The organism is Streptomyces sp. DSM 15324, from assembly GCF_001514285.1.
Classification (GTDB): Bacteria; Actinomycetota; Actinomycetes; order Streptomycetales; family Streptomycetaceae; genus Streptomyces.
The window spans coordinates 370,306-427,976 of the sequence record NZ_KQ949024.1; the positions used below are offsets into that span (position 1 = coordinate 370,306).

48 protein-coding genes (1 of these 48 running past the window's edge) are annotated in these 57,671 nt (G+C 72.6%); 30 read left to right on the forward strand and 18 right to left on the reverse strand.

Annotation, left to right across the window (positions count from 1 at the left end):
• Window positions 1-2: 2 nt before the first annotated feature.
• Window positions 3-1,718 carry a PP2C family serine/threonine-protein phosphatase gene (locus AQJ58_RS07870; protein WP_067246543.1) on the reverse strand — a complete coding sequence of 572 codons (1,716 nt, stop codon included), beginning with the start codon at window positions 1,716-1,718 and terminating at the stop codon, window positions 3-5.
• 168 nt (window positions 1,719-1,886) lie between these two features.
• On the opposite strand from AQJ58_RS07870, the gene AQJ58_RS07875 reads away from it, so the two are divergent.
• A complete protein-coding gene (locus AQJ58_RS07875; RefSeq protein WP_067246546.1) occupies window positions 1,887-2,369 on the forward strand; it encodes a DUF456 domain-containing protein in 483 nt (160 codons plus the stop codon).
• On the opposite strand, the gene AQJ58_RS07880 is transcribed toward AQJ58_RS07875, so the two are convergent.
• From AQJ58_RS07880 to AQJ58_RS07905, 6 genes are all read right to left on the reverse strand, one after another.
• Window positions 2,332-3,108, reverse strand: coding sequence for a class I SAM-dependent methyltransferase (locus tag AQJ58_RS07880; RefSeq protein ID WP_067246549.1), 777 nt, complete (start codon window positions 3,106-3,108; stop codon window positions 2,332-2,334). The two genes, AQJ58_RS07875 and AQJ58_RS07880, sit on opposite strands and share 38 nt — an antisense overlap.
• A 241-nt stretch (window positions 3,109-3,349) precedes the next feature.
• A complete protein-coding gene (locus tag AQJ58_RS07885) occupies window positions 3,350-3,850 on the reverse strand; it encodes a methylated-DNA--[protein]-cysteine S-methyltransferase (protein WP_067246552.1) in 501 nt (166 codons plus the stop codon).
• The gene (locus AQJ58_RS07890) at window positions 3,847-5,280 is read right to left on the reverse strand and encodes a bifunctional transcriptional activator/DNA repair enzyme AdaA (RefSeq protein WP_079078831.1); all 1,434 of its coding nucleotides are present in this window, start codon (window positions 5,278-5,280) and stop codon (window positions 3,847-3,849) included. The genes AQJ58_RS07885 and AQJ58_RS07890 overlap by 4 nt, the downstream gene beginning before the upstream one ends.
• Before the next feature lie 103 nt (window positions 5,281-5,383).
• Window positions 5,384-6,556, reverse strand: a complete 1,173-nt coding sequence (rsgA, locus tag AQJ58_RS07895) for a ribosome small subunit-dependent GTPase A (protein WP_067246555.1) — start codon at window positions 6,554-6,556, stop codon at window positions 5,384-5,386.
• Window positions 6,557-6,836: 280 nt separating this feature from the next.
• Window positions 6,837-8,336 carry a cellulose-binding domain-containing protein gene (locus AQJ58_RS07900; protein ID WP_067246557.1) on the reverse strand — a complete coding sequence of 500 codons (1,500 nt, stop codon included), beginning with the start codon at window positions 8,334-8,336 and terminating at the stop codon, window positions 6,837-6,839.
• 238 nt (window positions 8,337-8,574) lie between these two features.
• Window positions 8,575-9,894: a radical SAM protein gene (locus tag AQJ58_RS07905; protein WP_067246559.1), complete on the reverse strand. Its 1,320-nt coding sequence runs from the start codon at window positions 9,892-9,894 to the stop codon at window positions 8,575-8,577.
• Window positions 9,895-10,043: 149 nt separating this feature from the next.
• Between AQJ58_RS07905 and AQJ58_RS07910 the strand changes: the two genes are divergently transcribed.
• The 9 genes from AQJ58_RS07910 to AQJ58_RS07950 all read left to right on the forward strand — a co-directional run bounded on the left by AQJ58_RS07910 (window position 10,044) and on the right by AQJ58_RS07950 (window position 21,859).
• A complete protein-coding gene (locus AQJ58_RS07910) occupies window positions 10,044-11,363 on the forward strand; it encodes an FAD-binding protein (protein WP_079078761.1) in 1,320 nt (439 codons plus the stop codon).
• A gap of 147 nt (window positions 11,364-11,510) precedes the next feature.
• On the forward strand, window positions 11,511-12,758 hold the full coding sequence (locus tag AQJ58_RS07915) for an ROK family protein (protein WP_067246561.1): 1,248 nt from the start codon (window positions 11,511-11,513) through the stop codon (window positions 12,756-12,758).
• Window positions 12,759-13,032: 274 nt separating this feature from the next.
• Complete coding sequence (locus tag AQJ58_RS07920) at window positions 13,033-14,298, forward strand: ABC transporter substrate-binding protein (RefSeq protein ID WP_067246564.1); 1,266 nt, start codon at window positions 13,033-13,035, stop codon at window positions 14,296-14,298.
• A gap of 21 nt (window positions 14,299-14,319) precedes the next feature.
• Window positions 14,320-15,285, forward strand: coding sequence for a carbohydrate ABC transporter permease (locus AQJ58_RS07925; protein WP_067246566.1), 966 nt, complete (start codon window positions 14,320-14,322; stop codon window positions 15,283-15,285).
• Entirely contained in the window at window positions 15,282-16,166 is an 885-nt protein-coding gene (locus tag AQJ58_RS07930) for a carbohydrate ABC transporter permease (protein ID WP_067246570.1), read from the forward strand. Before AQJ58_RS07925 ends, AQJ58_RS07930 begins: the two co-directional genes overlap by 4 nt.
• A gap of 12 nt (window positions 16,167-16,178) precedes the next feature.
• Entirely contained in the window at window positions 16,179-19,091 is a 2,913-nt protein-coding gene (locus AQJ58_RS07935) for a glycoside hydrolase family 2 TIM barrel-domain containing protein (RefSeq protein WP_067246573.1), read from the forward strand.
• 161 nt (window positions 19,092-19,252) lie between these two features.
• A complete protein-coding gene (locus tag AQJ58_RS07940) occupies window positions 19,253-20,248 on the forward strand; it encodes an ABC transporter ATP-binding protein (RefSeq protein ID WP_067246576.1) in 996 nt (331 codons plus the stop codon).
• On the forward strand, window positions 20,248-21,051 hold the full coding sequence (locus AQJ58_RS07945) for an ABC-2 family transporter protein (RefSeq protein WP_067246579.1): 804 nt from the start codon (window positions 20,248-20,250) through the stop codon (window positions 21,049-21,051). Before AQJ58_RS07940 ends, AQJ58_RS07945 begins: the two co-directional genes overlap by 1 nt.
• Before the next feature lies 1 nt (window position 21,052).
• Complete coding sequence (locus tag AQJ58_RS07950; RefSeq protein ID WP_067246582.1) at window positions 21,053-21,859, forward strand: ABC transporter permease; 807 nt, start codon at window positions 21,053-21,055, stop codon at window positions 21,857-21,859.
• A gap of 187 nt (window positions 21,860-22,046) precedes the next feature.
• Here AQJ58_RS07950 and AQJ58_RS07955 read toward each other — a convergent pair whose 3' ends face one another.
• Both AQJ58_RS07955 and AQJ58_RS07960 read right to left on the reverse strand, forming a co-directional pair.
• Window positions 22,047-23,546 carry an MFS transporter gene (locus tag AQJ58_RS07955; RefSeq protein WP_107121991.1) on the reverse strand — a complete coding sequence of 500 codons (1,500 nt, stop codon included), beginning with the start codon at window positions 23,544-23,546 and terminating at the stop codon, window positions 22,047-22,049.
• Window positions 23,543-24,124 (reverse strand): ArsR/SmtB family transcription factor, encoded by a 582-nt coding sequence (locus AQJ58_RS07960; RefSeq protein ID WP_067246584.1) that lies wholly within the window; start codon window positions 24,122-24,124, stop codon window positions 23,543-23,545. The genes AQJ58_RS07955 and AQJ58_RS07960 overlap by 4 nt, the downstream gene beginning before the upstream one ends.
• Window positions 24,125-24,277: 153 nt before the next feature.
• Between AQJ58_RS07960 and AQJ58_RS07965 the strand changes: the two genes are divergently transcribed.
• Window positions 24,278-24,862: a TetR/AcrR family transcriptional regulator gene (locus AQJ58_RS07965; RefSeq protein WP_067246587.1), complete on the forward strand. Its 585-nt coding sequence runs from the start codon at window positions 24,278-24,280 to the stop codon at window positions 24,860-24,862.
• A gap of 94 nt (window positions 24,863-24,956) precedes the next feature.
• On the opposite strand, the gene AQJ58_RS07970 is transcribed toward AQJ58_RS07965, so the two are convergent.
• From AQJ58_RS07970 to AQJ58_RS07980, 3 genes are all read right to left on the reverse strand, one after another.
• Window positions 24,957-25,337, reverse strand: a complete 381-nt coding sequence (locus AQJ58_RS07970) for a VOC family protein (protein WP_067246589.1) — start codon at window positions 25,335-25,337, stop codon at window positions 24,957-24,959.
• A 242-nt stretch (window positions 25,338-25,579) separates the two neighbouring features.
• Entirely contained in the window at window positions 25,580-27,283 is a 1,704-nt protein-coding gene (locus AQJ58_RS07975) for a DUF2264 domain-containing protein (protein WP_067246592.1), read from the reverse strand.
• A gap of 83 nt (window positions 27,284-27,366) precedes the next feature.
• The gene (locus tag AQJ58_RS07980; RefSeq protein WP_067246595.1) at window positions 27,367-28,419 is read right to left on the reverse strand and encodes a rhamnogalacturonan acetylesterase; all 1,053 of its coding nucleotides are present in this window, start codon (window positions 28,417-28,419) and stop codon (window positions 27,367-27,369) included.
• Between the two features lie 190 nt (window positions 28,420-28,609).
• Here AQJ58_RS07980 and AQJ58_RS07985 point away from each other — a divergent pair, with 190 nt between their 5' ends.
• Window positions 28,610-30,289 carry a rhamnogalacturonan lyase B N-terminal domain-containing protein gene (locus tag AQJ58_RS07985; RefSeq protein WP_067246598.1) on the forward strand — a complete coding sequence of 560 codons (1,680 nt, stop codon included), beginning with the start codon at window positions 28,610-28,612 and terminating at the stop codon, window positions 30,287-30,289.
• Window positions 30,290-30,299: 10 nt separating this feature from the next.
• On the opposite strand, the gene AQJ58_RS07990 is transcribed toward AQJ58_RS07985, so the two are convergent.
• A complete protein-coding gene (locus AQJ58_RS07990; RefSeq protein ID WP_067246600.1) occupies window positions 30,300-31,709 on the reverse strand; it encodes an RICIN domain-containing protein in 1,410 nt (469 codons plus the stop codon).
• A 295-nt stretch (window positions 31,710-32,004) separates the two neighbouring features.
• Here AQJ58_RS07990 and AQJ58_RS07995 point away from each other — a divergent pair, with 295 nt between their 5' ends.
• Together AQJ58_RS07995 and mmuM are read left to right on the forward strand one after the other, a co-directional pair.
• Complete coding sequence (locus tag AQJ58_RS07995; protein ID WP_067246602.1) at window positions 32,005-34,245, forward strand: autotransporter-associated beta strand repeat-containing protein; 2,241 nt, start codon at window positions 32,005-32,007, stop codon at window positions 34,243-34,245.
• 441 nt (window positions 34,246-34,686) lie between these two features.
• Complete coding sequence (gene mmuM, locus AQJ58_RS08000; protein ID WP_067246604.1) at window positions 34,687-35,625, forward strand: homocysteine S-methyltransferase; 939 nt, start codon at window positions 34,687-34,689, stop codon at window positions 35,623-35,625.
• 198 nt (window positions 35,626-35,823) lie between these two features.
• On the opposite strand, the gene AQJ58_RS08005 is transcribed toward mmuM, so the two are convergent.
• The gene (locus AQJ58_RS08005) at window positions 35,824-37,557 is read right to left on the reverse strand and encodes a carboxylesterase/lipase family protein (protein WP_067246607.1); all 1,734 of its coding nucleotides are present in this window, start codon (window positions 37,555-37,557) and stop codon (window positions 35,824-35,826) included.
• Window positions 37,558-37,847: 290 nt separating this feature from the next.
• On the opposite strand from AQJ58_RS08005, the gene AQJ58_RS08010 reads away from it, so the two are divergent.
• Window positions 37,848-38,861: a hydroxyacid dehydrogenase gene (locus AQJ58_RS08010; protein ID WP_067246610.1), complete on the forward strand. Its 1,014-nt coding sequence runs from the start codon at window positions 37,848-37,850 to the stop codon at window positions 38,859-38,861.
• Window positions 38,862-39,229: 368 nt separating this feature from the next.
• Here the strand turns inward: AQJ58_RS08010 and AQJ58_RS08015 are convergent, their stop codons facing one another.
• Window positions 39,230-40,141, reverse strand: coding sequence for an isocitrate lyase/PEP mutase family protein (locus tag AQJ58_RS08015; protein WP_067246612.1), 912 nt, complete (start codon window positions 40,139-40,141; stop codon window positions 39,230-39,232).
• A gap of 129 nt (window positions 40,142-40,270) precedes the next feature.
• On the reverse strand, window positions 40,271-40,930 hold the full coding sequence (locus AQJ58_RS08020) for a ThuA domain-containing protein (protein ID WP_067246615.1): 660 nt from the start codon (window positions 40,928-40,930) through the stop codon (window positions 40,271-40,273).
• Window positions 40,931-41,093: 163 nt separating this feature from the next.
• On the opposite strand from AQJ58_RS08020, the gene AQJ58_RS08025 reads away from it, so the two are divergent.
• Window positions 41,094-41,726, forward strand: a complete 633-nt coding sequence (locus AQJ58_RS08025; RefSeq protein WP_067246619.1) for a VOC family protein — start codon at window positions 41,094-41,096, stop codon at window positions 41,724-41,726.
• A 73-nt stretch (window positions 41,727-41,799) separates the two neighbouring features.
• Window positions 41,800-42,198 (forward strand): VOC family protein, encoded by a 399-nt coding sequence (locus AQJ58_RS08030; protein ID WP_067246628.1) that lies wholly within the window; start codon window positions 41,800-41,802, stop codon window positions 42,196-42,198.
• 13 nt (window positions 42,199-42,211) lie between these two features.
• On the opposite strand, the gene AQJ58_RS08035 is transcribed toward AQJ58_RS08030, so the two are convergent.
• Window positions 42,212-42,895: a helix-turn-helix domain-containing protein gene (locus AQJ58_RS08035; protein ID WP_067246631.1), complete on the reverse strand. Its 684-nt coding sequence runs from the start codon at window positions 42,893-42,895 to the stop codon at window positions 42,212-42,214.
• Window positions 42,896-43,045: 150 nt separating this feature from the next.
• Window positions 43,046-44,227, reverse strand: a complete 1,182-nt coding sequence (locus tag AQJ58_RS08040; protein ID WP_079078762.1) for a YihY/virulence factor BrkB family protein — start codon at window positions 44,225-44,227, stop codon at window positions 43,046-43,048.
• Window positions 44,228-44,350: 123 nt separating this feature from the next.
• On the opposite strand from AQJ58_RS08040, the gene AQJ58_RS08045 reads away from it, so the two are divergent.
• The 13 genes from AQJ58_RS08045 to AQJ58_RS08100 all read left to right on the forward strand — a co-directional run.
• Entirely contained in the window at window positions 44,351-45,985 is a 1,635-nt protein-coding gene (locus AQJ58_RS08045) for an acyl-CoA dehydrogenase family protein (protein ID WP_067246634.1), read from the forward strand.
• A 308-nt stretch (window positions 45,986-46,293) separates the two neighbouring features.
• Window positions 46,294-47,592, forward strand: a complete 1,299-nt coding sequence (locus tag AQJ58_RS08050) for a GAF domain-containing protein (protein WP_067246637.1) — start codon at window positions 46,294-46,296, stop codon at window positions 47,590-47,592.
• Window positions 47,593-47,835: 243 nt separating this feature from the next.
• Window positions 47,836-49,164, forward strand: a complete 1,329-nt coding sequence (locus AQJ58_RS08055) for a hypothetical protein (RefSeq protein WP_067246640.1) — start codon at window positions 47,836-47,838, stop codon at window positions 49,162-49,164.
• A 105-nt stretch (window positions 49,165-49,269) separates the two neighbouring features.
• Window positions 49,270-49,842: a GNAT family N-acetyltransferase gene (locus tag AQJ58_RS08060; protein ID WP_067246643.1), complete on the forward strand. Its 573-nt coding sequence runs from the start codon at window positions 49,270-49,272 to the stop codon at window positions 49,840-49,842.
• A 151-nt stretch (window positions 49,843-49,993) separates the two neighbouring features.
• On the forward strand, window positions 49,994-50,077 hold the full coding sequence (locus AQJ58_RS45615; RefSeq protein WP_309500612.1) for a putative leader peptide: 84 nt from the start codon (window positions 49,994-49,996) through the stop codon (window positions 50,075-50,077).
• Between the two features lie 137 nt (window positions 50,078-50,214).
• The gene (locus tag AQJ58_RS08065; protein WP_067246646.1) at window positions 50,215-51,912 is read left to right on the forward strand and encodes a nitrite/sulfite reductase; all 1,698 of its coding nucleotides are present in this window, start codon (window positions 50,215-50,217) and stop codon (window positions 51,910-51,912) included.
• Window positions 51,909-52,088 carry a hypothetical protein gene (locus AQJ58_RS08070; RefSeq protein ID WP_055637400.1) on the forward strand — a complete coding sequence of 60 codons (180 nt, stop codon included), beginning with the start codon at window positions 51,909-51,911 and terminating at the stop codon, window positions 52,086-52,088. The genes AQJ58_RS08065 and AQJ58_RS08070 overlap by 4 nt, the downstream gene beginning before the upstream one ends.
• Window positions 52,085-52,795, forward strand: a complete 711-nt coding sequence (locus tag AQJ58_RS08075) for a phosphoadenylyl-sulfate reductase (protein ID WP_067246649.1) — start codon at window positions 52,085-52,087, stop codon at window positions 52,793-52,795. The genes AQJ58_RS08070 and AQJ58_RS08075 overlap by 4 nt, the downstream gene beginning before the upstream one ends.
• 44 nt (window positions 52,796-52,839) lie before the next feature.
• On the forward strand, window positions 52,840-53,376 hold the full coding sequence (cysC, locus tag AQJ58_RS08080; protein WP_067246651.1) for an adenylyl-sulfate kinase: 537 nt from the start codon (window positions 52,840-52,842) through the stop codon (window positions 53,374-53,376).
• Window positions 53,373-54,308, forward strand: a complete 936-nt coding sequence (gene cysD / locus AQJ58_RS08085; RefSeq protein ID WP_067246654.1) for a sulfate adenylyltransferase subunit CysD — start codon at window positions 53,373-53,375, stop codon at window positions 54,306-54,308. The genes cysC and cysD overlap by 4 nt, the downstream gene beginning before the upstream one ends.
• Window positions 54,309-54,310: 2 nt before the next feature.
• Window positions 54,311-55,645, forward strand: a complete 1,335-nt coding sequence (locus tag AQJ58_RS08090; protein ID WP_067246657.1) for a sulfate adenylyltransferase subunit 1 — start codon at window positions 54,311-54,313, stop codon at window positions 55,643-55,645.
• 235 nt (window positions 55,646-55,880) lie between these two features.
• Complete coding sequence (locus AQJ58_RS08095) at window positions 55,881-57,002, forward strand: aliphatic sulfonate ABC transporter substrate-binding protein (RefSeq protein ID WP_067246659.1); 1,122 nt, start codon at window positions 55,881-55,883, stop codon at window positions 57,000-57,002.
• Window positions 57,003-57,036: 34 nt separating this feature from the next.
• Window positions 57,037-57,671: the 5' portion of an ABC transporter ATP-binding protein gene (locus AQJ58_RS08100; protein ID WP_067246662.1), read on the forward strand. 145 nt of this gene lie beyond the right edge of the window; only the first 635 of its 780 coding nucleotides appear in the window; it begins with the start codon at window positions 57,037-57,039; its stop codon lies beyond the right edge, outside the window.

Genomic DNA, 57,671 nt, shown 5'->3' on the forward strand with positions numbered 1-57,671 from the left:
GCTCACGCCTCCCAGACGGCCGCCGCCGTACGGTCGTCCGCGTAGCCCTTGACCCGGACCTGGGTGTCGGCGAGGAACGCGGCGAGGCCGGGCGGGGGCTGCCGCGACCAGCGTTCCGCGAGGTGGGCGGGGAGTGCGGGCTCGCCGCGCAGGGGATCGGCGAGGCCGCTCGTGCACAGCAGCAGGGTGTCCCCCGGCCGGGCTACAGAGGCGCGGAAGCGGAAGGGGTCGCGGGGCGGCTCGGGGGCCGGGTCGTACGGGCTCGGCGGGGTCGGGATGCCGAGGTCCATGGTGAGCCGGTCGCCCTCGGGGGTCTCGGCGGGCAGCGCGCCGAACCCGACGACGGGCTCCCCGGCGACCTCGCCGGCCCCCGGCTCCAGGTCCTGCCACTGTCCGCCGCGCAGCCGGAACAGGCCGCCGTCGCCGACGCCGAAGAACACCCGGGTACGGCACTCGGGGTCGGCGGGCAGCAGCAGGCAGCGCAGGGTGGCCGTGTACGCGTCGGGCTCCAGGCCCTGTTCGGCGGCACCGGCCCGGAGCCGGCCGAGGCTGCGGTCGGTGAGGCGGTGCAGTCCGGACTTCAGGTCGCCGCGCCGGGCGGCCCTGATGTCCTGCGCCAGCCGGACGTGGCTGCGGCCCACCGCGCGGCCGATCCACCGGCAGGCCTCGGCGGCCGCCCGGTGCGCGCCCGGCGTGGCCCGCGCGCCGGTCGCCATCGCCACCAGCACCAGCGCGTGCTCGGCGGTGCCGAACCGGGCCACGAGCAGCGCGTCCCTGCGGGGCTCGCCCCGGTACCGCGCCGAGTCGCCGCGCACCGACACGGCCCTGAGCGCGCAGCTCCCGTAGAACGCCCCCTCGAGCACGGTGTCGGCCACCAGGTCGTCCAGCGCGTCCGGGTCGGCGGGCGGCAGCGCGGTGGGCTCGGGGGCGTAGGTGGGGGGCCGCGACCCGACGTACTCCGTGTGCTCGTCGGGCAGGAGAGGCAGGTCGAGGGCCGTGGGGGTCCGGGCGCCGTCCGGTGGGGCAAAGGCGTGGGGCGCGACGGGACCGGCGGCGGCGGAGGTGGGGGTGGGGGTTGCGGTGCCGGTCGAGGTGGTGCGGGTGGTCGAGGTGGTAGGGGTGTTGACCGGCGGGGGCACGGACGGCGGCGTGGCGGAGCCGGGAGGCAGCGGGGCCGACGGAGGGTTCGTCGGCCTGGGGGGCCTCGGGGGCATCGGGGGCATGGCCGGTGGAGGCGGCGCGGGACGGGAATCCGGCCGGTCGGCCGGGGTCGGCACGGCGCTCGCGTCCGGGGACGGCGCGGGCTTGGGGGACGGCGCGGACTCGGGTGACGGCGCGGGCTTGGGGGACGGCGCGGACTCGGGTGACGGCGCGGGCTTGGGGGACGGCGCGGATTCGGGGGGCGACGCGGGCTCGGGGGACGACCCGGGCTCGGGGGACGACCCTGGCTCGGGGGGCGACGGCGTGGGGGCCGTCGCCGCGTCCGGGGCCAGCCACCAGTCGGTCCGGGCGTCCGCCACCGCCCCCTCACTCGGCTTGCGTGGCGGTGGCACCTGGTCCGCCGGACCCGTGGGGCGCAGCGTTCCCGCCGCCGAGGCGAAACGGTCGTCCAGGGAGTCGGCGGTGGGCGCGGGGCCCGTATCCGCGGTGAAGTCGTCGTACAGCTGCCCCCACCAGTCGTCCTCGGGACCGGTGGGCCTTCCCCCCTGCTGGCTCATGCCCCCAATTGTCCACCGCTGGGCCCGGATGAAAACGGGGCATCCGGAAAATGCGTCACCGTCGAATGTCAGTGCGTGCCCACGGTGGTTGATCGACGTCTTCCGGCCGTGGCCACCGGGGCGCCCCCTTGACCTGCGGTTTCCCCGCGATTCCGGCACTCTGGGCAGATGGGACCGTGGGAACTCCTGCTGGTCGGTCTGGTGATCCTGCTCGGCCTGTGCGGAGTGCTGGTGCCCGGGGTGCCGGGCTCGTGGCTCGTGTGGTCCGCGGTCCTGTGGTGGGCGCTGAAGGATCCGCAACCGGTCGCCTGGTGGGTGCTGGTGGGCGCCACCGTCGCGCTGTTCCTGAGCCAGGTGGTGCGCTGGGCCCTGCCGCCGCGCCGGCTGCGGGAGAGCGGGGCGACGCCCCGGATGGCGGTGTACGCGGGGGTCGGCGCGTTGCTCGGCTTCTTCCTGGTGCCCGTGGTGGGCGCGATCCCCGGCTTCATGGGGGGCATCTACCTCTGTGAACGGCTCCGGCTGGGCCGGCACGGCGAGGCCCGCGCGGCCCTGCGCAGGGCCATGCGCTCGGGCGGCTCCAGCGTGCTCGCGGAGTTGTTCACCTGCCTGCTGATCACGGGGGCGTGGCTGGGGGCGGTGCTGTGGGGCTGACCGGCCCCTGGGCGTCGCGCCGGAACAGCGCCGTCCAGAGGAAGGACTCGCCGAACAGGGGCGAGGCGGGCCCCTGCTCCCGCATGCCCCGCAGCTCGACCGCGGTGAGGTCGCGGAAGATCGAGCGCAGGGACTCGGGGGTGTAGGCGAGGCCGCCCTCCAGCCGGGAGCGGTGGTAGAAGGCCTCGTCGGGCAGGTCCGAGCCCATGCGCCCGGCGGCGAAGCAGGTCAGGGAGAGGTGGCCGCCGGGAGCCAGGACGCGGTCGAGGAGGGCGAGGTGGCTGACGCGGCGGTGCGGCGGCAGGTGGTGGAAGCAGCCGGAGTCGTGGACGAGGTCGTAGGGCCCGTCCGGGACCGAGGCGCCGGGGGCGAAGGCGTCGCCGCAGTGGAACCGGATGTCGGCGCCCGCCGCACGGGCCCGTTCCTCGGCCCAGGCGACGGCCGTCGGGGAGAGGTCGACCGCGTCCACCTCGAAGCCCCGGGCGGCGAGGTACGGGGCGTTGCGGCCCGGCCCGCAGCCCAGGTCGAGGGCGCGGCCCGGGGTGATCAGTCCGCGGTCGAGGTACGAGACGAGGTTCTCGTCCGGCTTCTCGACGAAGAACGGCACCGGCCTCGCCCGGTCGGTGTAGAAGCCGTCCCACCAGGCGGCACCGTCGGCCGTCCAGCGGTCGGCCTCCGGCGCGAACAGGCCGTCCAGAAGCTCCAGCACATCGTCCACCGTGCGGATGTGACGGTCCATCGGTGTCCTTCCCCCCGGGCTTGTTCCCGACCAGGTGAACATAGACGCGGGAGGGGCGGAAGGCCAGCTCAGGCGGTATGGGGCGAGGTCAGGGGCGGGTGTGTACCGGGCCCGGGGGCGGGGTGCGGACCGGCTCCTTCGAGGTCCGACGATCCGCGCCGGAGCACCCCTTGGACGGCCGCCGGGAGGCCGCTCCGGGCGAGCCCGCGCCCGGTTTTTTCCCGGCCTCCCGGCCGCCGCCTCAGAGCCGCACGCCCTCCAGTTCCAGCAGCCGGATCTTGCGCTCCAGACCGCCCGCGTACCCCGTGAGGGAGCCGTCGGCGCCGATCACCCGGTGGCAGGGGCGCAGGACCAGCAGCGGATTGGCGCCGATCGCCCCGCCGACGGCCCGCACAGCCGTACGGGAGGCCCCGATCCGGGCGGCGATCTCGCCGTACGTCGTGGTCGCCCCGTAGGGGACGGTGTCGAGGGCCGCCCAGACGCGCTCGCGGAACCCGGTGCCCTCGGCGCGCAGCTCCAGCCGGAACTCCTTCAGCTCCCCGGCGAAGTAGGCGGCGAGCTGCTCCTCGGCGGCGCGGAACGGGCCCGGGTCGTGCCGCCAGCCGTCCTGGACGGTGCGACCGCCCTTCTGTCCCTCGACGGAGAGCGAGGTCAGGGCACCGTCGGGGGCGGCGGTCAGCAGCAGGGGGCCGAGCGGGCCGCCGACGCTGGTCCAGTACACGGGCGCGATGCCGGTCGTCATGGGGTCTCCTCCGCTGCGCGCAGATGGTGAAGGGCGTACGTCCGCCAGGGACGCCAGGTGTCGGGTGCGTCGGCGCCGGGCGGCGCGACGTCGGGGTCGCCGAGGGCGCGGGCCCTGATCGTCGCCACGGTACGGGCGTCCAGGCCGGGTACGGCGAGCAGGGCGGCCTCGGCGTCGTCCCGGTCGGCGCCGGGGTCGAGGCGGACCCGGCCGTCGGCGAGCGCGACGGCGAGCGGGCCGACCGCCTCCGTGAGGGCGGCCGGTTCCGGGAAGAGGTGGGTGAGGGTGCCGGAGGGGGCGTCGAGGGCCTTGCCGTGGGCGCGGACCAGCCGTTCGGACGCGGCAGGGCCGACCAGGGCCCGTACGGCGTACTCCTCGGGGTCGGCGGCCCCGGGGGCGCGCAGCCCCGGCCGGGCGGCGACCAGCGGGGCGAGCCGGGGATCGGCGCCGAGGCGCTCGTCGACGGCGTACGGGTCGGCGTCGAGGTCGAACAGCCGGCGCAGCCGCTGGACGGCGGTGGTGAGGTCGCGGGGGTCGGTGAGGTGCAGCCGGGCGTCGAGCCAGCCGCCGGAGTGGAGGGCGCCCGCGCGGCCCGTCCCGCCCGGCCGCTCGTCGACGGCGACGATCCCGGTGCCGTGCGGGAGGCGCAGCGTACGGCGGTACGTCCGCCCGCCGGCCGGTCCGCGGACCTCCTCCACCCCGGCCACGGCCTCCCGCTCCAGCAGGTCGAAGACCGGACCCGCGCGGTAGGGCCCCCGGTGGGCGAGCCGCAGCGGGATCCCGGCGGCCGGGGTGCCGGTGCGGCGGGAGGAGCGGGCGGCGGTGCGCAGCTCGGTCGGGGTCGTCGCATACACGGCCCGGATGGTGTCGTTGAACTGGCGCACGCTCGCGAACCCGGACGCGAAGGCGATCTCCGTGACCGGCAGCCCGGTGGTCTGGAGCAGCGTGCGCGCGGTGTGGGCGCGCTGGGCGCGGGCGAGGGCGACGGGGCCCGCGCCGACCTCGGCGGTGAGCTGGCGCTGCACCTGCCGGGCGCTGTAGCCGAGCCGTACGGCGAGCCCGGCGACGCCCTCCCGGTCGACCACCCCGTCGCCGATCAGCCGCATCGCCCGGCCCACGACGTCGGCGCGCGCGTTCCAGTCGGCGGAGCCCGGCACGGCGTCGGGGCGGCACCGCCGGCAGGCCCGGAAGCCCGAGCCCTGCGCGGCGGCGGCCGTGGTGAAGAAGCGCACGTTGTGCCTCTTCGGCGTGACGGCGGGGCAGCTGGGGCGGCAGTAGATGCCGGTGGTCCGGACGGCGAAGAAGAACGCCCCGTCGAACCGCCCGTCACGGCTGCGCACCGCCTCGTACCGGGTGTCGTGCGCCGTGACGTACGTCGTGTCGTGCGCCGCTTCGTACGCCGTTTCGCACGCCGTGTCCTGACCTTGCATGTCCTCCAGTCTTCGCCGGGGGCGGGGCGGGTGCTGGCGGAAATCGGACACGGCGGTGACGGGCAGGTACCCGTCACCGCCGTACCGGCTCACCGGGCCGCTGTCACCGGGGCGGTGCGGGCTGCCAGGGGCTGCGGCCCCGCTTGGCGTCCCCGGCCGCGCGGCCCTCCGCCTTCTTGCGCTTCCAGTCCTGGCGGAAGCCGGCGCGGACCCGGGCGTCGGACTTGGCGACGATCCACTGGTTCTCCCGGACGAGCTTGCGGTAGCTCTCCAGTCGGCGCGGGGCGAGCTCCCCGTCGTCGACGGCGGCGCGCACCGCGCACCCCGGTTCGGCGTCGTGCGCGCAGTCGTGGAACCGGCAGCCGCGGGCCAGCTCCTCGATCTCCGCGAAGACCTGCCCGACCCCGCCGCCGGCGTCCCACAGGCCGACCCCGCGCAGTCCGGGCGTGTCGATGAGCACACCGCCGCCGGGCAGCGGCAGCAGATTGCGGGTGGTCGTGGTGTGCCGGCCCTTGCCGTCGATGTCGCGGGTGGCCTGGACGCCCATCACTTCGGCGCCGGCGAGCGCGTTCGCGAGGGTGGACTTGCCGGCGCCGGACGCGCCGAGCAGCACGGACGTGCCCCGGCCGAGGAGCGCGGCGAGTTCCTCGACGCCCTCGCCGTCGCGGGCGCGGACCGGCAGCACCGGCACCCCGGGAGCACTGGTCTCCACGTCCTGGACGATATGCGCCAGCACGACCGGGTCGGGCACCAGGTCGGCCTTGGTGAGCACGACCACGGGCTGCGCGCCGGACTCCCAGGCCAGCGCGAGGAACCGTTCGATCCGGCCGAGGTCGAGCTCGACGGCCAGGGAGACCGCGACGACGGCGTGGTCGACGTTGGCGGCGAGGATCTGTCCCTCGGACCGCTTGGAGGAGGTGGAGCGGACGAACGCGGTACGGCGGGGCAGCAGCGTGCGGACGTACCGCGGGTCGGCGCCCTCGGGGTCGAGGGCGACCCAGTCGCCGGTGCAGACGACCTTCATCGGGTCGTGGGGGACGACGAACTCGGTGTCGGCCCGGACCGTGCCGGCCGCCGTGACGACGTCGCACAGGCCGCGGTCGACGCGGACGACCCGGCCGGGCAGCAGCCCCTGCTCGGCGTGGGGCGCGAACGCGGCCGCCCAGCCCTCGTCCCAGCCGAGGACGGCGAGCGGATGTGCGGAAGGAGAAGGGGAGGGAGAAGCAGAGGAAGAAACGGAGGGAGAAGAAGCGTCCGGAGTAACGGAGAAATGCAAGGGAAACCCTTCACAGGGCGGCCCCGGCGGCGCGCGCGGGCGCGCGGAGAGGTCGGTTGGTCAGCCGGAGACCGCGGGGGTGAGGTGGACGATCGTCTGGCCGCGTCGAGCGGCCCCGGTGCCGGTGACAGTCATCGGTCGCACCTCCCCGTTCCTGTGGTTGCCGTACGTCTCTCGCACGGGTGGCGTACGTCTCCCGTACGCCTCCGTCAGGCTAGGGGCACCCGACGGAGAACGCCACTGGTTTTCCGCCCGTCGCCCCTCGCCCGCGGACGGGCGCTCAGGAGCCCGTGCACTCCTGGCCGTTGAGCGTGAAGTCCGACGGCGCCGCGTTGGTGTCCTGCCAGGAGGCGAGGAACCCGAAGGTGACGGTGGAGCCCGCCGCGACGGAGCGGTTGTAGTCGGCGGCGGTCGCGGTGACCCGGTCGCCCCGCTGGCCGACGCTCGCGTCCCACATCTGGTCCACGTGCTGCCCGTCCGCGAAGGACCAGGCGACCCGCCAGGAGTCCAGGGCGGTGGGCGAGGTGAACGTGACGCTGGCCTGGAAGCCGTCGGGCCACTGGTTGACGAGCTCGTAGCGGACCTCGCAGACGCCCGCCTTCGGGGTCTCGCCGCCACCGGTGGCGGTGCCGGCCGTGGCCGAGGAGGTCCCCTGCGGTTCGGGGTCGGGCTTCTCGTCGCCGTGCGCGCCGGTGCCCGGCGTGTCGCTGCCGGACGGGGCCGGGGACGCCGACACCGGGTGGGCGGAGGTCACGGGCGAGCCGGAGGCGGGCACGGTGGAGCCCGGGCCGGCCACCGGGGTGGTGTCCGTGGGGATCGTCTGCGCCTCGGTGCCGCTGTCGCCGCCGAACGGCATCAGCGACGCGGCGAGCGCCAGCCCCGAGACCAGGACGGCGGCGGCGAGCAGCCCGTGGCGCCGCAGGCGGGCCTTGTGGGCCGCGGCCCGCTCCGCCTGGCCCTGCGGGTCCGGCCCGTCGGGGTGTCCGGCGCCGAGGCGGACCTCGGCGGCGCGGCGGCGGCGCTCCAGGTAGGCGAGACCGCCCCAGCCGATGACTCCGCCGGCGAGCGCGGCGGGCAGTCCGCCGCCATGCAGCCGCAGACAGGCGGCGGCCTCGGCGCACTCCACACACGTGGCGAGGTGCCGGGAGAGGTCGTCGGGGGTGTCGGCGCCGGGCGAGCGGGTGACGGCGTCGAGCAGCCGGACGTAGGAGCGGCACTCCGCGCTCATCGGCGTGTCGAGGTGGTTGCGGTGGCAGCGGTCGCGGAACAGGCCGCGGACGGCGTTGAGTTCCTCGACGGAGGCGTCCGGGTCGAGGCCCTGGCGTCGGACGACGGTGCGCAGCGGAAGCGCCTCCACCTCCGCCAGCCACAGCAGGGTGGCGTCCGACTCGCCCATGTCGCGCAGTCCGCGCAGGGCGATCGGGCGGCTCAGCGGCGGGCCGACGTAGCGCCAGGCCTTGTCCGAGTTGAGCCACAGCCTCAGGTCGGGGTCGAGCTTGTGGCCCTGTCCCTCGGACTCCCAGGCGGCCGCGGTGTTGCGTACGGCGGTCAGCAGCAGGGGAATCCGGGGCAGCCGGGACGAGCGGCGGCCGGCACCTCGTGCGGTACCGCCGTCGTCGGCGCGGGCCTCCTGTATGCCGAGCGCGAACGCCTCGCGGGCCAGCTGGTTGGCCGCGGTCGAGCCGGACGTGCACAGGTCCGCGTACGACAGGACGGCGTCCCAGCACTCGGAGAACAGCGCGGCCTCCGCGGCGTCCTTCGGGGTCGGCAGGTCGGGCATGTGACTCCTGCATCAAAATGCGAGGTCAACTCACCATGACGGCAATGGGGTTGGGGGGAACCTCGCGGCAGACACCGAGGATTTCACGTTTCTCACACAACTGACAAGCGCCCTGTTCAGATGTCATGTAAGGACGTCCTGACCAGGGACCGCGCCGCTCCTCCGCCCTGGAGTACGGACGCGGACCCCGATGTGTTCAACTCCGGGGCCCGCCCGTTCTCTGACGGCGGTTCCGGGACTATACGGCCCCCTCCTCCCGCGCCGGAAGACTGTCCATGAAGGAACTCACGGAGAACACCGCGCGACCCGGTCCGGGCGGGCCGTAGCCGGGGGGCGAGGAGAGCCCGAACTCGTCCATCGTGGCGCGGTAGGCCTCCAGGAGACGGATGTGGTACTCCAGCGGCGCGCCCTGGGGGTTGGCCTTGCCGAGCGGGGTGGTCGGCTCCGGGCACCAGGTGGTGAAGCGGGGGGTGATGCCCTGCGACATGAAGAAGCGCAGCCCCTCGGTGGTCGACGCGATCGCCTCGTCGACGGTGGTGAAGCCGAACGGCTCGGCCATCTCCACGCCCGCCACGAAGTTGGGGATGACGTTGCGCGCGCCGAACACCTCGGCGGAGTCGAGGATCCGCCGGTGCCACTCGTCCCGGCCGACGTAGCGCTCCTTGCCCGGGCAGTACATCTTGAAGAGGTACTCGTCCCACACCTCGTAGTTGGGGTGGTAGATCTGCACGCCGTAGTCCTTGAACCGCTGCACGTCGTCGCGCGGCAGCGCCTGGGCGACGACCTTGCCGATCCAGCGGCCGGGGAAGCGCTCCTCGATCGCCTTGGCGTAGTGGCCGTAGAAGTCGGCCTCGTCGCGCCCGGAGACCGTCTTGGTGATGGCGCCGCCGGTGAGGGTGTAGGCGGTGGACGCCTTCGCGGTGTCGTACTTGTCGATGATCTCGAGGGCCTCCAGCACCTCCTCGACGTCCTTGACCCCGGTATACGGTCGACCGGCGGCCTTGTGCTGTCGCCAGTTGTGGTTGATGTCGCAGTACTGGCACTCCTCCTTCGCGCCGAAGTACTGGCAGACCCGGAAGACCGTCAGATAGATGAGGTAGCCCCACTGGATGGTCGGGGCGACCTCCATCACGGACTTCCCGTTGGACAGCGTGTGCCGGTAGTACTCGGGCATCGGCGGCACGCCGACGTCCGCGATCCGCTTCCCGTCCAGGTACAGGCCGAGCAGGCCCTCGTCGTCGGCCGCCACCCGGTAGGGCGAGGCCGGGTTCACCCGCACGGACACCACCGTGCGCCGCAGATCGTACGGACCACCGGTCAGGATGATCTCCTCGGGCGGCCGGCGCAGCGCGGCCTCGCCCAGCTCGGGCAGGGTGCCGTGGTCGAAGGAGAAGATGAAGTACGACTTCGGCTTGACCTCGCCCGACTCGTTGTCGCTGAGGGCGGAGGGGTCGAAGGCCACTCCCCCGCGCAGCAGGTCCTCCTTGAAGACGGCCTCCCGCGGCACATGCGGAAACCGCTCCATCAGATCCTCGACCAGCGCGGTACGGCTGCCCATCCGTCTCTCCTCCCGGCTCAGGCGTACGACTCCTCACGGTATGCCCCCGGCGGCGCGGCGGCGGGGGCGGGGGGTCTCGTGTTGCGGGCAAGGTAGGTTCGACCTGGGTATTCCGGGTTCTCGAGCACCTCGAAAGGGCGGGCAGTCGCATGGGCGGGACCGTGACGGACGGGGCGGGACAGGACGGCGCGGGACAGGACGGGCCGGGGCACGCGGGGCGGGCGGGGGACCGGCCGTGGCGGAACTGGGCGGGCAACATCGTCTTCGCGGCCGGCGCGCTGCACCGGCCGGGGTCCACGGACGCGCTGCGCGCGCTGGTGGCGGGCGGCGGGCGGGTGCGGGTGCTCGGCAGCGGGCACTCCTTCAACCGGATCGCCGAGCCGGGCCCCGACGGGGTGCTGCTGTCGCTGGACACGCTGCCGGCCGAGATCGACGTGGACACGGCGGCCCGCACGGTGCGGGTCGGCGGCGGGGTGCGGTACGCGGCCCTGGCCCGGCGGGTGCACGAGCACGGGCTCGCCCTGCCGAACATGGCCTCCCTGCCGCACATCTCCGTGGCCGGCTCGGTGGCCACCGGCACCCATGGGTCGGGGGTGCGCAACGGCTCCCTCGCCTCCGCGGTGCGCGAGGTGGAGATCGTCACGGCCGACGGCTCGACCGTCGTGCTCGGGCGCGAGGACGCGCGCTTCGGCGGGGCCGTGACCTCCCTGGGCGCGCTCGGCGTGGTCACCGCCCTCACCCTGGACCTGGAGCCGGGCTACGCGGTCGAGCAGCACCTGTTCACCGAACTCCCGCTGGAGGGGCTGGACTTCGAGGCGGTGGCGGGGGCCGCGTACAGCGTGAGCCTGTTCACCGACTGGGGCGCTCCCGGCTTCCGGCAGGTGTGGCTGAAACGGCGCACCGACGGGCCGCCGGCCGTGTTCCCGTGGGCCGCGCCCGCCACCGAGGCCCTGCATCCGGTGCCGGGGATGCCCGCGGTCAACTGCACCGAGCAGCTCGGGGTGCCGGGACCGTGGCACGAGCGGCTGCCGCACTTCAGGGCGGAGTTCACGCCGAGCAGCGGGGAGGAGCTGCAGAGCGAGTATCTGCTGCCGCGGTCGGCGGTCGACGGAGCGCTGTATGCGATCGACGGGATCCGGGATGCGGTCGCCCGTGTCCTGCAGATCTGCGAGGTGCGGACGGTGTCCGCCGACGACCAGTGGCTGAGCCCGGCGTACGGCCGGGACACGGTCGCCGTGCACTTCACCTGGATCGCCGACACGGCGGCCGTGCTGCCGGTGGTCCGGGAGGTGGAGGCCGCACTGGAGCCGTTCTCCCCGCGACCGCACTGGGGAAAGGTGTTCGAGATCCCGGCCTCCGCGCTGCGCGCCCGCTACCCACGGATCGACGACTTCGCGGCGCTGGTGCGGGAGCTGGACCCGGCCGGGAAGTTCACCAACGCCTTCGTGCGGGACGTCCTGGGGACCTGAACGCGCCACCCGGGCACGGGGGCGCGGCGGACTTTATAAAGCCCCTTTCCTAACCCCTTGTCGAACGTCGTGGCACGCCATAGCCTGTCGCCGCGCCGGTGCCGTCGCCACTACCGGCCTCGGCGCCGGGCCGGCGAAGGGAGCTCGATGAAGCGCGGCACATCACGGGACATCCGCACCGCGAACCGCTACGAGGTGCTGCGCCAGATCATCGCCTCCTCGCCCACCTCCCGGCAGGAGCTGGCGGCCGCGACGGGACTGTCCCTCGCCACGGTCGCCACACTCGTCGGCGAGCTGCTCGACCTGCGCATGATCACTGAGGTCGGGTTCGAGGACTCGGCGGGCGGCCGCCCCCGGGGCCTCGTGGCCGTCAACGCGTCGGGGGGCGCGTTGATCGGTGTCGACATCGCCGAGACGTACGTCCATGTCGAGCTGTTCGACCTGGCGCTGAACGTCCTGGCCCGCGCCGAGGAGAACATGCGCCCCGGCGAGAGCCGCCCGGAGCAGGTGGTCGGGCATGTGACGGCGGCCGTGGGCTCGGTGGTCGCCCAGGCCGGGGTGGACGCGGCGCGGGTGCTGGGGGTCGGGGTGAGCGTGCCCGGCCAGGTGGACCGGGACACCGGTATCGCCGAGTACGCGCCCAACTGGGACTGGCACGACGTGCCGTTGCTCGACCTGCTCTCCGAACACATCGCGTATCCCCTGTACCTGGACAATCCGCTGCGGGCCAGCGCGGTCGCCGAGCTGTGGTTCGGGGCGGCGCGCGGCCACGGCGACGCGGTCGTGGTGAACCTCGGCACGGGCGTGGGCGCCGGGCTCGTCCTGGGCGGCGGGCTGCACCGGGGCGTGAGCAACAGCGCGGGCGAATGGGGGCACACCACGCTCGTGCTCGACGGCCGCCTGTGCCGCTGCGGCAACCACGGCTGTGTGGAGACGTACGTCGGCGCGCTCGGGATCATGCAGAACCTGCGCGAGATCGGCCCGCAGAGCCCGCTGTTGCACCCGGGGGACCAGACCGCCACCATCGACGCGCTGGCGGCCGGGGTCGCCGCAGGGGATCAGGTGGCCGTCAAGGTCGTACGGGACACGGCCCGTTACCTGGGCGCCGGCGTCGCCGTCCTGGTCAACGTGCTCAATCCCGAGGTGGTGGTGCTGAGCAGCTGGGTCGCGGCCCGGCTCGGCGAACCGCTGCTGGAGGAGGTGCGCGAGGCCGTCGCCCGGCACGCGCTGAAACGGCCGCTGGCCGCCAGCCGGATCGTCCTGTCCGCGATCCCCACCGACCCCGTCTGCCTGGGAGCCGCGACGTTCGCGCTCGAAGGGGCGCTGCAGCGCGTCGGGCAGCGGAGCACCAAGCGCGCGACCCCGGCCAGGAGCCGCACCGCGTCCGCCCCATGAGCCGAGGGCCGCCGGCCCCTGACACCGGCGGCCCTCAACCCCCTTTCCCCGCGCCTGCGTTACCCATGCGCGGGCGGCCTACACCCCTGGGACCGATGTGCCCCGGAGGGTGTCCGTTCGTCATCCCGAACCGATCGCAACGCTTCGAACAGACTTCGTCCAACCCCTTGCCGAAGCCTTAGCCGAAGGTTAACGTCCGGCTCCGCGACAGGAATTGAGCCACTTGACGCAGATGCACCGAGCCGTGGCCGTACTTCGAGACAAGGACGTCAGCATGTCGGCAATGAGCAACAACACCTGGTCCCGCCGTTCGCTGTTCCGGGCCGCAGCGGGAATGGCCGCCGCCGGCACCCTGGCCGCATGCGGCGGCAACAACGGTCGCGGCGGGAGCGGCGGCTCGGGCAAGAACCTCGTGCAGTACTTCCACGCGTACGGCGAGGCGGGCGTCGAGCAGGCGGTCAAGCGGTACGCCAAGGCCTACAAGGGCGCGAACGTCACCACCCAGTGGATCACCGGCTCCCAGTTCGAGCAGAAGCTGTTCGCCGCCCTGCTCACCAAGAACGCGCCCGACGTGTTCGAGTTCCACCCGCAGATCCAGCTCGTCAAGAGCGGTCAGGTGGCGGATCTGACCGACATCATCGAACCGGTCAAGGACGACTTCAACCCGGCCGACATCACGTCGCACACCGTGGACGGGAAGATCTACGGCGTCCGCATGATCGACGACCCGCAGTTCTTCTTCTACCGGCCCTCGCTCTTCGAGAAGGCGAAGATCGAGGTGCCGCAGACGCTGGAGGAGCTGATCGAGGCCGCCGCCAAGCTCAAGACCAGCAAGGTCAAGGGCGCCTTCCTCGGCAACGACATCACCCCGGTGCAGAGCCCGCTGATCTGGTCGGCCGGCGCGGACACCCTCACCGAGGACCACAAGGTCGCCTTCAACACCGACGCGGTCGCCGACGGACTCAAGCAGCTGCGTTCCCTGTTCACCAGCGGCAACCTGCTCCTCGACGCCCCCGCCGACTGGTGGGACCCGTCGGCCTTCACCCAGGGCCTGACCGCCATCCAGTGGTGCGGCATGTGGGCCATGCCGGCCATGCAGCAGGCGCTCGGTGACGACATCGGCATCTTCCCCTTCCCGAAGGTCGGTTCGGCGGGCAAGCAGTCGGTCACCAACGGCGGTTGGTCGATGTTCGTCAACGCCAAGGGCGACAACGTCGAGGCGGCCAAGGAGTACGTCAAGTGGCTGTGGATCGAGCAGAAGCAGTACCAGGAGGACTTCGCCACCTCCTACGGCTTCCACATCCCGCCGCGCACCTCCCTCGCCCAGTCCGCGACCAAGCTGAAGTCCGGCCTGCCGGCCGAGGGCGTGAAGCTCTTCAACGAGTTCGGCCACTTCGACAACATCGGCTGGACCCAGGCCATGATCTCCGCGATCAACGACGTGATGGCCAACTCCGTCCGTAAGAACGCCGACCCCAAGGCGCAGCTCGACGCCGCCCAGAAGAAGGTCGACGCCGAGCTGACCAAGCTGTTCGGCTGAGCCCGCCGGACGGACCACGACATGTCGACCGCCGCCCCGCGCAAGGTCGCCCCGCCCGCCCCGGCCGAGGTCCCCAGGACCCGGCCGCGGCGGGCCCTGAGGGCGAGCAGCACCTTCAACTTCTGGCTCTTCACCGGGCCGTTCCTGATCGGCCTGGTGATCTTCGTCTTCGTGCCGATCGTCTGGAGCATGTACCTCAGCTTCTTCGAGGCACGCTTCACGGTCACACCGAGCGAGTTCGTCGGTTTCGCCAACTACAAGCAGATCCTGACCGACACCGACTTCCGCAACTCCCTCGTCACCTTCACCGTGTTCGCCGCGTTCATCGTGCCCGCCACCTGGGGGCTCTCGCTGGGCCTGGCGCTGCTCGTCAACCGGCTGCGGTTCATGCGGGCGTTCTTCCGGTCGGTGTTCTTCCTGCCGACCGCGTGCAGCTATGTCGCCGCTGCGCTGATCTGGAAGATGTCCCTCTTCAACGGCGTCCGCTTCGGCCTCGCCAACACCGTCCTGGACTGGTTCGGCGTCGAGAACATCGCCTGGCTCGCCAACCCCGACCCGCCCTGGTACTGGCTGGTCATCGTGACCGTCCGGCTGTGGCTCCAGTCGGGTTTCTACATGATCCTGTTCCTCGCGGCGCTGCAGAACATCCCGCAGGAGCTGTACGAGGCCGCCGCCATCGACGGCGCCAAGCCCGGCTGGCAGACCTTCCGGTACATCACGCTGCCGCAGCTGCGGGCCACCTCCACCGCGGTGATCCTGCTGCTGCTCATCGCCGCCTACCAGGCCTTCGACGAGTTCTTCAACCTGCTCTCCAAGACCACCTGGGGCCAGCCGCCGCTGGTCGAGCTGTACAAGATGGCGCTGGGCGAGAACCAGAACTACGGCGCGGGCAGCGCGGGCGCGGTCGTGCTGACCCTGCTGATCTGCGTCGTCACCCTGCTGCAAGGAAAGATCATGGGCTTCGGACGGGGTGAGGAGTCCAAGTGACCACCACAGCACCCGACTTCGAGAAGGCCCCCGCACCGGCCGGGAAACGGCGCGGCGGCGGGGTCATCGGCAACACCGGTCTGTACCTCGCGACCGGCATCGCCGCACTGCTCTTCCTGATCCCCTTCTACCTGATCGTCCGCAACGCGCTGATGACGGACCGGGAGATCACGGGCGAGAACTGGAAGTGGTTCCCCACCGACATCCAGTGGGGCAACGTCACCGAGCCGTTCGACGACGTCACGGTGGACTTCGCGCACGCCATGTGGAACTCCGTGGTCGTGGCCGTCCTGCACACCTCGGGCATCCTCCTGGTGTGCTCGCTCGCCGGCTACGGTCTCGCCCGCATCCCCTACCGGCACGCCGACAAGGTCTTCTACGCCGTACTGGTCACCCTGATGGTGCCGACGGCGGTGACCTTCGTGCCGAGCTTCGTGCTGGTGTCGTCGCTGGGCTGGGTGGACAGTTACCGAGGTCTCATCATTCCGGGCCTCTTCAGTGGTTTCACCTGCTTCCTCTTCCGGCAGTACTTCCTGGGGTTCCCCAAGGAGCTGGAGGAGGCGGCGCGGGTGGACGGGCTGGGCTACTGGGGCGCGTACTGGCGCGTCGTCGTGCCGAACTCGCTGAACTTCTTCGCCGCGATCGCCACGATCACCTTCATCAACGGATGGAACGCCTTCCTGTGGCCGCTGGTCATCGGCCAGGACCCGAGTGCCTGGACGGTGCAGGTCGCGCTGTCGTCGTACATGACGAACCAGACGGTCAACTACCACCTGATCTTCATGGCCACGGCCATTTCCATCCTGCCCCTGCTGCTCGTGTTCCTCTTCCTCCAGCGCTGGCTGGTGCAGGGGATCGCCCAGACCGGCATCAAGGGCTGACCTAGGAGACCGATGTCCTTCCGCACCACCGGCAGCACCAGCACCAACAGCAGCACGGACGGGACGGCTGGCGTCGCGTACGTCGAGGACGTCTCACCGGGCAGCGGGGCGCTCGCGCCCCGCGCCTGGTACGCCTCCTCCACCGCGCGGTGCCTCTCCCTGAACGGGAGCTGGCGCTTCCGTCTGTCGCCGACGGCGGACGCCGAGGACGACTCGTTCGCCGCGGAGGGATACGACGCCGGGGACTGGGCCGAGGTCACGGTCCCCGGCCACTGGGTCCTCCAGGGCGAGGGCGCCTTCGGCTCGCCGATCTACACCAACCATCTCTATCCGTTCCCGGTGGACCCGCCCCGGGTGCCGACCGAGAACCCGACCGGCGACCATCTGCGCGTCTTCGACCTGCCGGCGGACTGGCCCGCGCTGTCGGACGGGGGCGCGGTCCTGCGGTTCGACGGGGTGGAGTCCTGCGCCCGGGTCTGGCTGAACGGAACCGAGCTCGGCGAGTTCAAGGGGTCGCGGCTGGCGCACGAGTTCGCGGTCGGCGATCTGCTGCGGACCGAGGACAATGTGCTGGCGGTGCGCGTCCACCAGTGGTCGGCGGGCTCCTACCTCGAAGACCAGGACCAGTGGTGGCTCCCGGGCATCTTCCGTGACGTGACCCTGCTGCACCGGCCGGCGGGAGCCGTGCGCGACCACTTCGTGCACGCCTCCTACGACCACCTCACGGGCGAGGGCACCCTGCGCGTCGACTCCGACGTCGCCGGGCGGGTGACCGTGCCCGCTCTCGACATCGATGTCGCGACCGGGGAGACGGTCACCGTCCCCGTCGCGCCGTGGACGGCGGAGACCCCCCGGCTCTACGACGGCGTCCTCGCGACCGAGGGCGAACGGGTGCCGCTGCGGATCGGCTTCCGGACGGTGGAGCTGGCCGACGGGCTGATCAAGGTCAACGGCAGGCCGGTCCTCTTCAAGGGCGTCAACCGGCACGAGTGGCACCCGCGGCGGGGCCGCGCGCTGGACCTGGAGACCATGCGCGAGGACGTGCTGCTGATGAAGCGGCACAACGTCAACGCCGTCCGCACCTCCCACTACCCGCCCCACCCGGCCTTCCTCGACCTGTGCGACACGTACGGGCTGTGGGTGATCGACGAGTGCGACCTGGAGACCCACGGCTTCGTCGAGCAGGACTGGCGCGACAACCCCGTCGACGACGACCGCTGGACCCCGGCCCTCCTGGACCGTGCCGCCCGGATGGTCGAGCGCGACAAGAACCATCCGTCGGTGGTGATCTGGTCGCTCGGCAACGAGGCCGGCACGGGCCGCGGTCTGACGGCGATGGCCGAGTGGATCCACGCCCGCGACACCTCCCGCCTCGTCCACTACGAGGGCGACTGGAACTGCCGCGACACCGACATGTACTCCCGGATGTACGCCTCCCACGAGGAGGTCGACCGGATCGGCCGGGCCCTCGACGGCGGCACCGGCAGACGGCGCTCACTGCCCTTCCTCCTGTGCGAGTACGCCCACGCCATGGGCAACGGGCCGGGCGGACTCGCCGACTACCAGCGGATCTTCGAGGCGCACGACCGTGTGCAGGGCGGTTTCGTCTGGGAGTGGATCGACCACGGCATCGAGCACCCGACGCTCGGCCACGCCTACGGTGGCGACTTCGGCGAGGAGCTGCACGACGGGAACTTCGTCTGCGACGGTCTGCTCCTGCCCGACCGCACCCCCTCCCCCGGCCTGACCGAGTTCAAGAAGGTGATCGAGCCGGTCGCCGTCGAGGGCTGCGGCGATGGCACGGTCCGGGTCACCAACAAGCAGGACTTCGCCGGTCTGGAGGAGCTGGCCTTCACCTGGTCGTTCGAGGCCGACGGCGAGACCGTCGCGGCGGGGAGCCTGCCGGTGCCCGCGCTCGCGGCGGGCGAGTCGGCGCAGGTGAAACTGCCGCAGCCCCCGCCGGACGTCCCGGCGGACGCGGAGACCGCCTGGACGGTGCGCGCGGTCCTCTCCGGGGACACCGCCTGGGCCGCTGCCGGCCATGTGGTGGCCTGGGGCCGAGTGCCCGTCGCGGCCCGGCCCGCCCCCTCGGTCGCCGCGACCGTCGGCCCGGTGGCGGAGGGCGGACTGATCACCCTGGGTCCGGCCGCCTTCGACGCCCGCACGGGTGCCCTGCGTGCCGTCGGTCACGTGGCGGTGACCGGTCTGCGGCTGGACGTGTGGCGGGCGGTCACGGACAACGACGACGGCACGGCCTGGGGGTCCGGCGTCCGCTACAGCACGCTCTGGCGCGAGCTGGGGCTGCACCGGATGCGGCACCGCCTGGACGCGGTGGAACTCGGCGACGACGCGCTGACGGTGCGGACGCGGGTGGCGCCGGCGGCCCGCGATCTGGGACTGTCGACGGTGTACACCTGGCGGTCGGACGGCGATCGCCTTCAGCTGACCGTCTCCGTCACGCCCGAGGGCGACTGGACCGTGCCCCTGCCCCGGCTCGGCGTGCGCTTCGGGCTGGCCGAGGCCGACGCGGTGACCTGGTTCGGCGGCGGTCCCGGTGAGGCGTATCCGGACAGCAGGACGGCGTCGACGGTAGGCCGTTGGCAGTCGACGGTGGACCGTATGCAGACGCCGTACGTCCGTCCGCAGGAGAACGGCGCCCGTGCCGACGTCCGCTGGGCGGAGCTCGGCGGACTGCGGGTCGAGGGCGACCCGGAGTTCTGGTTCACCGCCCGCCGCTGGACGACCGAGCAGCTGGACGCCGCCCGGCACCGGACCGATCTCACCCCGGGCGACACGGTCTGGGTCAACCTCGACCACGGCCAGCACGGTCTCGGTTCCCAGTCGTGCGGCCCGGGCCCGCTGCCGCAGTACGTCCTCCGTGCGGCACCTTCCACGTTCTCGTTCGTGTTCACGGCAACCGGCTGACCGGCCCCCGGTCGGACCTCCGTCGAAGCCAGGTCGAAGCCAGGTCGAAGCCCGGTCAATTAATCGATTGACCATTTGATCGACATTCCGAGAATGTAAGGACCTCTCCCGCGGCCGTGCCGGCCTGTCCGGTCGGCCGCGCCGCACTGGAGGTTGAACGAGTGAGCGGCACCATCCAGGTGCGCGGTCTGTCCCGCACCTTCCACACCACCGTCCGCCGCCCCGGATTCGCCGGCGCCCTTCGCTCCCTGGTCAACCCGGAACGGGTGGCGAAACACGCGGTCAGTGACATCACCTTCGACGTCGACTCGGGCGAACTCCTCGCCCTGCTCGGTCCCAACGGCGCCGGTAAGTCGACCACCATCAAGATGCTGACCGGCATCCTCACCCCCACCTCCGGTGAGGCCCGCGTCGCGGGGGTGGTGCCGTACCAGGACCGCGAGCGCAACGCCCGTAACATCGGGGCGGTGTTCGGACAGCGCACCCAGCTGTGGTGGGACCTGCCGGTACGCGAGTCCTTCACCATCCTCCGGGACATCTACGAGGTGCCGAAGGCCGAGCACAGCGCCCGGCTCGCGGAGTTCGACGACCTCCTCGCGCTGTCCTCCTTCTGGGACACCCGGGTCCGGCACCTCTCCCTCGGCCAGCGGGTGCGCTGTGACCTGGCGGCGGCGCTGCTGCACGACCCGCCGGTCGTGTTCCTCGACGAACCGACCATCGGCATGGACGTCGTGGTCAAGGAGCAGGTCCGTGAGTTCCTGCGGTACCAGGTCGAAGAGCGGGGCCGGACGGTCCTGTTGACCACGCACGACATGACGGAGGTCGAGCGGCTCGCCGAGCGGGTGGTGCTCGTCAACCACGGCCGGCTCGTGCTGGACGGCACCCTCGACGACATCCGCCGCAAGTTCGGCTCCACCTGGCAGGTGCGGGCCACGCTCACCGATCCGCACGCCGAGGTCGCGGCGCTGCCGGGGATCGCGGTCGTCCGGCGTGAGGGGGCCCGGGTGGTGTTCGGTCCGGACGGGTCCGCCGCGCCGACCGTGCACCAGGCGCTGAAGTCGGTCATCGAGCGGTACGAGGTGACGGACATCGCGCTGGACGAGGCCGATCTGGAGGACGTGATGCGGGCCGCCTACATCCACGCGGAGGCGGTGTGATGGCGACCGTGCCCGCCTGGCGTGCCGCCCGGGTCACTCCGCTGGGCGAGCTGCACGCCCCGCCCCGGATGACGGCCGTCCTGCTCCGGCTGACCGTGCAGGTGGTGCTGGTGGCGTCCCTGTGGCACGGCCTGTACTCCCGCACCGGCACCACCGCCGGACTCGACGAGGGCCAGGCCGTCACGTACGCCGTCCTGGCCGTGCTCGCGTCCCGCATCCGGCAGTTGGACCAGTACGCCGGCCGGGACAGCGTCATCCAGCACATGCACTACGGGACCATCGTCTACTGGTACCTGCGCCCGCTGCCGCCGCAGCGCTACTACGCCCTGCGCGCCCTCGGCGAGCAGCTGTACGGCTTCGCGTGGGCGCTGGCCGGGTACACGGTGTGCCTGGTGGCCGGGGTGGTCGACCCGCCCGGATCGGCCGCCGTGGCAGGGGTGTTCGCGGTCAGTCTGCTGCTCGGCCAGCTGGTGCTGTACTACGTGATGCTGATCCTGGACCAGCTGTGCTTCTTCACCATCCGCAACAACTCCGCGATGCTGATCCTGATCTTCGCGCAGAACCTGCTGTCCGGGGTGTACGCGCCGCTGTGGTTCTTCCCGGACTGGTTCATCACGCTGAGCGGTTTCCTGCCGTTCCAGGCGACGCTGAGCGTGCCGCTGTCGATCTACATCGGCCGGATCCAACTGTCCGACGCCGTCGTCGAGTTGGCCGTACAGGCCGGCTGGGTGGCCGTACTGGCGCTGTTCACCCGGTGGGTGTGGCGGCGGGCCGCGCGACGCGTGATCGCGCAGGGAGGCTGAGATGTCGCTGAAGTCCCTGCGCATCGTGTGGCGCATCACGCTGCTCAACATCCGTTCCTCGATGGAGTACCGCAGCGAGTTCCTGCTCAACATCGCGATCGGCGCGATCTGGCAGGTGTCGGTGATCGTGTTCGCGACCGTGCTGCTGTCCCGGTTCACCGGGATGGGCGGCTGGGACAGTTCGGAAGTGCTGCTGATCCCGGCGATCCGGATGCTCGCCCACGGTCTGATGGTGCTGCTGCTGGGACGGATGCACTTCATCGGCCGGCAGATCCAGGAAGGGAAGATCGACGTCTATCTGCTGCGCCCGATGCCGGTGCACCGCCAGGTCCAGCTCGCCTACTTCCCGACCAACGCCATCGGCGATCTGACGGTGGCGACGGGGCTGATGGCGGGCGCGCTCGGCCGCAGCCAGCTGGACTGGACGGCGGGCCGGATCTCGTACCTGGTCGCGGCGGTCGTGGGCGGCATGCTGCTGGAGGCGGCGCTGTTCACGGCGGTGGCCTGCGCGGCGCTGCGCTTCCCGGCCGCCGACTACTGGAGCGGCTGGCTGGAGGAGCTCCTCGGCACCTTCGGCAGCTACCCGCTGAACGTACTGCCGCGGGCGGTCGGCGGTCTGCTGACGTACGGCCTTCCGCTCGCGTTCGTCGCCTACTTCCCGGCCGCCGTCCTCACCGGCCACGGCCATGACACCGGCGTCCCCTACTGGCTGGCCGCCGCCTCCCCCCTGCTGGGCGTGCTGGCGTATCTGGGCTCACGGCTGCTGTGGCGGTGGAGCCTCGGCAAGTACACCGGGGTGAACGGCTGACAGACGCCGGGAGGGCACGGCGGTCACCACCGCCCGGCCTGCCGCACCGGCGTCAGCAGGGCGACGAGTCCCGCTGCCGCCCCAGGGGTCGCTCGCGGCGGCCCCGCGCCCGGTACGCCAACCTCGCCGCCTCCGCCAGCGATGCCCTCCGCCAACCCTACGGCCGTCGCCAAGCCGTACGTCGACGTCAGTCCGAACGCGTGAGCGGCGTCGGCTCCGGAGCCCCTGCGGGCCGGTCGGGGCGGTGGGGCAGGGCGGGGCTGTCAGGCAGGGCGGGGCTGTCGGGCAGGGCGGAGCGGTCGGGCAGGGCGGAGCGGTCGGGCAGGGCGGAGCGGTCGGGCAGGGCGGAGCGGTCGGCCAAGGCGGGTCGGTCGGCCAAGGCGGGTCGGTCCGCCAGGGCCGGTCGCTCGGGCCGGTGAGGCCGCTCAGGCCGCTCGGGCCGCGGGACGTCGTCCAGGTCGCGGATGGCCGGGATCGGTGAGCGCAGCAGCCACAGCACCGACAGCGCACCGCCCACGGCGGCCACGGTGAAGGTCGCGCGCAGGCCCACGGCGGTGGCGAGTCCACCGCCCGCCAGGGCACCCAGGGGACGCACCCCGTAGTTGACCGTGCTGTACGCACCGATCACCCGGCCCCTGAGACCGTCCGGAGTCACCGCTGTGTCCAGCGAGTTGAGGTTGACGTCGAAGATCATGACGCCGAAGCAGGACAGGAACCAGGCGGCGGCCAGCACCGCGGCCCGGGCGAGGAGGGACCCCTGGGCGGCCCAGAGCAGCGCGAGGGGGGCCGGGAACAGGACGGCGCCCACCGCGATGCTGCGGCCGAGGCCGATGCGCCGGGACAGCGCGGGCGCGGTCACCGCCCCGAGGAGCGCCCCGAGCGCCCCCGCCCCGAACGCCAGCCCGGTCGCCGCCGGGGACAGCCCCAGCTCGCGGTCCGCGAACAGCACCAGCAGTCCGGTGCCGGTCAGGAAGGTGAAGAAGTTGACGGTGGCCGCGCAGCCGAGGCTGGCCCGCAGCACCGGCTGACGCAGAACGAAGGCGAGCCCCTCCCGGGCCAGCCGGGGCAGGGACGGCCCGTCCGGGTCGGCGGGCTCCGGTTCGTCGACGCGCACCGGCCGCAGCAGCAGCGCCGAGGCGAGGAAGGACAGACTGTCGGCCGCGACGGCGACCGGCGCGGTCAGCAGCTGCACCAGGCCGCCGCCCAGGGCCGGGCCGGCCACGAAGGCCACCGAACGGCTCGCGGCGAGCTTGCTGTTGGCGTCGAGGTACGACGACTGCGGCACGAGGCGGGCGAAGAAGCTCTGGTACGCCGACCCGAACACCACCGCCGCCGCCCCGCTCAGCGCCGCCACCGCGTAGAGCTGGCCCAGGGTGAGCGCGTCCAGGAGCGCCGCCACCGGCAGGGTGAGCAGCAGGGCGGCGCGCACCAGATCGGTGCCGATCATGAGCCGGCGCTTGCCGGGACGCCGGTCGACCCAGGCGCCGAGGAACAGCCCGACCAGGTTCGGCACCCAGACGAGCGCCGTCAGCCACGCGACCTCGGCGGCGGAGGCGTGCAGGGTGCCCACCGCGACCAGCGGCAGCGCGAGGTCGGAGACCCGGTCACCGCACTGGGAGACGGTCTGTCCGGCCCAGAACCGCAGAAAGCGGCCGTCCCGCCACAACGAGCCCGGGCCCGCCTTCACTCCGCGGCGCCCTCGGGAAGTGTGTACGTGAGGACGCGCACGCCCCGGCTGCCGGGTGGCCACCGCTCCTTCGTGCGGGCGAGGTACGGCGCGAGGAGCTCCTCGACGGCCTCCTGGAGGCGGCCCAGTTCCTCGGCGGTGACGACGATCCTGCTGTTCAGCCCGCCGGCCCGGGCCGCCCACTGCGGCTCCAGGTCCGGTTCGGTCTCGGTGAGCCAGCGCGCCGGCAGTCCCGCGGTCCGTGCGAACATCTCCGCGACCAGGACGCGCGCGGCCGAGCGCCCCTCCTCGTCCCGCGGCGCTCCGGACCGGAAGCACCGGCCCACCGACTCCCAGCGCCGCTCGCGCCGGTCCGTCCCGGCCTCGGCGTCGCGGACCAGCCCGAAGGCGGCGAGGTGGCGCAGATGCCAGCTCGTCACGGACGGCGTCGCGCCGACGTGCGGGGAGAGCTGGGTCGCCGTGGCCGGCCCGTGCCGCTGGAGGCGTTCCAGCACGGCCAGCCGCACCGGGTGCGCGAGCGCCCGCATGGCCTTGGGATCGGTGAGTTCGACATCGCCCGATCGGTTACCCACATCCATGGCGTGAGAGTGTCGTCTCATACTGACTGGAAGTCAACTCTCCCTCGAAGAAGGGAAGTTGATCAGAGCTTCGGCGGCCTGCGGGGGAAGCTGGCCGCCTCCCTCTAGGATCTCCTGCGAACTGTCCAGGCCCGATCATCCAAGGCGGTCCCCATGCCCCGAGCCGGCCTCACCGCCGACCGACTGGTCGCGGCCGCCGCCGAACTGGCCGACGAGGCGGGGCCCGACGGCGTCACCCTCTCGGCGCTGGCCCGCCGCTTCGGCGTCAAGGACGCGAGCCTGTACTCCCACGTCAGGAATCTCAAGGACCTGCGGATCCGGCTCGCCCTGTACGTCGGCGGCGAGATGATCGACCGGATCGCGCCGGCCGTCGCGGGGCTCGCCGGCAAGGACGCGCTCGCCGCGTTCGCCGGGGCCTACCGGGAGTACGCCCTCCAGCACCCCGGGCGGTACGCGGCCGCGCAGATCCGTATCGACCAGGACCTCGCCGTCGACTCCGCCGCGATGCGCCGCACCGCCGAGATCACCCACGGCATGCTGCGCGCCTACGGCCTCGCCGAACCCGACCTCACCGACGCCGTCCGCCTGCTGCGCAGCACCTTCCACGGCTACTGCGCCCTGGAGGCCGGCGGATCGTTCGGCGCGCCCCGCGACGTACAGCGGTCGTGGGAGAAGGCGATCGACGCGCTGCACACGGCGCTGACGCACTGGCCCCGGGAGACGGACGCGGCGCCCTGACCCCGGGGGGTCAGGCCGGCGGGTCCGGGCGCGTGGAAGCCGGCAGGTCCGGGCGCTGGGAAGCCGGCGGATCCGGGCGCGGGGAAGCCGCCGGTCAGCCCGTCGCGGGCGCCCCGCGCTCCGCCCGGCTGCGCTCCACGCAGAACTCGTTGCCCTCCGGGTCCGCGAGAAGCGCCCATCCGGTGCCGTCGGGCCTGCGCCGGTCGGCGACCAGCGTGGCGCCGAGGGCGAGCAGCCGCTCGACCTCCTCATCCCGGGTGCGGTCCTGCGGCTCGAGGTCGAGGTGCACCCGGTTCTTGATCGTCTTGGCCTCCGGCACGGTGACGAAGAGCAGGCCCGCGCCCTTGATCAACGCCTCCTCGTCACCTGGCTTGTCCTCTTCCTGGAGCGGCAGGCCGAGCACCTCGGACCAGAAACGGGCGACGGCGTAGGCGTCGGAGCAGTCGATCGTCACGTGGCGAACGGCAGAAGTCATGCGGGGATTGTCGTGCACGGCCTCCCGAGCGGCAACGCGAATACGCTCCCCCGAAGGCCCGGTCGGCCAGGCCCGCCGGGTGCGCCCACCGCGGTGGCCCCGAACGGCACCGAACGGCACGCCGCGGGTGGCCAGGCCCGCCCCGGACGGCGTCCACGTCACGCCGCTGGCAGGTCCCCGGCCTGCGCCAAGCCGCTGCCCCGGGCCCTCGCCGGCCACGACGGCCCCGCGGATCGCCCGGCTCAAGCCCTGACCCGTACGGCGTCCCCCGACAGGGTCACCCGGACCTCGGAGCCGTCGCTCCAGCGCACCCGGATCCCGTCCGGCCCCGCCGCCCGCACGGAGACCGTCTCCTCCAGGGGGACGGTCTCCGGCTCGGCGGTGAGCCGGGCGAGCGCGACGAAGAGGGTGCCGCCGTCCCCCGTGGTACCCGCGAGGGCGGCGGCCTCCTCGGCGGAGGCCACCAGGCCGTGGACCGGGACCAGTTCCGCCCGGAGCCCGGCCCCGGCGTGCCATCCGGTGACCCGGACCGGCGTACCCGGTGCCGCCCCCGTCACCAGATGCGCCCGCACCTCCGTCGCCCCGCGCGCCAGCAGCACACTGGTCACCCGTGCTCCGCCGCCCGCGGTGTGCCGCGAGGCCGCCCAGCCGTCCCCGGCGCCCAGCGGCTCGATCCCCGTACGCCCCGGGTCTCCCCCGACGACCACACTGTTGTCGTACGAGGGGGAGGGCGCCGTCACCGTCGAGTACGCCAGCCGGGTGTAGTACGGGTCGTAGCGGACGTCCTCGCTGCCGTGGTTGTGCAGCCGGACCACGCCGTCCGCCCGGGTGGACTGGAGCAGCCAGTTGGGCGCGGCGACGGGGGTCACGGCGTCCTCGCGCTCCGCCGGGCCCGGCTCCTCCGTGGCCGTCCACACCTCGTGGTCCGGCGGGAGCAGCAGGCCGAGGAACCCCTTGCTCGCCCAGTAGGGGGAGGCGGGGCCCGAGTAGCCCTGGAGGACGGCGGGGTCGGGGCCGTGCCAGCCGAGGGTGAGCAGCCCGCGCTCGTCCACGGCGTCCCGCTCCAGGAAGTACTTCAGCGCGCCGGAGGCCAGCCGGCGGGTCTCGCCGGGCGACAACGGGGTGTGGCCGGTGAGGGCGCCCAGCCAGAGCGGGCCGGCGGTCGCGAAGCGGTAGGTGAGGGAGCGGCCCTGGTGCATCGGGGCGCCGTCGCCGCCGAACAGCCGGGCGTAGTCGGCGAGGTGGGTCTCGAGCCGGCTGCCGTATACAGTGAGCAGTCGACTGTCGTCGGCGAGCCAGGCGTGCAGCACCGGATACAGGTGCATCGCCCAGCCGTTGTAGTAGTCGTACTTGCGGCCGTCGCCGTCCGTGTACCAGCCGCCGCCGACGTACCACTGCTCGATCCGCTCCAGCCCGCGGTCGACCGCCTTGCCGGCCGCCTCGCTCTCGTGACCGATCTCCTGGAGGAAGCCGCCGACCGTGACGGGGAACAACTCCCAGTTGCACGGCCAGGGTTCGGCGCTCAGTGCGTCACCGAGCCAGTGCGCGGCGCGCTGCCGCACGCAGTCGTCGAGGCGGTCCCACAGGAGGGGTCGGGTCAGCCGCAGCGCGAGGGCGACGGACGCGGCCTCGACGAGCGGCTGGCCGCGGTCCTCGATGCGGGGCCAGACGCCGCGGACGCCGGCCGCGAGTCCGTCGGCGTACCGCTCCAGGGCCGTCTCGTCGCGGCGGAACGCGGCGAGGAGCAGGGTGCGGGCGTACCCCTCCAGTCCGTCGGAGAGACGGCCCGACCAGCTCTGCCGGTCGCCGGGGAAGTGGTAGAGGGCCCGGTCCTCGGTGGCGTACGGCTCCACCGCGGCCAGCAGCGCGTCGGCGGCGGCCTCCCAGTGGGCGCGGGTGAAGCCGGTACGCGGGCTGAGGGCGGGGTCGGGCGGCGGCAGGCGCATCGGTGGTTTCTCTCTCGGCGCGGTGGTCGGGGCGGGTCAGGCCCTGGGGGCGTCCCGGTTCCGGTCGGGGCGCCCCCAGGAGTTCATCCCACCCGCACGGTGCCCCGGGGCACCAGGTGCTGGGCGACGAGCTCGTCGCGGACCAGGCCCGCGTAGGCCGTGGCTCCGCGCACGGAGGTGTGCGTGTTGTCGCGTTTCTCGTTGTACAGGTACAGCGCCTTGGAGCCCTCCACGCCCAGGGACTCCACCAGCGCCTTGGTCCGCGCGGTGAGGTCGATCAGCGGTACGTCCCGGGCGGCGGCGACCGAGCGGATCACCGCCGGGTGGTCGACGCCGAGTCCGTTGACCAGCAGGGCCGTTCCGTTGTCGAGTGTGCCGTCGGCGTTGAACCAGCGGCGTACGACGGGGGTGACGAGGACGGGGCTGCCGCCCTTCTCCCGCACCCCCGCCACCAGTGTCTCCAGGTTCGCGCGGTACGTCACCTCGTCGGTCGTCTTGTCGTTGTGCGCCAGCTGGATCAGGACCAGGTCGCCGGGGCGGATCAGCGGCTGGACCGTGGCCCAGAGCTGCGGGTTCCCCAGATAGGTGACCGTACTCTCGCCGGAATCGGCGTAGTTGGCGACCGAGACGCCCCGGCGCAGATACTGCGGCAGCTCCTGGCCCCAGCCGGTGTAGGGCTCGCCGGGCTGGTCGCAGACGGTGGAGTCACCGACCAGGAGGATCTGCCGGGCGTGCCGGGCGGGGGTGACCCGGATGTCCGCGAGGGCGGGTGCGGTGCCGCCGAGTGCCAGGTCCAGTCCGGGAGTTCCCTCGGCGCCGGTCGGTTCGCCCTCCGGCGTACGGACGTTCACCGTGAAGCTGCGGACGAGGCGTTCCCCGGCCGGGACCGCCGTCTCGGCGAGCAGCGCCCGCCGGGTCTCCCCGCCGACGGAGGTGCTGGAGTCGGTGTCGCCACCGAGGACGACCCGGACGTCGTAGGTGCCGGGCGGGACGTCGAAGTGACACACGCCGGCGGTGCAGTGGTCGATGCCGAGGGGTGCGGGGCGGTGCTCGTGCGCCCGTGCGGGGGCGGGGAGAGCCGTGAGGACGGCGGTGAGGGCCAGTGCGGTCGGCACGGCGAGGGTGAAACGTCTCACTGAGGCTCCTCCGTCACGGCAGCAGTCCTGGAGGCTGGACCGTACCGCCATTGACAAGCGCTTTCCAGACCCTGAAGCGATTTCACAAGATTGCCAACCTCCCGCGAGTGAAAGCCCTTTCGCGAAATCGTTTCAACTGTCACTCTCTCCCACACCCGCACACCCCACACCTCCCGAAGGAGGCTCCCCCATGTCCGGATCCGACGGCCACCCGGTCCGACGCCGTACCTTCGTGCTCTCCGCCGCGGCCGCCGCCGGCACGGCCGCCCTCGCCGGCCCCCTCTCCTCCCCCGCCTCGGCGGCGGGATTCGGCTGGAGCGACGACGGCTCCCACTACGTCGTCGACACCGGCGCGAGCCTGGTCTTCAAGGTCAGCAAGACCAACGGCGACCTCACCTCGCTGGTCTACAGGGGCACCGAGTACCAGGGCTACGACGGCAAGAACTCGCACATCGAGTCCGGGCTCGGCACCTCGACGGTGACGATCGCCCGGTCCGGCGCGACGATCCTGATCTCGGTCGCCCACGGCACGCTCAAGCACTACTACGCGGCCCGCAGCGGCGAGAACAACGTCTACCTCTGGACCGACAAGGCCGACACCTCCGTCTCGGCCACCCGCTACATCGTCCGTGTGAAGAAGGGCCTGTTCCTCAACGACGAGCCCGACTCCTACACCTACACGTCCTCCACCATCGAGGCCTCGGACGTGTTCGCGAAGTCCGACGGCCAGACCCGCTCCAAGCACTACGCCAAGGTGCGGGTGATCGACTACGACTACACCGGATGGTCCACCGGATCCGTCGGACTGTGGATCGTCCGCAGCAACCACGAGAAGGCCTCCGGCGGCCCCTTCTACCGGTCGCTCCTGCGCCACCAGAGCGCCGACGGCGGCGGCCTGTACGAGATCCTCTACTACGGCGAGAACCAGACCGAGGCCCAGCGCTTCGGCCTCCAGGGCCCGTACGTCATCGCCTTCACCGACGGCGGCGCCCCCTCCCCCTCCCTCTACCCGGGCACCCTGACCACGTCCTGGGCGGACTCCCTCGGCATCTCCGGGTACGTCCCCGCGAGCGGCCGGGGCCGGGTGGCCGGCGTGGGCATCAGCGGACGCAACCCGGCGTACCCGTACACGGTCGGGCTCGCCAACTCGGCCGCCCAGTACTGGGGATCGGCGCGGGCCTCGGACGGCTACTTCTCCATCGGCGGGGCCCTGCCGGGGACGTACACGCTGACCGTCTACAAGGGCGAGCTGGCTGTATACAGTACGCAGGTGACGGTGTCCGCCGGTGGGACCACCACCCTCAACACGATCGCGATCCCGTCCTCCAACGACCCGGGCAACGCCAGTGCCCTCTGGCGGATCGGGGACTGGAACGGCACGCCCGGCGGCTTCAAGAACGCCGACCTGATGACGTACGCGCACCCCTCCGACGTACGGGCCGCCCCCTGGACGGGCAATGTGGTCATCGGCAGCGGCACCGAGACCTCCGCCTTCCCCTGCTACCTGTGGAAGGACGTCAACAGCGGCATCGTCGTCCACTTCCGGCTGACCGCGGCCCAGGCCGCCGCCGCGCACACCCTGCGCATCGGCGTGACGACGGCCTACGCCAACGGCCGGCCGCAGATCGTCGTCAACGACACCTGGACCTCGGCCGTCCCCTCCCCGCCCACCCAGCCGAGCACCCGGTCGCTGACCGTGGGGTCCTACCGGGGCAACAACCACACGTTCACCTACAGCGTGCCGGCGTCCGCCTGGCTGACGGACACCGGCGCCTACAACCAGCTGAAGATCTACGTGGCGAGCGGCTCGGGGACGACGTCCTTCCTCAGTGCGGGCACATCGATCGACGCGATCGACCTGCTCGCCTGACGTCACGTCATCAGCCCTGTGTCCACTGCTGGTTCGTGCCGCCATTGCAGGTGTACGTGATGATCGCGGCCGAGTCGGCGGTGGACCCGCCGTTCACGTCGAGGCATTCGCCGCTCGCCCGGGACTTGATGTTCACATAGCTGCCGCTCGTGGTCACGGACCACTGCTGGGTCGTGGCCGAGGAGTCGCAGTTCTCCTGGGTGACGGTCGCGGAGTTCTCCTGCACGCACAGCGAGCTCTGCCGGGTGACCAGCTGGTAGTAGCCGCCGCCGACCGGCTTGAACCAGTACTTCTGGTTGTTGCCGCCGTTGCAGGTGTACTGCTTGACCTGGGCGCCCTGCCAGAGCGACTGGCTGGTCACGTCGGCGCACTTGGACGAGTGACGGGCGACCAGCGTGTTGTAGGTGGCGCTTGTGCCGGTCACCGTCCCGGCGACCGTGTCCACGGCGACCTCCGGGTACCAGGACATCGACATGGTCGTCGCGGTCGGGAAGGTCAGCGGCAGCCACACATAGCGGGAGTCGTTGACGGTGCCGCCGAAGGAGTTGCCCCAGCGGTCGCCCATGTACAGGTACGACGTCCCCGAACTGCCCTGGACGGGAAGGACGTACGCGGTCTGCGAGCCGTAGGTGGTGGAGTCGCCGACGTTCGCCATCGACGTCCAGGGGCCGGCCAGGCTGGTGGCGGTGGCGTACTGCTGCTGGTTGGCGCTCCAGCCGGTGGCACCCGACGTCAGCATGAAGTAGACGCCGTTGCGCTTGAACAGGGCCGGCGCCTCACGGTGTCCGCCGGCCCAGGGGTTGGCGACCAGGCTGTCGATCGCGGTGTAGTCGGCGGTCAGCCGGTAGATGTGCAGGTCGTAGTTCTCGTTCGCGGCGGAGACCATGTAACCGGTTCCGTCGGTGTCCACGAAGGTGGTGATGTCCCGGGACATGGAGGAGCCGAGGGGGCGGAAGCTGCCCTGGTAGGTGTAGGTCCCGTCGACGGTGTCGGAGACGGCGACGGCCGCGCGGGCCTCGCTGTAGTCGGTGCCGTTCTCCTTGTGCATCCACATCACGAACTGGCCGGTGGAGGCGTTGTAGACGACCTTCGGCCGCTCGATGTAGGCGGTGCCGAGCTCGGAGGCGCTGGACTGGGTCAGGACATGGTTCCTGAACTCCCAGTTCTGCAGGTCGGTGGAGCGGTAGGCGTCCACGTACCGGAAGGTGTTGTCCGCGTTGCGGTCCTCACCGAACCAGTAGTAGTAGCTGCCGACCTTGATGACTCCGCCGCCGTGCGCGTGCACGACGGCGCCCGAAGTGTCGGTGAACTGGACGCCGTTGGGGACGGTCACGGACGCCGCCTGGGCGGGACCTGCGGTGGCGAGGGCGCCGATCAGCGCCAGACAGAGGGCGAGCAGGGTGGCGTACACACGTCTCATGGGGATACCTCTCGGGGAACGACCACCTTCACGGACTACAGGTGTGTTCGAGGCTGCGGGTGGGTGGGGACGGCGGGTTGGTGGGGCAGCGGGTCAGTGGGGGCGCAGCGTTCGAGAATGCGAACAACATGTGGAATGGCGAACGCCGAAAAGGTAAGGGTGTGTTACCAGCAGGTCAACGGGTCTGACGGGACTTGATAGAAAGCCTTTTCTGGAGGACGCGGCGAGACCGGGAGGATTCCAGCCGCACGGCGATTTTCTGTTATCGGCGGCACCCCCGTACCGTCTCCGACCTGTGCGCAGCCCCCTCCACACCTCAGCAGCGGCCGCCGGCGCCCTCGCGGCCGTCGCCGCCCTCCTGGCCACCGCTCCCCCGGCCGTGGCCGCCGGCACCCGGGACGTCACGGCCGACGTGCTGGCCGACCGGGACGTGACCCTCACCGGCGACACGGTGATCACCGTGCCCTCCGGGACGACGACGTACGACGGCGTCCTGCGCGGCGAGGGAACGCTCACCGTCCGCGGCGGCGGGACGCTGGTCCTCACCAAGGACAGCGACTTCACCCTGCCGAAGGCCCGGCAGCGGCAGACCGTACGCACCCAGGGCGGCAACCACCCGTACACGACGGTCACCCGCCCCGACCCGCCCGCGATCACGGTCGAGCGCGGCACCACCCTCCAGTACGGCACCGGCGGCGGCACGGGACTGATCGGCCATTTCCCGTACGACACCCCCGGATACCGGCTCAATCAGCTCAACATCCGCGTCGACGGCACCCTCCGCCTCTCCCTCACCCGCACCTTCAACATCGGCACGATCAGCGGCTCCGGGCTGGTCACCCAGCCTCGCGGCATGTGGGGGACCCTCGACCTGGCGGGCACCCACCCCTTCTCCGGGGTCATCGACAACGGCACCGGCATGGCCGTCGGCCGCCCCGAGTACCCCGTGGCGCTGCCCTCCGTCCGCGCCGTCGTCAACCAGGGCTCCTGGATCATCGACACCCCGCTGAACCAGACGATCACCCTGCGCCAGGACTTCTACCAGCGGGAATACGGCAGTGACGTCAACGTCCACACTCGGCCCGGCAGCAAGGTGGTCCTCACCGGGCAGTACAGCTACAGCGACCGGGGCGGGGACACCCACCCGTCGCTCAGCGACCCGGGACTCAACTGGCGTCCCATACGGCATCAGTTGAACAAGCGGGGCACCAACATCGAAGGCGCGGACGTCCAATGGGGCGACGGCACCACGCACCGGATCTTCATGCCCGGCACCAAGGACACCGTCTACATCAACCTGCACGAACGCAGCGGCCGCCGCTCCCTGCTCACGTTCGACTACAACGGGCCCGTGACGCTCGGCGCACCGATCGGCGGCGGCCAGTACCACGACACGCTCGCGGCACCCGGCGCCGGGGACGTCGTGATCGCCGGCACCAAGGGCAACGACGTCACCTTCGCCGCCGCCCAGCACTACGACGGCTCCACCACCGTGGAGCGGGGCGCCGTGCTGCGGCTCGGCTCGGGAGCGGCGGGCGGCGACGGTTCGCTGCTCACCGGCACGGCGCGGCGGCGGATCGTGAACGACGGGACCCTCGTCGTGCGGAACACCACCACGCCCGTCTCGCTGTCGGGCATCGGCGGCAGCGGCGCGCTCGTCCAGTCCGGCGCGGCGACCACGACACTCACCGGATCCTCGGTGACGTACACGGGGACGACGACGGTCCGCAAGGGCACCCTCGCCCTGCGCGGCGGCGCGAGCCTCGCCAACAGCCGTGCGGTGCACCTGCCTTCGGCATCCTCACGGCTGGACACGGGGGGCGCTGCGCTGCGCGTGCTGAGCGCACTCGACGGCAGGGGCACGGTCGAGGGGGCGGTCGTCAACCGGGGTGTCGTCACTGGCGGGTTGACGGTGAGCGGCGACTACGTCCAGAACTCCGAGGGGCAACTCGTCGTGGCGAAAGCACCGTTGAAGGTGAGCGGCCGGGTCCGGCTGGGCGGGGACCTCGATCTGTCCAAGGCGGGCGCGAGCACCGAGGACGGGCGAGCCACCGGGACCGGCCGGGCGGGCAAGGCCGGCAGCGCCGGCGAGGCGGATCTCGCGGGAAGCGCCGGGGAGGGCAAGAGGGAAGGGAAGACGGAAAGGGCGGGCGCGCAGGAGATCACCGTTGTCGACCACACCGGGCGCGGTGCGGTCTCCGGCACCTTCGACGGGCTGCGGGAAGGCGCCGAGGTGCGACTCGGCGACACCGTCTACCGCATCAGCTACCGGGGCGGCGACGGCAACGACGTGGTCCTCACGGCCGACCCGACCGGCTCCTCCCCCTCCGCGGCGGACAGGTCGGCCTCCTCCCGCGTGGCGTCGGTGGAGACCCGCGGCGCGAACAGCGGGATGAGCAGCGGGATGGGGTGGTGGCCGTACGTACTCGCCGCGGGGCTGCTCGCGGGCCTCGGCATGCCGATGACCCTGCGGAGACGGGCCCGGCCCCGGCGCGGGGGCGGGGGCGGGCGCAGGGGCGGACGGCACGCGGCGTAGGAATCGCGCACAGGTCGGGCGGGCCCGTCCTGACCGACCTGACGGATCCGGCGGGGGGCGCCGAGCAGCCCACCGGCGCCGGACGGGACGAGGGCAGCTCACCGGCTGGGGTCCGGGCGGGGGCAGGCCACCCACCGACGACCAGGACGAGGGCAGCCCGCCCGCCAGCGACCACGGCGAGGACAACCCGCCCACCGACGACCACGGCGAGGACAACCCGCCCACCGACGACCACGGCGAGGACAACCCGCCCACCGACGACCACGGCGAGGACAACCCGCCCACCGACGACCACGGCGAGGGCAGCCCGCGGCTTCGGGCGGGCGAGTCCGTGCCGGGCCGCGTCCGTCAAGGCCGGCGGAGTCCTCCCACCTGGTGGACCCGCTGTTCACGAGGTGGACGGGAGGTCCCTTCCGTGATGCCTTCGACTAGCGTCATGTCATGACCAGCGACACCCCTTCCCCCTCCGGCGCCCCGCTCGCCGAGGCGCTCGCCGCAGGAACCGTCGTCCTCGACGGCGGCATGTCCAACCAGCTGGAGTCCGCCGGACACGACCTGAGCGACGAGCTCTGGTCCGCGCGGCTGCTGGCCGAACGACCCGAGGCGATCACCGAGGCGCACCTCGCCTACTTCGAGGCCGGCGCGAACGTGGCGATCACCTCCAGCTACCAGGCCACCTTCGAGGGCTTCGCCAAGCGCGGCATCGCGCACGAGGAGTCCGCCCGGCTGCTGGCCCTGAGCGTGGAACTGGCCCGCGAGGCCGCCCGTCAGGCCCGGGACAAGGGGATCACCCAGCCCCTGTGGGTGGCCGCGTCGGTGGGACCGTACGGCGCGATGCTCGCGGACGGCTCCGAGTACCGGGGCCGCTATGGGCTGAGCGTGGCGGAGCTGGAACGCTTCCACCGGCCCCGGCTGGAGGTCCTGGCCGCCGCCGCGCCCGATGTGCTGGCGCTGGAGACCGTCCCCGACGCCGAGGAGGCCGAGGCGCTGCTGCGGGCGGTGCGGGGGCTGGGGGTGCCGGCCTGGCTTTCGTATACGGTCGACGGTGTACGGACGCGGGCCGGTCAGCCGCTGGACGAGGCGTTCGCCCTGGCCGCCGAGGCCGACGAGGTGATCGCGGTGGGCGTGAACTGCTGCGCCCCCGAGGACGTCGACGCCGCCGTGGCGACGGCCGCCCGGGTGACCGGCAAGCCGGTCGTCGTCTATCCCAACAGCGGTGAGTCCTGGGACCCGCAGGCGCGCGCCTGGAGGGGCCGCTCCTCCTTCGCCCCCGAGCAGGTTCTCGGCTGGCGGGACGCGGGCGCGCGGCTGATCGGCGGCTGCTGCCGGGTCGGCCCCGAGGCGGTGGCGTCGATCGCCCACACCCTGACCAAGGCGTAGTGCCCCTGCCCGCGCCCGCCGCGGCCCGCCGGCCTCCGGGCTGGCTCGCGGGTCGGTGCGGACGCGACTGACGTGCGGATCGGTGCGGACGTGACCGACGTGCGGATCGGTGCGGACGTGACCGACGTGCGGATCGGTGCGGACGCGACTGACGTGCGGATCGGTGCGGACGTGACCGACATGCGGTGACAGGGGCGGTCAGTCGCGCTGCACTCCACCCGGGCGGCGCAGCCGGCGCACCGCCGACCTGAGTTCCGTGGCGCGGACGATCCGGCCGCCGACCAGCGGGCCCGGCGGCGTGGTCGGCAGGGCGGCCGGGGTGGGGGGCTGGGGCGGGGTGGGGCCGGCGGGGACGGCCCACAGGTCCAGCTCGCGGTCGCGGAGACCGTAGGCGGTATACGATCCTCCGTCGTCTGCATACGACATACCGTCACCTGTCCGCCGTACACGGTGGCCCGCATCCGACGCCCCGGCTTCCTCCCGGGCGGCCACACCCTCCCCCGCTCCGAACACCCGTACGGGATGCCGCTCGTCCCACGCCTCCCACCCCGGATCGCCCGTCGCCACGAACCGCACCCACGCCGAGTGCATGGCGTCGGCCAGTTCCTGCGGTGCGTCCTCACCGGCGAGTTTCGCGGACTCGGGTGTGTGGCCGGTGTCGAAGACGAAGCCGAGTTCGAGCGCGTGGCAGGCGCCGAGGCCGGGGCGCTGCGAGGGCCAGGCGAACTCGTAGACGTACGAGGTTCCGGGGCGGGCGTCGGCCAGGCGGTGCAGTGGCCGGCGCAGCAGGTGGTCGGTGACCATCTGCCCGACGATCTCGGCGGTGCCGGCCTCGGGGTGCAGGGTGCGGTAGCCGCGCGGCACCTCGTGGCCGCAGTGGCAGCGGGCCATGGCGCCGGCGAGGGCGACGGCGCCGAGCCGGTCGACGCGTTCCAGCAGACCGCCGGGGACCAGCCAGAGCCGGTATTCGTCCCTGGTCCAGCCGAGGAGGAGGTCGCATCCGGGGGCCGCTTCGCCGTCGAGGAGGGCCTGGAGCGGGTCGCGCGGGACGAGGTCGCCGTCGACGACGATGCCGAAGGCGGGACCGCCGAGCACGGGGCTGCTGAGCCGGCCGACGTCGGCCTGGGTACGCAGCAGCAGATCCCGGTCGACGGCCGCGAAGGCCTCGGCGGTGGCGGGGATCTTCAGCCGGGTGGCCATCCGGCGCACCATGCGGCGTACCTTGTCGCGTTCGGAGGCTTCCGGTGGTCCGCTCTGCAGGACCGCCCGCCGGAACAGTCCCCGGGCCTGGGGGGCGGCGATCAGCGCGCCGGTGCTGATGGCGCCGGCGGACTGTCCGGCCAGGGTGACCCTGTCGGGGTCGCCGCCGAAGGCCCTGATGGACCGGTGGACCCAGTGGAGGGCGGCGAGCTGGTCGCGCAGGCCGGGGTTCGCTGGGGCGTCGGGGAACAGCCCGTAGCCCTCGACGCCGAGCCGGTAGTTGACCGAGACGAAGACGATGCCGTCGCGGGCGAAGTGCCGTCCGTCGTACACGGGCACGGCGGAGGAACCCCTGGTCAGCGCGCCGCCATGCAGCCACACCAGGACCGGGAGGCGGGCGTCGGGGCCGGGGTCGGGCGTCCAGACGTTGAGGTTGAGGCAGTCGTCGCCGGGCACGACCGGGTCGGAGAGGTACTGGGCGAAGGCCTCGGAGTACGGCGGTTTCGGCGGCGTCGCTCCGAAGGCGCCCGCGTCGCGGACCCCGTCCCAGGGTTCCGGCGGCTCGGGCGGCCGGAAGCGGAGGGGGCCGAAGGGGGGTGCCGCGTAGGGGATGCCCCGGAACACGGCGATGCCCCGCTCGGATCGTCCGCGGACGGCCCCGTACGGGGTGGCGACGACCGGGTCGGGGTCCTGCCGGTCCTCCGCCGCGGGGTTCTCGCGGTCTGCCGTCATCTGCCCACCAGCCCTTCGCAGCGCTCGTGCACCGGTATCACCAGAGCACCACACCTGCGCGGGGTATTCCGGCGCACGAGCCTGTGAAGGGGCTGTTCGGCGTACCTGAGGACCTGAGGGTTCCGACACCCAGCCCCGTCCGCAGCGTTCCACCACCGCCACTGCTGGACGCCCACGGGGCCGGCGGTGCGGCGGCGGTGATCGTCCGACCGATTGACCATGTCTCTGAGGCGGACCTACGGTGGAAAGCGTTTGCCAGAAAACGTTTCCCACGCACCCCAGGGAGAGTCATGCCCAGCGCCCAGCCGCCCAGGGCCGTGTTCGCCATGGATCCGGTGCACCTCCCCCGGCTGTTCCCCGCCCCGCTCCTGGCGAGGCTGCGGCGGACGGCCGAGATCGACCCCGCCCTGGTCGTACGGGACTTCGCCGACCCGGCCGCCGCGTCGGCGCTGGCCGGCGCCGACGTGCTGATCACCGGCTGGGGCTGCCCGCACCTCGACGCGCAGGCGCTCGCCGCGCTGCCCCGGCTGCGCTCGGTCCTGCACGCCGCGGGTTCCGTGCGCCCGCTGGTCGGCGAGGCCCTGTGGGAACGTGGCGTGACGGTCTCCAACGCGGTGACCGGCAACGCGGTACCGGTCGCCGAGTACACACTCGCGATGATCCTGCTCGCGGGGAAGGACGCCTTCGTCCACCGTGAGCGCTACCGCCGCACCCACACCCCGCCCGCCCCTGCCGAGACGGCCGCCCTCGGCAACTTCGGTCGCCGGATCGGCGTCATCGGCGCCTCCCGGGTGGGGCGCCGGCTGCTGGACCTGCTGCGCCCGTACGACGTCGAGGTCCTCCTCCACGACCCGTACGTCGAGGCGTCCGAGGCCACCGCCCTCGGCGCCCGGCTCGTCACCCTGGAGGATCTGCTGCGGCACAGCGACATCGTCAGCCTGCACGCCCCCGACCTCCCCGAGACGCATCACCTGCTCGACCGCCCCCGCCTCGCCCTGATCCGCGACGGCGGCGTGCTGATCAACACCTCCCGCGGCGCCCTCGTCGACCATGCGGCGCTCACCGACGAGCTGGTCTCCGGCCGGCTGCAGGCGGTCCTGGACGTCACCGACCCCGAACCGCTGCCCGCCGACTCACCTCTGTACCGCCTCCCCAACGTCTTCCTCACCCCGCACATCGCCGGGTCCCTGGGCAATGAGCTGGAACGGCTGGGACTCATCGTGGTCGAGGAGCTGGAGCGCCTGGCAGACGGCCTGCCGCCGGCCCACGAGGTACGCCACGCGGACCTGCCCCGGATGGCCTGACCGGCGCCCGGCGCGGAGGGCGTGGGGCCGCGCGCGTGTCGCCCGGCGCGGTGGGCTCTGCTGCCGCGCGCCGGCCGACCGCCCGCCGCCGGAGCCGGGACGGCGCCACGGCAGTGACCCGCGCCGGGTGCACCGTCAGCCGGTCGTGCCCTCGGCACGGCCCAGCTCCTCGTCCGGGAGGCGGCCTGGGTCGTAGCGGTGGACGAAGGCCCGGCGTTCTTCGTCCAGCCGTGTTCGACGATCTGCTGCGGTTACGGCGTCGCGTGCGCCGAGCCGGCGGGGGAGGTCGCCGGGGCACCCGGGACCCGGCACGGAACCTGCGCAGGCCCCGGCACGGGATCGGTGCAGCGGTGGAAAGGCCCGGCCCGTCAGGCCTTTCGTTCGGCCGGCCCTCGGGGTGCGTCGCGTGGGGGCGGAGGAAGTGTGTCCGTCCGCGGGGCGCGGCTGCGGGCGATGTTGCGTTCCAGCAGGCGGGTCGCCGTGCCGACGCCCACCCCGTCGGCGTCGCTCCTCGTCTCGGGCAGCCGGCCGTCCGTGCGGCGGAGTTCGGCGAGCGCGGCGTGCATGGCCTCGTGGGCGGCGAACAGACAGGGGGTGCTGTAGATGGCGACGTCCACGCCGAGGGCGGCGAGTTCGCCGAGGGAGAGCCGGGGGGACTTGCCGCCCGCGATCTGGTTGAACAGCAGCGGCTTGCCGCCGACGACGGCCCGGATGCGGCGGATCCAGTCGACGCTGCGGACGCCGTCGACGAGGACCACGTCCGCGTCGGTGGCCGCGAGGGTCCCGGCACGGTGCAGGATGTCGTGCTCGTCGGTGGCGTCCGTGCGGGCCACGACGAGCAGGTCCCGGCGGGTGGCGAGGACCATCTCCAGCTTGGCGAGGTACTCCTCCAGGGGCAGGACCTGTTTGCCGTCGGCGTGGCCGCAGCGGCGGGGCCGTTTCTGGTCCTCCAGGACGACACCGGAGGCGCCGATCCGTTCGAGTCCCTCCACCACGTGGCAGGCGACCTCGGGGTCGACATAGCCGTCGTCGATGTCGACCAGCAGGTGGTGGCCGGGGAACGCGCCGCGCAGCCGCTGGACGAACGCCATCATGTCGGGCCAGGCGATGAAGCCGATGTCGGGCAGTCCGTAGTAGGAGGCGGCGAAGCCGAACCCGGAGACGAACATCCCGTCGTAGTGCTGCGCGGCGATCGACGCCGAGTACATGTCGTACACGCCGATCAGCGGGGTGGTCCCCGGTGCGGCGATCCGCTCCCGCAGCTTGGTCCCGTAAGTCACCGTCCGGCTCCTCCTGAGCGTCCATTTCACCGGATCAACCGGACAGGAGGATCTCCGGCGGCCGGGGGCGGACCGCTCCCGGCGCGGGGTCGGTCACCCCGATGGCGGAAACGGTTCACCGCAGAAACGTCACTGGGCGTCGCGGCCCACCCGGGCCGCCCAGGCGATCCCGCCGCGCAGATGGGCCAGGAAGCGGGGGTCGCGGTAGGCCTCACAGGCGTGTCCGAGGGCGGTGTAGAAGACACGGCCCTCGCCCTCCTCGCGGCACCAGACCAGAGGGTGGTCGGCGCCCATGCCGCCGCCCTCGTACGAGGACTCGTCGGCGCCGGCGAGGACGCGGACCCGGCCGCGCGGGTTGGCGCGGAAGTCGTACCACTCGTCGGTGAAGTCCCAGACGGTGGGCAGGTGCCGGGTGGCGGGGTGGTCGTGGTCCTCGACGACCGCCTTGCCGGGCTGGTAGGCGGGGTGGCGGTCGAAGCGGGCGCCGAGGAGTTCGCCGTAGTACGGCCAGTCGTACTCGGTGCAGGCGGCCGCGTGCACGCCGACGAAGCCGCCGCCCGCGCGGACGTACGCGGTGAGGCGCTCGCGTCCGGCGGGGGTGAGGACCTCGCCGCTGGTCGAGAGGAACACCACGGCCGCGTACCCGTCCAGGGGGGCCTCCAGGGCCGCCGGGTCCTCGCTGTGGTGTGCCTCGAAGCCGTCCAGGGCCCGGACGGCGGTGACGGCGTCCGGGATGGAGTCGTGGCGGTAGGCGGTGGTGCGGGTGTACACGAGCAGGCGGGCGGTCATGCCGCCGAGCCTATGGCCGCGGGCGGCGGTGTCCCAGTGAGATCGTCGAGCGAATCTTTCGGTGGCCCGTCATCTCGCGCCGCCCCCGCACGCGAACGGGGGCGGTTCCGGCTTTTCCCCGGGCGGGGCGTCGTCGGCGGCGGGGCGCGTAGGCTCGGCCGGGATGAACACCATTCCTGCACGTCTCGACCACATCGTCCTCGCGACCCCCGAACTGGCGGCGACGGTCGCGGAGTTCACCCGGCGCACGGGAGTGGCGCCCGTGCCGGGCGGGGTGCATCCGGAGCACGGCACGCGCAACCATCTGGTGGGGCTGGGCGGCGGCGCGTATCTGGAGATCCTCGGCCCCGATCCGGAGCGGCCCGCACCGACGGGTCCGCGCCCGTCCGGCGTGGACGGTCTCGACCGGGCGCGGGTCCTCACCTGGGCGATCGGCCCGGCGGACCTGGACGCGACGGTCGCGGCGGTCCGGGCCCGGGGCTACGACCCGGGTGACGTACGGGAGATGAGCCGTCGGCGGCCCGACGGCACACTGCTGCGGTGGCGGCTGACCGACGGCGGCCGCCCGCACCCGTCCGGTCTGGTGCCGTTCCTCATCGACTGGGGTGCGGCGCCCCACCCGTCGGCGTCCGGGCTGCCGGTGACCCCGCTGCGGGAGCTGACCGCCACCGCCCCCGACCCCGAGGAACTCCGCGCACTGCTGGCGCTCCTCGGCACGGACCTGCGGCTGACCGAGGGCCCGGCGGCGTTCTCCTTCACGGTGGACAGTCCGAACGGGCCGGTGCGCTTCGGCTGACGCGGGGCACCGGCCGGTGCGCGCTGTCCGTTTCCTTCAAGACCGGCCGCCCCGCCGCGCCTACGGTGACCGTATGCGTACACGATTCGATGCCATCGGGCTGGTGGTCTCCGACATGGCCGCCTCCGTCGCCTTCTACCGCCGGCTGGGGTTCGCGTTCCCCGACGGCGCCGAGCGGGAGCCGCACACCGAGGCGGAGCTGCCCGGCGGGCTGCGGCTGCTGCTGGACACCGAGGAGACCGTGCGGTCCTTCCATCCGGGCTGGCGTGCGCCTTCCGGGGGCGGCCGGGCCTCGCTCGCGCTGCGCTGCGCGGCACCGGCCGAGGTCGACGCGGTGTACGAGGAGCTGACCGGCGACGGCCATCACGGGGAGCTGAAGCCCTGGGACGCGTTCTGGGGCCAGCGGTACGCCGTCGTGCACGACCCCGACGGCAACGGCGTCGACCTGTTCGCGCCGCTGCCCGAGCGGTAGGCGGCCGGGGCGCTCACCGCTGCCGCGGCAGCAGGCCGCTCAGCGTGGTGCCGGTGAACTCCCGCACGTCACGGGCGAGATGGGCCTGGTCGGCGTATCCGGCGCGGGCCGCGGTGTCCGCGTACGGCACCCCGGCGCGGGCGAGGTCGAGGGCGCGCCGCAGCCGCAGGATCCGGGCGAGGGTCTTCGGGCCGTAGCCGAAGGCGTCGAGGGAGCGGCGGTGCAGCCGCCGGGCGCCGAGGCCGAGTGCGTCGGCGGTGGCGGCGACGGAGCGGCCCTCGGCGAGCGCGGTGACCAGCCGTCGCAGCTGCGCGTCGGGGGGTGCGGCCCGCTCCAGGGCCAGGTCCTCCAGGGCCGTGGCGGGGTCGGGGGCGGCGGCGACGCGAGCGGTCAGAGGCCGTACGCGGGCCGCCGGCCACAGGTCGGCCAGCTCCACGCGGCGGTCGCGCAGCGCGTGGGCCGGTACGCCGAGCAGGCCGGGCGCGGTGCCGGGGTAGAAGCGGACGCCGGCCCAGGCCGTGGGCGCTCCGCCGGGGACGTGGGCGCGGGTGTCGGGGCCGGCGACCAGCAGGCGGCCGTCGTTCCACAGCAGGTCCATGCAGCCGTCGGGCAGGACGGGGAGCGCGTCGGATCCGGGCACGGGAGCGTTCGTCCAGACCACCGCGCCGGCCAGCCGGGAGGGCCGTTCCTGGTACACGCGGGCCAGGCTACGCCGCCCCGGGCGAAAGGCGCCCGGTCACCCGTGGTCACGCGTCCTCGCAGGAGGTCCCCCCGGCCGTGCGCGGGCGTCACGCGGCACTGCGGTCACGCGGCAGCGCGGTCACGCGGACCACCGGGCCGGCCGCGCTCACTTCCCGTCGTCCCCGGGCTCCTCCCTGTGGGTCCCCGTCGTGCCGTTCTGCTTCGGGGAGGTCTTGGCGTGGGTGCGCAGCCGGGCCGTGACGTCGTCGGGGGGCAGGAAGCGGGACCAGCGTTCGGGGAACTCGGAGGGCATGTCGGGGTCGTCGGGGTCGTCGTCGTGGGTGCGGGCGGCGGCCACGCGGGCGACGTACTCGGCGGCCTCCTCCTCGCGGATGCGCTCGTTGGCGGCGCGGGCGGCGGCGGTCGCCGCGGCGGGCCAGACCCGGTCGATGGCGGCGTTGACGGCGGCGCCGACCAGCACGGCGAAGGCGGACACGCCGATCCACAGCATGACGGCGACCGCGGCGGCGAGGGAACCGTAGATGGAGGCGCCCTCGATGGTGTGGGTGAGGTAGATGCGCAGCAGGAAGCTGCCGAGGACCCACATGGCGAGGGCGACGAGCGCTCCGGGGACGTCCTCGATCCATGGGGACCGCACGGGCACGGACACGTGGTAGAGGGTGGTCAGGAAGGCCACGGAGAGGACGATCACGACGGGCCAGTACAGGATCTGCACGAGGGTGGTCGACCAGGGCACGACCCCGACGACGGCGTCGGGCCCGGCCACCATGAGGGGCAGGGCGACGGAGCCGATCAGCAGGGCGGCGAGGAACAGCAGGAACGCCACCAGCCGGGTCTTGACGATGCCGCGGACGCCGTCGAGGCCGTACATGACGGTGATGGTGTCGATGAAGACGTTGACGGCGCGGGAGCCGGACCACAGGGCGAACAGGAAGCCCATGGAGATGACGTCGGGGCGGCCGCCCCTCATCACGTCGTCGAGGATGGGCTGGGCGATCTGTGCGACGCCCTTGTCGGACAGGACCGTGCGGGACGCCTCGAGGAGGTTGCTCTCCAGGCTGCTGATGGAGTCGGTGCCGGTCCAGTCGTCGACGTAGCCGAGCAGGCCGATGAGGCTGAGCAGCAGGGGCGGCACGGACAGCAGGGTGAAGAAGGCGGCCTCGGCGGCGAGGCCGAGGATGCGGTACTCGATGCAGGAGTTGACGGTGTCCTTCAACAGCAGCCAGGCGGTCCGCCGCTTGGAGACGTTCCGGTAGAGGGCACGCGCCCGGTGGAGGCGTCCCGTGGGGCCTCCTGGTTGCTCGGGTGACTGTCTTGCTGGCTGCACGCCCTAAAGGTATCCGCCGTTCGGGTCTGCACTCACCTCCGGCGAGGCCGCATCGCCTGGTCGGGGCGCGGCACGCGGGGCTCGGGTCGGCGTCGGCGGCGTACCCGGGGGTAGGTTCCCGGTATGGCAGGCAGCACGCACACCGTGACCAATCAGCCCCCCGAACTGAGCGGGTACGACGTCTACGGCGCCGACCGGGCCCTGGTGTCGGCCGTGGGGCGGCATCTGGATCCCGGGCCGGCGCAGGAGGCGCACGACGAGCTGTCCGGGCTGGGGCGGGCCGCCGGGTCGCAGCAGGTGCAGGAGTGGGCGGTGCAGGCCGACGTGCATCCGCCGACGCTGCGCACGCACGACCGGTTCGGGAACCGGGTGGACGAGGTGGACTTCCATCCGGCGTGGCACCGGCTGCTGGGCAAGGGGGTGGGCGCCGGGCTGACGGCGGCGTGGACGCGGCCGGGCGGGCACGTGCGGCGGGCGGCGGCGTTCGTGGTGTGGACGCAGGTGGAGGCGGGCACCTGCTGTCCGCTGTCGATGACGCACGCGGCGGTACCGGCGCTGCGGACGGACCCGGAGCTGGCCGCCGAGTGGGAGCCCCGGCTGACGTCCCAGGTCTACGACAGCGGTCTGCGGCCCGCCCGGCTGAAGGCGGGGGCGCTGTTCGGGATGGGGATGACGGAGAAACAGGGCGGCAGTGACGTCCGGGCGAACACGACCCGGGCGGTGCCGCTGGCGGAGGCGGGGACGTATGCGCTGACGGGCCACAAGTGGTTCTGCTCGGCGCCGATGTCGGACGGCTTCCTGGTGCTGGCGCAGGCTCCGGAGGGTCTGACCTGCTTCCTGGTGCCGCGGGTGCTGGAGGACGGGGGCCGCAACGTGTTCCGGTTGCAGCGGCTGAAGGACAAGCTGGGCAACCGGTCGAACGCGTCGGCGGAGGTCGAGTTCGACGGCACGTGGGCACGCCGGGTCGGGGAGGAGGGGCGGGGGGTGCGCACGATCATCGACATGGTGGCGGCGACCCGGGTGGACTGTGTGCTGGGGTCGGCGGGGCTGATGCGGCAGGCGGTGGCGCAGGCGGTGCACCACTGCACCTACCGGGAGGCGTTCGGGGGGCGGCTGCGCGACAAGCCGCTGATGCGCAACGTGCTGGCGGACCTGGCGGTGGAGTCGGAGGCGGCGACGACGCTGGGGCTGCGGCTGGCGGCGGCCTGTGACGACGGCGGCGAGCAGGAGCGGGCGTTCCTGCGGATCGCGGTGCCGGCGGCGAAGTACTGGGTGACCAAGCGCTGTGCGCCGCTGGTGGTGGAGGCGGCGGAGTGTCTGGGCGGCAACGGCTATGTCGAGGAGTCGGGGATGCCGCGGCTGGTGCGGGAGTCGCCGCTGAACTCGGTGTGGGAGGGCGCGGGCAATGTGCAGGCGCTCGATGTGCTGCGGGCGTTGCAGCGGGAGCCGGGGGCGCTGGACGCGTATCTGCGGGAGGTGGGGCGGGCGCGGGGGGCGGATCACCGGCTGGACGGGGCGATCAAGGGGCTGCTGACGGAGTTGGCCGATCTGGACGGGGTGGAGGCGCGGGCGCGGCGGCTGGCGGAGCGGTTCGCACTGGTGCTCCAGGGGTCGCTGCTGGTGCGGTTCGCGCCGTCGGAGGTGGCGGACGCGTTCTGTGCGTCGCGGCTCGGCGGGGACGGGGGTGCGGCGTTCGGGACGCTGCCGCACAGCCTCCCGCTGGCGGCCCTGGTGGAGCGGGCCGCGCCCGTGGTCTGAGCTGGGAGGACAGGTGCGGGGGTGGTGCTGCGCCGACACGGCACCACCCCCGCGGCTTTGGCCCTGCGAGGCCAGAATCGCCGCTCGGGACGGCGTGCCTCAAGTTTCGGACACGGTGTGGATGTTCACCAGGGTTGCAAGGGGTTGCAACCTGTGGGCGGTTGTGACCGGAGTGCACCCCTCCGGGCGGGGCGGGCGGCAAGATGGGGACTTCGGCACGACTGGAAACAGTCGGTCGGAGACTGTCGGCCGGAAACGGCCTTGCGGAAACTGTCGGTTGAATCGCTCCGTGTACCCGGGAGGCTCCTGTGGCCCACTCGCCGATGAACGTGTCCCGGCTCGCGGCCGTCGATGCCGCGCGGGCGGCGCGGGTGCTCAACGAGGTGCGGGACGCGCGGCTGGCCGGCCGGCGGGCGCGGGTGGCGCCGCGTCCGGTGATCGAGCAGTCCTGGGAGCGGGTGCTGCGCGGCGGGGTGGATCCGGAGCACGGTTTCCCGCCGCCGACGCTGGGCGCGGACGAAGTGCGGCGGCTGCGGGAGGAGTCGCCGCTGCGGGAGGTCCTTCCGGTGCTGCGCGAGGGACTGTTGTCGGTGGCGGACGTGGCGCAGCACATCATGGTGGTCGCCGACGAGGCGGGCCGGGTGCTGTGGCGGGAGGGGTGTGCGCCGGTGCTGCGCAGGGCGGACGGGCTGGGGCTGGAGCCGGGCGCGGACTGGGGCGAGGGGGTGGTGGGCACCAACGGGGTGGGGACGCCGGCGGTGGTGCGGCGGCCGGTGCAGGTGTTCGCCGGTGAGCATTTCGTGCGGTCGCACGGGAGCTGGACGTGTGCGGGGGCGCCGATCAGCGATCCGCGCAACGGGCGGCTGCTCGGGGTGGTCGATGTCAGCGGGCCGCTGGAGACGGTGCATCCGGCGACGCTGGCGTGGGTGGAGTCGGTGGCCAGGCTCGCCGAGGCGCGGCTGCGGGAGGCGCACGTGGGGTCGCTGGAGCGGCTGCGGGCGGTGGCGGCGCCGGTGCTGGCCCGGTTGGGCGGCCGGGCGGCGGTGGTGGACGGGGACGGCTGGACGGCGGCGGTGAGCGGGATGCCGTACGTGGCGCGGATCGCGCTGCCGAAGTCGCCGTCGGCGGGGCGGCGGTGGCTGCCGGCGCTCGGGCTGTGCACGCTGGAGCCGCTGGCCGGGGGCTGGTTGGTGCGGTCGGTGGACGAGGCGGGCGGGCGGGTGCCGGGGGAGGCGACCCGGATCGTGCTGGATGTGAGCCGGGCGCGGCGCTGGTCAGTGACGGTGTCGGGCGGGGCGGGCACCTGGTCGCACGAACTCAGTCCGCGGCACGCGGAGTTGCTGTATCTGCTGGCGGTGCACCGGGGCGGGCGCAGTGCGTCGGGTCTGGCGCAGGACATGTTCGGCGATCCGGCGCGCACGGTGACGGTGCGGGCCGAGATGTCGCGGGTACGGCGGTATCTGGGGGGTTTCCTGGAACACCGGCCGTATCGTTTCTGCGAGGAGGCGGAGGTCGAGGTGCTCCGGCCGGCGGACCCGGCGGGGCTGTTGCCGCACTCGACGGCGCCCGCGGTCCTGCGGGAGCGGACCGGGCCGGGCACCCGGTGACGGCGCGGGCGTGGCACCGGATGCCAGGAGCGTGCCGTGCCCGCCCGCCCGGCACACGCGCCGTGGCGAACGTGTTCCGCACTGTAGCCGGAATGCTGCACCCGGTGGCATCTTCCGCATATTTGCGAGGTCTTCGTCCGGGACGGCCCCCCTCTGCCGTAGCATCCCTCTACGGGTCACCCCACCTGCTCCTCGGTCAACGTACGGATCATCAGGCGCAGTTGGCCCGCCTCGGGAGGACGAATGAGACATCGCGGCCGACATCGCCGGCGTAGGCGGGGCAGAGCGGTACGGGCGTTCCTGGCCGGGACGGCCCTCGCCCTCACCGCCGCCGCCACCATGATCAGCGCCTCCCAGGCCACGGTCACCGACGACGGCCCCGGGGCCCTGAAGCCGCCGGCCGCGGCCGCGGGGTCCGGACGGCCGGGGCTGATCCGGGACATGGTCCCGCAGGCCGATCTGGACCGGCTGGCGGGCGCGATGGGCCGACCGGTAGGAGTCGGCGCCGTGCTCGCCCGGGCCGACGGCGCGCTGCGCGACGCGGACGACTGTGCGACGGCCGAGCGCGCGGACCTCCCCGTCTCCCCCGCGGCCACCCGGGCGTACTGCTGGAACGGCGGCGACACCGAGGGCTGGCAGCCGGGCGCGGTCACCACCTCGGGCGACGCGGACGACGACGGTGTCTGGGGCAGCAACCGGGTCGTGCTCTCCGCCTGGTCGGACACCCGCGGCACCCCGGAGGACCAGGGGCTGGCGCGGGTCGCCTTCGTCGACGCCAACGACCTCGGCCGGCTCTCGTACACCTGGGTGCTGCTGGCCGTGCCGGTGGACGGCGGCCGGGACTACCGGGGGCTGGTCTCCCATGTCTCCGGGATGGTCTGGTACCAGGACAAGCTGCTGGTCACCGCCGACGACGGGGACAGGGCCGCGCTGTACGTGTACGACATGAACCGGGTCCAGCGCGCCGGCGTCCTCGGCGAGGCGGTCGGCCGCACGGACGGCGGCTGGTCGGCGCACGGCTACCGGTTCGTCCTGCCGGCCGTCGGCTCCTACCGGCTCGACGGCGGCGACGCCCCGCGGCCCACGACGATCTCCCTCGACCGCAGCACCGCCCCGGACACGCTGGTCGCCGGCGAGTGGACCCTCGACGGCGGCGACCGGGTCGCCCGGCTGTGGCGCTATCCCTTCAGCACGGCCGCCGGTCACACGGGTCTGCTCGCCGAGGGCGCCGACGGACGGGCGCGGGTGTCGGAGGCGTACGAGACGAAGCTCACCGGGGTGCGCGGCGTGCTGTCGTACGGCGGCGCCTGGTACGTCAGCCGGGCGGCCGGGGCCGGGGAGCGGCACGGTGCGCTGTGGCGGCAGTCCACCGCCGAGAAGGACGGGGCGCGGGCCGCGGAGTGCGGCGCCGACGGGTCGCACGCCTGCTGGAGCTCCCGCACGGAGTCCCTCTCCTACTGGGCGGAGACCGGCGAGGTCTGGGCCCAGTCCGGCCGCGTGCTGTTCGCCACACCCCTGTCCACGCTCGCGGGCACGGCCTCGGACCACCCGGCGCTCCTGCCGGCCCAGTAGGAGGCGGAACGGCGGGGCACGGCAGGAGGAACCCGGGCCCCGTTCGACCGGCCGCCCCGCGGACGGCGATCGACAGACCCTCTGCCGTGATGATTCCCTGGCCGCATGACCCACATCCCCGTGACCACCTGGTCCCTGGAGCAGACCGCCCCGACCGATCTCCTGCCGGCCGCCGCGCCGGAGGGTGACGTCCGGATCGTCCGCGCCGTGGTGCCCTCACCCGAGTTCAGCCGCTTCCTCTACGCCTCCGTCGGCGGCGACATCCGCTGGATCGACCGGCTGGGCTGGCCGTACGCGCGCTGGGTCGAGCACCTGGCGCGCCCGGGGGTCGAGACCTGGGTCGCCTACGACCACGGCACGCCCGCCGGGTACGTGGAGCTGGAGCCGCAGGACGACGGGGTCGTGGAGATCGTGTACTTCGGCCTGATCCCCGCCTTCCGGGGACGGCGGATCGGCGGGCACCTGCTGTCGTACGGGGCCGCCCGCGCCTGGGACCTCGGGGACCGCTGGCCGGGCCTGCCGCAGACCAAGCGGGTGTGGCTGCACACGTGCAGCCTGGACGGCGAGCACGCCCTGGCGAACTACCAGCGGCGGGGTTTCACGCTGTTCGACACCAGGGTGGAGGAACAGCCCGAGGTGGCCGCGCCGGGCCCCTGGCCTGGTGCGCAGGCCGGCTGACCGGGCCGCGCATACCGGTTCTGACCTGCGGGGACAAGGGGCCGTGCGCGCCATGTGATCGAGGACACCCGCGTCTCACATCTCGGGACAACGGTGTCCACATGGCGGATAAAGCTGGACTGTGTCCAGATCGCCGTGCCACGCTTCCGTCATGTCTGGAACTGGAATTGCCTTGGTGAGTCGGCGGCACGTCGACCTCGGCCGCATGTCCAGCGCCATCTGTCCGGCGGGCTGACAGCACAGCGCCGCCGCGTCTCCTGATCCAGCCTTCCCCCCTGCCCTCCCCCCGCGCAACGACGCACACCTCTCCCCCATGCGCCCGTACGCGCAGGTCAGAGCCGCTTTCCGCCTGTCCCGAAGGACGTATTCACGATGGCCGCCACCCCACAGAACCCTGCCGCCTCCGCGCCCCGCCGCAAGGTGAGTCGTCACCGCGGTGAGGGGCAGTGGGCCATGGGGCACCACACCCCGCTCAACGGCAACGAGCAGTTCAAGAAGGACGACGACGGTCTCAATGTGCGGACACGCATTGAGACGATCTACTCCAAGCGCGGCTTCGACTCGATCGACCCCAACGACCTGCGGGGCCGGATGCGCTGGTGGGGGCTGTACACCCAGCGCAAGCCCGGGATCGACGGCGGCAAGACCGCGATCCTGGAGCCGGAGGAGCTGGACGACAAGTACTTCATGCTGCGGGTGCGCATCGACGGCGGCCGGCTGACGACGCAGCAGCTGCGGGTGATCGGTGAGATCTCGCAGGAGTTCGCCCGGGGCAGCGCGGACATCACCGACCGGCAGAACATCCAGCTGCACTGGATCCGCATCGAGGACGTCCCGGAGATCTGGAACCGGCTGGAGGCCGTCGGCCTGTCCACCACCGAGGCCTGCGGTGACTGCCCGCGTGTCGTGATCGGCTCGCCGGTCGCCGGCATCGCCGAGGACGAGATCATCGACGGCACCTGGGCGATCGACGAGATCCAGCGGCGGTACATCGGCAGCAAGGAGTTCTCCAACCTGCCGCGCAAGTTCAAGTCCGCGATCTCCGGCTCCCCGCTGCTGGACGTGGTGCACGAGATCAACGACATCGCGTTCGTCGGCGTCGAACACCCCGAGCACGGCCCCGGCTTCGACCTGTGGGTCGGCGGCGGTCTGTCCACCAACCCCAAGATCGGCGTCCGGCTCGGCGCCTGGGTGCCGCTGGCCGAGGTCCCCGACGTCTGGGCCGGCGTGATCGGCATCTTCCGTGACTACGGATACCGCCGGCTGCGCAACCGCGCCCGGCTGAAGTTCCTGGTCGCCGACTGGGGCCCGGAGAAGTTCCGCCAGGTGCTCCAGGACGAGTACCTCGAGCGTGAGCTGATCGACGGCCCCGCGCCCGCCGAGCCCACCTCGCGCTGGCGTGACCACGTCGGCGTGCACCGCCAGCAGGACGGCAACTTCTACGTCGGTTTCGCCCCGCGCGTCGGCCGGGTGGACGGCGCCACCCTGGCGAAGATCGCCGACCTCGCCGAGGCGCACGGCTCGGGCCGGGTGCGCACCACCGTCGAGCAGAAGATGATCATCCTCGATGTGGTGGAGGACCAGGTCGACTCGCTGGTGGAGGCCCTCCAGGCGCTGGATCTGACCGCGAAGCCGTCCCCGTTCCGGCGCGGCACCATGGCCTGCACCGGCATCGAGTACTGCAAGCTCGCCATCGTCGAGACCAAGCAGCGCGGCTCCGCCCTGATCGACGAGCTGGAGCGGCGGCTGCCGGACTTCGACGAGCCGCTGACCATCAACCTCAACGGCTGCCCGAACGCCTGCGCCCGTATCCAGGTCGCGGACATCGGTCTCAAGGGCCAGCTGGTGCTGAACGAGGCGGGCGAGCAGGTCGAGGGCTTCCAGGTGCACCTGGGCGGCGCCCTGGGCCTCCAGGCCGGCTTCGGCCGCAAGGTGCGCGGTCTGAAGGTGACCTCGGAGGAACTGCCCGACTACGTCGAGCGGGTGCTCAGGCGCTTCCAGGCGGAGCGCGAGGACGGCGAGCGGTTCGCCGTCTGGGCGGCGCGGGCCGGCGAGGAGGCCCTCTCATGAGCGAGCGGGCCGCCCCCTTCCACTGCCCCTACTGCGGCGACGAGGACCTGCGACCCAACGAACAGGGCCACGGCGCGTGGGAATGCGCGGCATGCAACCGAGCATTCCAGCTGAAGTTCCTCGGGCTGCTGGCCCGGGGCGTTCAGCGCACCGACACGGGAGGGGACCGGATATGACGTCGGTTCAGGAAGGCCGTACGACCGAGGAGTTGAAGGCGCTCGCCGAGCAGGCGGGCCGTGACCTGGAGGACGCCTCCGCGCTGGAGATCCTCCAGTGGGCGGTGGACACCTTCGGCAAGGGCTTCTGCGTGACCTCCTCCATGGAGGACGCGGTGGTCGCCCATCTGGCGTCCCGGGTCCTCAAGGGCGTGGACGTGGTGTTCCTGGACACCGGCTACCACTTCCCGGAGACCATCGGCACCCGTGACGCGGTCGAGGCCGTGATGGACGTCAACGTCATCACGCTCACCCCGCGCCGGACCGTCGCCGAGCAGGACGCCGAGTACGGGCCGAAGCTGCACGACCGCGACCCCGACCTGTGCTGCAAACTGCGCAAGGTGGAACCGCTGGAGGAGGGGCTCGCGGGATACCGGGCCTGGGCCACCGGCCTGCGGCGCGACGAGTCCCCGACCCGGGCGAACACCCCGGTGGTCGGCTGGGACGAGAAGCGGCGGAAGGTCAAGATCTCGCCCATCGCCCGCTGGACCCAGGACGACGTCGACGCGTACATCACCGAGCACGGCGTCCTGTCCAACCCCCTGCTGATGGACGGCTACGCCTCCGTCGGCTGCGCCCCCTGCACCCGCCGGGTCCTGGAGGGCGAGGACGCGCGCGCCGGCCGCTGGGCGGGACGCGCCAAGACCGAGTGCGGACTGCACGGCTGACCCCCATGACCGCGCCCACCGTGCCTACGACATTGGAGAACCACGTGACGACCGGAGCCACCGTCTGGCTCACGGGTCTGCCGAGTGCCGGCAAGACCACCATCGCGTACGAGCTGGCCGGCCGGCTGCGCGAGGAGGGCCACCGCGTCGAGGTGCTCGACGGCGACGAGATCCGCGAGTTCATCTCCGCGGGCCTCGGCTTCAGCCGCGAGGACCGGCACACCAATGTGCAGCGCATCGGCTTCCTCGCCGAACTGCTCGCCCGCAACGGCGTGAAGGCGCTCGTGCCGGTGATCGCGCCGTACGCGGACAGCCGGGAGGCGGTGCGCAAGCGCCACCAGGAGGGGGGATCGGCGTACCTGGAGGTGCATGTGGCCACTCCGGTCGAGGTGTGCTCCGTACGCGATGTGAAGGGCCTGTACGCCAAGCAGGCGTCGGGCGAGCTGAGCGGGCTGACCGGCGTCGACGACCCGTACGAGTCGCCGGAGTCGCCCGATCTGCGGATCGAGTCCCAGAACCAGACCGTGCAGGAGTCCGCGGCGTCGGTGTACGCGCTGCTCAGCGAGAGGGGTTTGGTGTGACGACCGTCGCCACGGCCGATGAGGGCACGGCCAGTCCGTACGCCCTCAGCCATCTGGACGCGCTGGAGTCCGAGGCGGTGCACATCTTCCGCGAGGTCGCGGGCGAGTTCGAGAACCCGGTGATCCTTTTCTCCGGCGGCAAGGACTCCATCCTCATGCTGCACCTCGCGCTGAAGGCGTTCGCCCCGGCCGCGATCCCCTTCTCGCTGCTGCACGTCGACACCGGGCACAACTTCCCCGAGGTCATCGACTACCGCGACCGGGTCGTCGCCGAGCACGGGCTGCGGCTGCACGTCGCGTCCGTGCAGGACTACATCGACCGCGGGGTGCTGCGCGAGCGGCCCGACGGCACCCGCAACCCCCTGCAGACGCTGCCCCTCACCGAGAAGATCCAGGCGGAGAAGTTCGACGCCGTCTTCGGCGGCGGACGCCGCGACGAGGAGAAGGCCCGCGCCAAGGAGCGGGTGTTCTCGCTGCGCGACGAGTTCTCGCAGTGGGACCCGCGCCGGCAGCGGCCCGAGCTGTGGAACCTGTACAACGGCCGCCACGCCCCCGGCGAGCACGTCCGCGTCTTCCCGCTGTCCAACTGGACCGAGCTGGACGTCTGGCAGTACATCGCCCGCGAGGACATCGAACTGCCGGAGATCTACTTCGCGCACGAGCGGGAGGTCTTCCAGCGGTCCGGGATGTGGCTCACGGCCGGCGAGTGGGGCGGCCCCAAGGACGGCGAGACCGTCGAGAAGCGCCTGGTGCGCTACCGGACCGTCGGTGACATGTCCTGCACCGGTGCCGTCGACTCCGACGCGGTGACCCTGGACCAGGTCATCACCGAGATCGCCGCCTCCCGGCTCACCGAGCGCGGCGCCACCCGCGCCGACGACAAGCTCTCCGAGGCCGCCATGGAGGACCGCAAGCGCGAGGGGTACTTCTAACCATGAGCACGCTCACCGCCGAGGAGCTCTCGGCCACCACCCTGCTGCGGTTCGCCACCGCCGGCTCCGTCGACGACGGCAAGTCCACCCTCGTCGGCCGGCTGCTGCACGACTCCAAGTCGGTCCTCACCGACCAGCTGGAGGCCGTGGAGCGCGCCTCGGCCGGCCGCGGCCAGGAGGGCCCGGACCTCGCCCTCCTCACCGACGGGCTGCGCGCCGAGCGCGAGCAGGGCATCACCATCGACGTCGCGTACCGCTACTTCGCCACGCCGAAGCGGCGGTTCATCCTCGCCGACACCCCGGGCCATGTGCAGTACACCCGCAACATGGTGACGGGCGCCTCCACGGCCGAGCTGACGGTGATCCTGGTCGACGCCCGCAACGGCGTCGTCGAGCAGACCCGCCGGCACGCGGCGATCGCGGCCCTGCTGCGCGTCCCGCACGTCGTCCTCGCCGTCAACAAGATGGACCTGGTGGACTACCGGGAGTCCGTGTTCGCCGCGATCGCCGAGGAGTTCACGGCGTACGCGACCGAGCTGGGCGTCCCCGAGGTCACCGCGATCCCGATCTCCGCGCTCGCCGGCGACAACGTGGTGGAGCCCTCCGCCACCATGGACTGGTACGGCGGCCCGACGGTCCTGGAGCACCTGGAGACCGTCCCCGTCAGCCACGACCTGGCACACTGCCACGCCCGGCTGCCCGTGCAGTACGTGATCCGGCCGCAGACCGCCGAGCACCCCGACTACCGGGGCTACGCGGGCCAGATCGCCGCCGGCACCTTCCGGGTGGGCGACCCGGTCACCGTGCTGCCCTCCGGCCGCACCTCGACGATCTCCGGGATCGACCTGCTGGGCGCGCCGGTGGACGTGGCGTGGACGACGCAGTCGGTGACCGTGCTGCTCGCCGACGACATCGACGTCTCGCGCGGCGACCTGATCGTGCCCAGCAAGGACGCGCCCGCGACCACCCAGGACGTCGAGGCGACCGTCTGCCATGTGGCCGACCAGCCGCTGACCGTCGGTCACCGGGTGCTGATCAAGCACGGCACCCGTACCGTCAAGGCGATCGTCAAGGACATCCCGTCCCGGCTCACACTCGACGACCTGTCCCTGCACCCGCACCCGGGACAGCTCGCCGCCAACGACATCGGCCGTGTGAAGATCCGCACCGCGGAACCGCTGCCGGTGGACTCCTACGCGGACTCGCGCCGTACGGGCTCGTTCATCCTGATCGACCCGGCGGACGGCACGACGCTGACCGCCGGCATGGTCGGCGAGTCGTTCGCCTCGCCCGAGCCCGTCAAGGACGAGTCCGACGACGACGGCTGGGACTTCTGATCATGAACTCCACGGATTTCTACGGGTCGTTCGCGAAGGAGGGCGGCCGGGTCGGCAGCGGCGCCCTCGGCAGCGGACAGGGCGGAGTGGCGCGATGTGTGCGCTGACGTACGCGCACTGCCTGCGCGCCCCGTCCCCCCACCCGACGTCCCGGATGCGACGAAGACCCCTTGCCGATCACCCGGCCACGACCTGAAAGACCGTGACCGCCGGGCCAACGAGAGGAACCCCTCCCGTGCCTGCCAACCGCTCGAACCGTTCGACGATCCTTCGCCGCGGCCTCGCCGCCGCAGCCGCTCTGCCCCTCCTGACCCTCGCCGCCTGCGGTTACGGGTCCGAGACCAAGGACACCAACAAGAACGAGAAGGTCGCCGCCGGGGCGGAGAAGATCGACGGGGTCGACACCGTCAAGATCGGTTACTTCGGCAACCTGACCCACGCGACCGCGCTCGTCGGCCGTGAGCAGGGCATCTTCCAGAAGGCCCTCGGCGGCACGAAGGCCTCCTACGCCACCTTCAACGCCGGCCCCTCGGAGATCGAGGCGCTGAACGCCGGGTCCATCGACATCGGCTGGATCGGCCCCTCCCCCGCGATCAACGGCTACACCAAGTCCGACGGCAAGTCCCTGCGGATCATCGGCGGTTCGGCCTCCGGCGGCGTGAAGCTCGTCGTCAACCCGGCCAAGGTCAAGTCCCTCAAGGACGTCAAGGGCAAGAAGATCGCCACGCCTCAGCTCGGCAACACGCAGGACGTGGCGTTCCTCAACTGGATCGCCGACCAGGGCTGGAAGGTCGACGCGCAGAGCGGCAAGGGCGATGTCACCGTCGTCCGCAGCGACAACAAGGTCACCCCGGACGCCTTCAAGGCGGGTTCGATCGACGGGGCGTGGGTGCCGGAGCCGACCGCGTCGAAGCTGGTCGCCGAGGGCGGCAAGGTGCTCCTCGACGAGGCGTCGCTGTGGCCCGACAAGAAGTTCGTGATCACGAACATCATCGTGTCGCAGAAGTTCCTCACCGAGCACCCGAAGGTCGTCGAGGCCGTGCTGAAGGGCTCGGTCGAGACCAACAAGTGGATCAACGCCAACCCGGACGAGGCGAAGGCGGCGGCGAACAAGCAGCTGGAGGCGGACTCCGGCAAGGCGCTGCCGACGAACGTCCTGGACCCGGCGTGGAAGTCGGTCCAGTTCATCAACGACCCGCTGGCCTCCACCCTCAACACCGAGGCGGAGCACGCGGTCAAGGCGGGACTGCTGGAGAAGCCCGACCTCAAGGGCATCTACGACCTGTCGATCCTGAACAAGGTCCTCAAGGCCGAGGGTGAGCCCGCCGTCGCCGACGCCGGTCTCGGCGTGAACTGACCGACGTCCCGATGAGTTCCAGGAGGTGACGACCATGAGCACGACCCTCGCCAAGGCCGCCGAAACGGTGGAGTACGCGGCACGCCTCGATCATGTATCGAAATCCTTCGCGGGACCGGGCGGGCAGCAGCTCGTCCTGGACGACATCACCCTCGATGTCGCACCGGGCGAGTTCGTCACCCTCCTGGGGGCCTCGGGCTGTGGCAAGTCGACGCTGCTGAACCTGGTGGCCGGGCTGGACCGGCCCACCGCCGGGTCCATCACGACCGACGGCCGTCCGGCGCTGATGTTCCAGGAGCACGCCCTGTTCCCCTGGCTCACCGCCGGCAAGAACATCGAACTCGCCCTGAAGCTCAGGGGAGTCGCCAAGAACGACCGGCGCGGGCGCGCCGAGGAGCTGCTGGAGCTCGTCCGGCTGAAGGGCGCGTACGGCAAGCGGGTGCACGAGCTGTCCGGCGGTATGCGCCAGCGGGTGGCGATGGCCCGTGCGCTCGCCCAGGAGAGCCAGCTGCTGCTGATGGACGAGCCGTTCGCGGCGCTGGACGCCATCACCCGGGACGTGCTGCACGACGAGCTGACCCGGATCTGGACGGAGACGGGCCTGTCGGTCCTGTTCGTCACGCACAACGTGCGCGAGGCGGTGCGGCTCGCCCAGCGGGTGGTCCTGCT

Bases quoted from the DNA above. Each gene is read 5' to 3' on its own strand.
- AQJ58_RS45615 (WP_309500612.1), top strand. From the start codon at position 49,994: ATGTCTGGAACTGGAATTGCCTTGGTGAGTCGGCGGCACGTCGACCTC.
- AQJ58_RS08045 (WP_067246634.1), top strand. From the start codon at position 44,351: ATGGCAGGCAGCACGCACACCGTGACCAATCAGCCCCCCGAACTGAGC.
- AQJ58_RS08025 (WP_067246619.1), top strand. From the start codon at position 41,094: ATGAACACCATTCCTGCACGTCTCGACCACATCGTCCTCGCGACCCCC.
- AQJ58_RS07920 (WP_067246564.1), top strand. From the start codon at position 13,033: ATGTCGGCAATGAGCAACAACACCTGGTCCCGCCGTTCGCTGTTCCGG.
- AQJ58_RS07910 (WP_079078761.1), top strand. From the start codon at position 10,044: ATGGGCGGGACCGTGACGGACGGGGCGGGACAGGACGGCGCGGGACAG.
- AQJ58_RS08010 (WP_067246610.1), top strand. From the start codon at position 37,848: ATGCCCAGCGCCCAGCCGCCCAGGGCCGTGTTCGCCATGGATCCGGTG.
- AQJ58_RS07985 (WP_067246598.1), top strand. From the start codon at position 28,610: ATGTCCGGATCCGACGGCCACCCGGTCCGACGCCGTACCTTCGTGCTC.
- AQJ58_RS08020 (WP_067246615.1), bottom strand. From the start codon at position 40,930: ATGACCGCCCGCCTGCTCGTGTACACCCGCACCACCGCCTACCGCCAC.
- AQJ58_RS08030 (WP_067246628.1), top strand. From the start codon at position 41,800: ATGCGTACACGATTCGATGCCATCGGGCTGGTGGTCTCCGACATGGCC.
- AQJ58_RS08055 (WP_067246640.1), top strand. From the start codon at position 47,836: ATGAGACATCGCGGCCGACATCGCCGGCGTAGGCGGGGCAGAGCGGTA.
- AQJ58_RS07905 (WP_067246559.1), bottom strand. From the start codon at position 9,894: ATGGGCAGCCGTACCGCGCTGGTCGAGGATCTGATGGAGCGGTTTCCG.
- AQJ58_RS07960 (WP_067246584.1), bottom strand. From the start codon at position 24,124: ATGGATGTGGGTAACCGATCGGGCGATGTCGAACTCACCGATCCCAAG.
- AQJ58_RS07975 (WP_067246592.1), bottom strand. From the start codon at position 27,283: ATGCGCCTGCCGCCGCCCGACCCCGCCCTCAGCCCGCGTACCGGCTTC.
- AQJ58_RS07935 (WP_067246573.1), top strand. From the start codon at position 16,179: ATGTCCTTCCGCACCACCGGCAGCACCAGCACCAACAGCAGCACGGAC.
- AQJ58_RS08060 (WP_067246643.1), top strand. From the start codon at position 49,270: ATGACCCACATCCCCGTGACCACCTGGTCCCTGGAGCAGACCGCCCCG.
- mmuM (WP_067246604.1), top strand. From the start codon at position 34,687: ATGACCAGCGACACCCCTTCCCCCTCCGGCGCCCCGCTCGCCGAGGCG.
- AQJ58_RS08070 (WP_055637400.1), top strand. From the start codon at position 51,909: ATGAGCGAGCGGGCCGCCCCCTTCCACTGCCCCTACTGCGGCGACGAG.
- AQJ58_RS07885 (WP_067246552.1), bottom strand. From the start codon at position 3,850: ATGACGACCGGCATCGCGCCCGTGTACTGGACCAGCGTCGGCGGCCCG.
- AQJ58_RS07945 (WP_067246579.1), top strand. From the start codon at position 20,248: ATGGCGACCGTGCCCGCCTGGCGTGCCGCCCGGGTCACTCCGCTGGGC.
- AQJ58_RS07915 (WP_067246561.1), top strand. From the start codon at position 11,511: ATGAAGCGCGGCACATCACGGGACATCCGCACCGCGAACCGCTACGAG.
- AQJ58_RS07970 (WP_067246589.1), bottom strand. From the start codon at position 25,337: ATGACTTCTGCCGTTCGCCACGTGACGATCGACTGCTCCGACGCCTAC.
- AQJ58_RS08075 (WP_067246649.1), top strand. From the start codon at position 52,085: ATGACGTCGGTTCAGGAAGGCCGTACGACCGAGGAGTTGAAGGCGCTC.
- AQJ58_RS08090 (WP_067246657.1), top strand. From the start codon at position 54,311: ATGAGCACGCTCACCGCCGAGGAGCTCTCGGCCACCACCCTGCTGCGG.
- AQJ58_RS07950 (WP_067246582.1), top strand. From the start codon at position 21,053: ATGTCGCTGAAGTCCCTGCGCATCGTGTGGCGCATCACGCTGCTCAAC.
- AQJ58_RS07900 (WP_067246557.1), bottom strand. From the start codon at position 8,336: ATGCCCGACCTGCCGACCCCGAAGGACGCCGCGGAGGCCGCGCTGTTC.
- AQJ58_RS07870 (WP_067246543.1), bottom strand. From the start codon at position 1,718: ATGAGCCAGCAGGGGGGAAGGCCCACCGGTCCCGAGGACGACTGGTGG.
- AQJ58_RS07890 (WP_079078831.1), bottom strand. From the start codon at position 5,280: ATGCAAGGTCAGGACACGGCGTGCGAAACGGCGTACGAAGCGGCGCAC.
- AQJ58_RS07965 (WP_067246587.1), top strand. From the start codon at position 24,278: ATGCCCCGAGCCGGCCTCACCGCCGACCGACTGGTCGCGGCCGCCGCC.
- AQJ58_RS07875 (WP_067246546.1), top strand. From the start codon at position 1,887: ATGGGACCGTGGGAACTCCTGCTGGTCGGTCTGGTGATCCTGCTCGGC.
- AQJ58_RS08065 (WP_067246646.1), top strand. From the start codon at position 50,215: ATGGCCGCCACCCCACAGAACCCTGCCGCCTCCGCGCCCCGCCGCAAG.
- AQJ58_RS07880 (WP_067246549.1), bottom strand. From the start codon at position 3,108: ATGGACCGTCACATCCGCACGGTGGACGATGTGCTGGAGCTTCTGGAC.
- AQJ58_RS08005 (WP_067246607.1), bottom strand. From the start codon at position 37,557: ATGACGGCAGACCGCGAGAACCCCGCGGCGGAGGACCGGCAGGACCCC.
- AQJ58_RS07990 (WP_067246600.1), bottom strand. From the start codon at position 31,709: ATGAGACGTGTGTACGCCACCCTGCTCGCCCTCTGTCTGGCGCTGATC.
- AQJ58_RS07925 (WP_067246566.1), top strand. From the start codon at position 14,320: ATGTCGACCGCCGCCCCGCGCAAGGTCGCCCCGCCCGCCCCGGCCGAG.